The organism is Bifidobacterium saguini DSM 23967, assembly GCF_000741715.1.
GTDB classification, from domain to species: Bacteria; Actinomycetota; Actinomycetes; order Actinomycetales; family Bifidobacteriaceae; genus Bifidobacterium; species Bifidobacterium saguini.
The window spans coordinates 115,343-173,013 of sequence record NZ_JGZN01000006.1 but is presented as its reverse complement, the minus strand read 5'-3'; the positions used below and the strand labels follow the sequence as shown (position 1 = coordinate 173,013).

51 protein-coding genes and 1 riboswitch (2 of these 52 running past the window's edge) are annotated in these 57,671 nt (G+C 56.5%); of the genes, 13 read left to right on the top strand and 38 right to left on the bottom strand.

Annotated elements, in window-relative coordinates:
• The 4 genes from BISA_RS03885 to BISA_RS03870 form a co-directional block, all read right to left on the bottom strand.
• Positions 1-296, bottom strand: the 5' portion of a protein-coding gene (locus BISA_RS03885) for an ABC-2 transporter permease (protein WP_033890339.1). 424 nt of this gene lie to the left of the window's left edge; 296 of the gene's 720 nt are visible here — the first part of the coding sequence; the start codon lies at positions 294-296; its stop codon lies beyond the left edge, outside the window.
• Positions 296-1,012 carry an ABC-2 transporter permease gene (locus BISA_RS03880; RefSeq protein WP_081889995.1) on the bottom strand — a complete coding sequence of 239 codons (717 nt, stop codon included), beginning with the start codon at positions 1,010-1,012 and terminating at the stop codon, positions 296-298. Before BISA_RS03880 ends, BISA_RS03885 begins: the two co-directional genes overlap by 1 nt.
• Positions 1,012-1,944, bottom strand: coding sequence for an ABC transporter ATP-binding protein (locus BISA_RS03875; RefSeq protein WP_420308623.1), 933 nt, complete (start codon positions 1,942-1,944; stop codon positions 1,012-1,014). The genes BISA_RS03880 and BISA_RS03875 overlap by 1 nt, the downstream gene beginning before the upstream one ends.
• Before the next feature lie 98 nt (positions 1,945-2,042).
• Positions 2,043-2,423 (bottom strand): GntR family transcriptional regulator, encoded by a 381-nt coding sequence (locus BISA_RS03870; protein ID WP_033890336.1) that lies wholly within the window; start codon positions 2,421-2,423, stop codon positions 2,043-2,045.
• A gap of 246 nt (positions 2,424-2,669) precedes the next feature.
• Between BISA_RS03870 and BISA_RS03865 the strand changes: the two genes are divergently transcribed.
• Positions 2,670-3,290 carry a GNAT family N-acetyltransferase gene (locus BISA_RS03865; RefSeq protein WP_081889994.1) on the top strand — a complete coding sequence of 207 codons (621 nt, stop codon included), beginning with the start codon at positions 2,670-2,672 and terminating at the stop codon, positions 3,288-3,290.
• A gap of 86 nt (positions 3,291-3,376) precedes the next feature.
• Here the strand turns inward: BISA_RS03865 and BISA_RS03860 are convergent, their stop codons facing one another.
• From BISA_RS03860 to BISA_RS03850, 3 genes are read right to left on the bottom strand one after another with little or no spacing between them, the layout of a single operon-like run.
• Positions 3,377-4,024, bottom strand: coding sequence for an HAD family hydrolase (locus BISA_RS03860; RefSeq protein WP_033890334.1), 648 nt, complete (start codon positions 4,022-4,024; stop codon positions 3,377-3,379).
• Positions 4,021-5,757, bottom strand: coding sequence for a DNA repair protein RecN (recN, locus tag BISA_RS03855; RefSeq protein ID WP_033890332.1), 1,737 nt, complete (start codon positions 5,755-5,757; stop codon positions 4,021-4,023). Before recN ends, BISA_RS03860 begins: the two co-directional genes overlap by 4 nt.
• The gene (locus tag BISA_RS03850) at positions 5,757-6,722 is read right to left on the bottom strand and encodes an NAD kinase (RefSeq protein WP_051917325.1); all 966 of its coding nucleotides are present in this window, start codon (positions 6,720-6,722) and stop codon (positions 5,757-5,759) included. Before BISA_RS03850 ends, recN begins: the two co-directional genes overlap by 1 nt.
• A gap of 224 nt (positions 6,723-6,946) precedes the next feature.
• On the opposite strand from BISA_RS03850, the gene BISA_RS03845 reads away from it, so the two are divergent.
• From BISA_RS03845 to BISA_RS03835, 3 genes are all read left to right on the top strand, one after another.
• On the top strand, positions 6,947-8,431 hold the full coding sequence (locus tag BISA_RS03845; RefSeq protein ID WP_033890331.1) for a TrkH family potassium uptake protein: 1,485 nt from the start codon (positions 6,947-6,949) through the stop codon (positions 8,429-8,431).
• A 54-nt stretch (positions 8,432-8,485) separates the two neighbouring features.
• Complete coding sequence (locus tag BISA_RS03840) at positions 8,486-9,148, top strand: potassium channel family protein (RefSeq protein ID WP_033890329.1); 663 nt, start codon at positions 8,486-8,488, stop codon at positions 9,146-9,148.
• Between the two features lie 112 nt (positions 9,149-9,260).
• Complete coding sequence (locus BISA_RS03835) at positions 9,261-9,938, top strand: bactofilin family protein (protein WP_033890328.1); 678 nt, start codon at positions 9,261-9,263, stop codon at positions 9,936-9,938.
• Here the strand turns inward: BISA_RS03835 and BISA_RS03830 are convergent.
• The 12 genes from BISA_RS03830 to argH all read right to left on the bottom strand — a co-directional run bounded on the left by BISA_RS03830 (position 9,920) and on the right by argH (position 20,897).
• Positions 9,920-10,693, bottom strand: a complete 774-nt coding sequence (locus tag BISA_RS03830; RefSeq protein WP_033890327.1) for a TlyA family RNA methyltransferase — start codon at positions 10,691-10,693, stop codon at positions 9,920-9,922. The genes BISA_RS03835 and BISA_RS03830 overlap by 19 nt on opposite strands.
• An 8-nt stretch (positions 10,694-10,701) precedes the next feature.
• Entirely contained in the window at positions 10,702-10,851 is a 150-nt protein-coding gene (locus BISA_RS13175) for a hypothetical protein (RefSeq protein WP_162832212.1), read from the bottom strand.
• A 32-nt stretch (positions 10,852-10,883) separates the two neighbouring features.
• Positions 10,884-11,918 carry an HAD-IIA family hydrolase gene (locus tag BISA_RS03825; RefSeq protein ID WP_033890326.1) on the bottom strand — a complete coding sequence of 345 codons (1,035 nt, stop codon included), beginning with the start codon at positions 11,916-11,918 and terminating at the stop codon, positions 10,884-10,886.
• A 10-nt stretch (positions 11,919-11,928) separates the two neighbouring features.
• On the bottom strand, positions 11,929-13,704 hold the full coding sequence (locus BISA_RS03820) for a hypothetical protein (RefSeq protein ID WP_033890325.1): 1,776 nt from the start codon (positions 13,702-13,704) through the stop codon (positions 11,929-11,931).
• A gap of 23 nt (positions 13,705-13,727) precedes the next feature.
• Positions 13,728-15,050 carry a tyrosine--tRNA ligase gene (tyrS, locus tag BISA_RS03815; RefSeq protein WP_033890324.1) on the bottom strand — a complete coding sequence of 441 codons (1,323 nt, stop codon included), beginning with the start codon at positions 15,048-15,050 and terminating at the stop codon, positions 13,728-13,730.
• Between the two features lie 145 nt (positions 15,051-15,195).
• Positions 15,196-16,020, bottom strand: a complete 825-nt coding sequence (locus BISA_RS03810; protein ID WP_033890323.1) for a putative ABC transporter permease — start codon at positions 16,018-16,020, stop codon at positions 15,196-15,198.
• Between the two features lie 10 nt (positions 16,021-16,030).
• Positions 16,031-16,591 carry an HD domain-containing protein gene (locus BISA_RS03805; protein WP_101625265.1) on the bottom strand — a complete coding sequence of 187 codons (561 nt, stop codon included), beginning with the start codon at positions 16,589-16,591 and terminating at the stop codon, positions 16,031-16,033.
• Positions 16,592-16,710: 119 nt separating this feature from the next.
• Positions 16,711-17,064 (bottom strand): rhodanese-like domain-containing protein, encoded by a 354-nt coding sequence (locus tag BISA_RS03800; RefSeq protein ID WP_033890322.1) that lies wholly within the window; start codon positions 17,062-17,064, stop codon positions 16,711-16,713.
• 77 nt (positions 17,065-17,141) lie between these two features.
• Positions 17,142-17,951: a thiazole biosynthesis adenylyltransferase ThiF gene (gene thiF, locus BISA_RS03795; RefSeq protein ID WP_033890321.1), complete on the bottom strand. Its 810-nt coding sequence runs from the start codon at positions 17,949-17,951 to the stop codon at positions 17,142-17,144.
• 1 nt (position 17,952) lies between these two features.
• Positions 17,953-18,822, bottom strand: coding sequence for a thiazole synthase (locus BISA_RS03790; protein ID WP_101625264.1), 870 nt, complete (start codon positions 18,820-18,822; stop codon positions 17,953-17,955).
• 45 nt (positions 18,823-18,867) lie between these two features.
• Complete coding sequence (gene thiS / locus BISA_RS03785; RefSeq protein WP_033890320.1) at positions 18,868-19,062, bottom strand: sulfur carrier protein ThiS; 195 nt, start codon at positions 19,060-19,062, stop codon at positions 18,868-18,870.
• A gap of 167 nt (positions 19,063-19,229) precedes the next feature.
• Positions 19,230-19,331, bottom strand: a riboswitch (TPP riboswitch).
• Positions 19,332-19,424: 93 nt separating this feature from the next.
• Positions 19,425-20,897, bottom strand: coding sequence for an argininosuccinate lyase (gene argH / locus BISA_RS03780; RefSeq protein WP_033890319.1), 1,473 nt, complete (start codon positions 20,895-20,897; stop codon positions 19,425-19,427).
• Between the two features lie 265 nt (positions 20,898-21,162).
• Here argH and BISA_RS03775 point away from each other — a divergent pair, with 265 nt between their 5' ends.
• The gene (locus BISA_RS03775) at positions 21,163-22,407 is read left to right on the top strand and encodes an ATP-binding protein (protein ID WP_033890317.1); all 1,245 of its coding nucleotides are present in this window, start codon (positions 21,163-21,165) and stop codon (positions 22,405-22,407) included.
• 105 nt (positions 22,408-22,512) lie between these two features.
• On the opposite strand, the gene BISA_RS03770 is transcribed toward BISA_RS03775, so the two are convergent.
• The 15 genes from BISA_RS03770 to BISA_RS03700 form a co-directional block, all read right to left on the bottom strand.
• Complete coding sequence (locus tag BISA_RS03770) at positions 22,513-23,751, bottom strand: argininosuccinate synthase (protein WP_033890316.1); 1,239 nt, start codon at positions 23,749-23,751, stop codon at positions 22,513-22,515.
• Positions 23,752-24,002: 251 nt separating this feature from the next.
• The gene (locus BISA_RS03765; protein ID WP_033890314.1) at positions 24,003-24,518 is read right to left on the bottom strand and encodes an arginine repressor; all 516 of its coding nucleotides are present in this window, start codon (positions 24,516-24,518) and stop codon (positions 24,003-24,005) included.
• Positions 24,515-25,480, bottom strand: coding sequence for an ornithine carbamoyltransferase (argF, locus tag BISA_RS03760; RefSeq protein WP_033890313.1), 966 nt, complete (start codon positions 25,478-25,480; stop codon positions 24,515-24,517). The genes BISA_RS03765 and argF overlap by 4 nt, the downstream gene beginning before the upstream one ends.
• 119 nt (positions 25,481-25,599) lie before the next feature.
• Positions 25,600-26,895: an acetylornithine transaminase gene (locus tag BISA_RS03755; RefSeq protein ID WP_033890312.1), complete on the bottom strand. Its 1,296-nt coding sequence runs from the start codon at positions 26,893-26,895 to the stop codon at positions 25,600-25,602.
• Positions 26,885-27,841 carry an acetylglutamate kinase gene (gene argB, locus BISA_RS03750; RefSeq protein ID WP_033890310.1) on the bottom strand — a complete coding sequence of 319 codons (957 nt, stop codon included), beginning with the start codon at positions 27,839-27,841 and terminating at the stop codon, positions 26,885-26,887. The genes BISA_RS03755 and argB overlap by 11 nt, the downstream gene beginning before the upstream one ends.
• A gap of 140 nt (positions 27,842-27,981) precedes the next feature.
• Positions 27,982-29,157 carry a bifunctional glutamate N-acetyltransferase/amino-acid acetyltransferase ArgJ gene (gene argJ, locus BISA_RS03745; protein WP_033890309.1) on the bottom strand — a complete coding sequence of 392 codons (1,176 nt, stop codon included), beginning with the start codon at positions 29,155-29,157 and terminating at the stop codon, positions 27,982-27,984.
• Positions 29,154-30,248, bottom strand: coding sequence for an N-acetyl-gamma-glutamyl-phosphate reductase (argC, locus tag BISA_RS03740; protein WP_033890308.1), 1,095 nt, complete (start codon positions 30,246-30,248; stop codon positions 29,154-29,156). Before argC ends, argJ begins: the two co-directional genes overlap by 4 nt.
• A gap of 124 nt (positions 30,249-30,372) precedes the next feature.
• The gene (locus BISA_RS03735) at positions 30,373-30,999 is read right to left on the bottom strand and encodes a DUF4190 domain-containing protein (RefSeq protein WP_033890307.1); all 627 of its coding nucleotides are present in this window, start codon (positions 30,997-30,999) and stop codon (positions 30,373-30,375) included.
• Positions 31,000-31,109: 110 nt separating this feature from the next.
• Positions 31,110-33,719: a phenylalanine--tRNA ligase subunit beta gene (gene pheT, locus BISA_RS03730; protein WP_033890306.1), complete on the bottom strand. Its 2,610-nt coding sequence runs from the start codon at positions 33,717-33,719 to the stop codon at positions 31,110-31,112.
• Between the two features lie 7 nt (positions 33,720-33,726).
• Positions 33,727-34,782, bottom strand: coding sequence for a phenylalanine--tRNA ligase subunit alpha (gene pheS, locus BISA_RS03725; RefSeq protein WP_193349258.1), 1,056 nt, complete (start codon positions 34,780-34,782; stop codon positions 33,727-33,729).
• A gap of 77 nt (positions 34,783-34,859) precedes the next feature.
• A complete protein-coding gene (locus BISA_RS03720) occupies positions 34,860-35,729 on the bottom strand; it encodes a TrmH family RNA methyltransferase (RefSeq protein WP_033890304.1) in 870 nt (289 codons plus the stop codon).
• Between the two features lie 172 nt (positions 35,730-35,901).
• The gene (locus tag BISA_RS03715) at positions 35,902-36,729 is read right to left on the bottom strand and encodes an energy-coupling factor transporter transmembrane component T family protein (RefSeq protein ID WP_033890455.1); all 828 of its coding nucleotides are present in this window, start codon (positions 36,727-36,729) and stop codon (positions 35,902-35,904) included.
• A gap of 59 nt (positions 36,730-36,788) precedes the next feature.
• Positions 36,789-38,315 (bottom strand): ABC transporter ATP-binding protein, encoded by a 1,527-nt coding sequence (locus tag BISA_RS03710; protein ID WP_033890303.1) that lies wholly within the window; start codon positions 38,313-38,315, stop codon positions 36,789-36,791.
• Entirely contained in the window at positions 38,315-38,914 is a 600-nt protein-coding gene (locus BISA_RS03705) for an ECF transporter S component (protein ID WP_033890302.1), read from the bottom strand. Before BISA_RS03705 ends, BISA_RS03710 begins: the two co-directional genes overlap by 1 nt.
• Positions 38,915-39,199: 285 nt before the next feature.
• Positions 39,200-40,567, bottom strand: coding sequence for a dipeptidase (locus BISA_RS03700; protein ID WP_033890301.1), 1,368 nt, complete (start codon positions 40,565-40,567; stop codon positions 39,200-39,202).
• 82 nt (positions 40,568-40,649) lie between these two features.
• Here BISA_RS03700 and BISA_RS03695 point away from each other — a divergent pair, with 82 nt between their 5' ends.
• From BISA_RS03695 to glnA, 4 genes are all read left to right on the top strand, one after another.
• Positions 40,650-41,270: a DUF3043 domain-containing protein gene (locus BISA_RS03695; RefSeq protein WP_033890300.1), complete on the top strand. Its 621-nt coding sequence runs from the start codon at positions 40,650-40,652 to the stop codon at positions 41,268-41,270.
• Positions 41,271-41,399: 129 nt separating this feature from the next.
• Complete coding sequence (locus BISA_RS03690) at positions 41,400-42,887, top strand: dihydrolipoyl dehydrogenase family protein (protein ID WP_033890299.1); 1,488 nt, start codon at positions 41,400-41,402, stop codon at positions 42,885-42,887.
• A 92-nt stretch (positions 42,888-42,979) separates the two neighbouring features.
• The gene (locus BISA_RS03685) at positions 42,980-43,762 is read left to right on the top strand and encodes a DUF4191 domain-containing protein (protein ID WP_033890297.1); all 783 of its coding nucleotides are present in this window, start codon (positions 42,980-42,982) and stop codon (positions 43,760-43,762) included.
• 309 nt (positions 43,763-44,071) lie between these two features.
• Complete coding sequence (gene glnA / locus BISA_RS03680) at positions 44,072-45,508, top strand: type I glutamate--ammonia ligase (RefSeq protein WP_033890296.1); 1,437 nt, start codon at positions 44,072-44,074, stop codon at positions 45,506-45,508.
• A 100-nt stretch (positions 45,509-45,608) separates the two neighbouring features.
• Here the strand turns inward: glnA and BISA_RS03675 are convergent, their stop codons facing one another.
• Positions 45,609-45,983 carry a hypothetical protein gene (locus tag BISA_RS03675; RefSeq protein ID WP_033890295.1) on the bottom strand — a complete coding sequence of 125 codons (375 nt, stop codon included), beginning with the start codon at positions 45,981-45,983 and terminating at the stop codon, positions 45,609-45,611.
• 72 nt (positions 45,984-46,055) lie between these two features.
• Here BISA_RS03675 and BISA_RS03670 point away from each other — a divergent pair, with 72 nt between their 5' ends.
• Both BISA_RS03670 and BISA_RS03665 read left to right on the top strand, forming a co-directional pair.
• The gene (locus BISA_RS03670) at positions 46,056-47,018 is read left to right on the top strand and encodes a cation diffusion facilitator family transporter (RefSeq protein ID WP_051917324.1); all 963 of its coding nucleotides are present in this window, start codon (positions 46,056-46,058) and stop codon (positions 47,016-47,018) included.
• Between the two features lie 379 nt (positions 47,019-47,397).
• Entirely contained in the window at positions 47,398-48,972 is a 1,575-nt protein-coding gene (locus tag BISA_RS03665; RefSeq protein ID WP_033890293.1) for an ATP-binding cassette domain-containing protein, read from the top strand.
• A gap of 155 nt (positions 48,973-49,127) precedes the next feature.
• Here BISA_RS03665 and BISA_RS03660 read toward each other — a convergent pair whose 3' ends face one another.
• Positions 49,128-50,243, bottom strand: coding sequence for an Mrp/NBP35 family ATP-binding protein (locus BISA_RS03660; RefSeq protein ID WP_033890292.1), 1,116 nt, complete (start codon positions 50,241-50,243; stop codon positions 49,128-49,130).
• Between the two features lie 91 nt (positions 50,244-50,334).
• On the opposite strand from BISA_RS03660, the gene BISA_RS03655 reads away from it, so the two are divergent.
• Complete coding sequence (locus tag BISA_RS03655; protein WP_152597180.1) at positions 50,335-50,559, top strand: DUF6199 family natural product biosynthesis protein; 225 nt, start codon at positions 50,335-50,337, stop codon at positions 50,557-50,559.
• Between the two features lie 295 nt (positions 50,560-50,854).
• Here the strand turns inward: BISA_RS03655 and ligA are convergent, their stop codons facing one another.
• Both ligA and BISA_RS03645 read right to left on the bottom strand, forming a co-directional pair.
• Positions 50,855-53,518, bottom strand: a complete 2,664-nt coding sequence (gene ligA, locus BISA_RS03650; RefSeq protein WP_033890290.1) for an NAD-dependent DNA ligase LigA — start codon at positions 53,516-53,518, stop codon at positions 50,855-50,857.
• A gap of 93 nt (positions 53,519-53,611) precedes the next feature.
• Entirely contained in the window at positions 53,612-56,968 is a 3,357-nt protein-coding gene (locus BISA_RS03645; RefSeq protein WP_152597190.1) for a tetratricopeptide repeat protein, read from the bottom strand.
• A gap of 168 nt (positions 56,969-57,136) precedes the next feature.
• On the opposite strand from BISA_RS03645, the gene BISA_RS11895 reads away from it, so the two are divergent.
• Positions 57,137-57,671, top strand: the 5' end (the start) of a protein-coding gene (locus BISA_RS11895; protein WP_034534908.1) for a hypothetical protein. Its footprint extends 1,814 nt past the window's final position; the window shows 535 of its 2,349 coding nt (coding positions 1-535); it begins with the start codon at positions 57,137-57,139; the stop codon falls past the right edge of the window.

Below are 57,671 nucleotides of genomic sequence, written 5' to 3'. Positions count from 1 at the left end.
CGGGATACCGGCATCACACCAATCATTCGAGCCGAAGCCAGCTGATTGTCACTGTTGAATTGGAATAATACGGCGATAGATGCGACCCAGTACATAACGGTCAGATACGACATAACCGTGAGCGGCAGGCCTGATTCATCCGGCCCCGATTGCCAGGTGAACGCGGTAAATACCAGCGGGGCCAGGAATGCGATAACATTCAGCACCGTGGAATTTCCGGTGAGAGCAGCGAAATCCATACGCAAAGCAATACGCTCGGCATGCAGGTGAATGTTCTTGCTCGACGCGGATACCATCAGAACTCCTTCACAAGATAGATGCGCAGCGACACGGCAAGTGATGCAGCCACAGCAGCGGTCGTCAGAACCACTCCGCCCAGAGCCGGCCAGACCACACCCGCACCCGACATGACCTCGACCGAAGAGGCCACCCATGAGATGAGAGCGTCAATCAAAGCCGGAGCCAGTTTGGCGAGCAATGCGAATATGGCGGCTATCGCCGCACCGAGTCCAATGCAGATGAGCATCATCGTCAGCAATGCCTTCTGATACATGAACCGGTAGCACAGTGGAATCATCACCGATTCGAACAGCGCATACATCACAATCGCAGTCAGCACAGATATTGCCATCGCAGAAAACTGAATCAGCCCGGACTCAAATAGCATGCCGGTACTGACACAAACCGCAACCTCCAATGCCAAAATCAGCATGCATGCACCAACTACGAGATACCGGCCAATCACCTGATGAACACGACGAACCGGAATAATGCCGTTCATCCAGTTGTTCTGCCCCTGCTGTTCAAAAGTGAACGCGTTGAGCGGCAGCAAGGCAAGCATCGCGGAGACACCACCGATAGCGGCTCCGGGCATATAACTGACACCGCCTGAGATACTTCCGAGCAGTATTATCGCCGCGGGAAATCCTATGAGCAGGACCAGTATCGAGAACACGCCCTGTGAAGTAATCCGCCGCACATCCAATCCAAAGGCACGCCATATCCCGGTCATCACGCCACCTCCATTGCATGTACAGCATCATCCGCATTAGTCAGGCGAATGATGTCGTCAATGGAGGCCGGTTCGACAGCGAGCGGCACCATCCCATGCCGCCCGTCTTCGGCTTTGAGCCCTGCGATTTTGCTAAGGTCCTCGGCACGCACGAGTGCATCGAAGCCGGTCTCATAGCGGTGGATGCCGACCGCTACACCCCTGACGTCAGGCACCAAATCCTCCGGCCCGCCTTTGACCAGTCGGAAGGATTCCTCGAATTCGTCCTTGGGACCGGTGAAATAGAGTTTGCCGCGCGTGATGTAGGTGATGAAGTCGGCGGCCCGCTCGAGGTCGGCGGTGATGTGCGTGGAGAACAGCACACTGCGTTCCCCATCCGCAATGTAGTTCTGGAGGATATCCATGAGCTCGTCGCGGGCGAGCACATCGAGACCACTGGTGGGCTCGTCGAGCACCAACAGTTTGGCGTCATGACTCAGCGCCACGGCAAGCATGAGCTTCATCTGCATGCCGCGGGAAAGCTCCTTTACACGCTTCCTGCGGTCCAGGCCGAAGCGTGTGAGATAACCGTCAAACGCGGCATGGTCCCACGCGAGGTACATCGGCGCCATAGCCTGCTCGACCTTGTTCACCGTCCACATTTCGATGAAATAGCTGGAGTCAAAGACCACGCCGAGGTTTTCCTTGACGGTCTCCTCGTCGGCTATATTATCGAGGCCCAGCACATGGATTTCACCGGCATCGCGGTGGATCATGTTCAGGATGAGCTTGATCAGCGTGGATTTGCCGGTGCCGTTCGGGCCGATAAGGCCCATGATGTAGCCGGCCGGCAAGTCGAAGGTGATGTCGTCCAGCGTGAAACCGGAATCGTAATGCTTGGTTGCGCCGGTGATGGACAACGCCACCGGCGATTGATCAATGGTCATAGCAATGCCTTGCCTTTCATTAGACGACGAGCAGTAAATGCCCGTCATCCGTGTGACTACCCCTCAGTCGTGCTTCGCACGCCAGCTCCCCTGACAAGGGGAGCCTACGAAGGATGTTTCTGGTATTCCTTGGCGAGCATCGTTTCCAAATCGGCAAGCGGGATGTCGGCGGCCTTGGCCGCGCAGACGGCTTCGGCAAGGCTCGTACGGGCCTGGGCCTCAAGCTGATTACGCATCAACTCATTGCCTTTGTCCATCACGAACGTGCCTTTGCCCTGGATATTCTGCACCACACCCTCATCGGCCAACTCGTTGTACGCCCTGGTGACAGTGAGCACGGAAATGCGCAGTTCCTTGGCCAGCTTGCGCAAGGAAGGCAGCGCCTCCCCCGCTTTGAGTTCGCCGTTCAACACACTCGCACGAATCTGGTTCTTGATTTGCTCGTAGATAGGTTCACCGGACACGGATGAGATGATCAGTTTCACCTATGCCCCTTTCGATTATTTTCCGTTATAGCGCTCGCAGCTGTTTAGCTGTTATACATCACAGTATAACTGTTATCGCCAACTGTCAAGGTGTGTTACATAACAGTACAACAGCTCTGTTTGACGGCATGAATATTTCTTGCAAGGCAATGTGTGAACACTTGATAAACAATGCAGCAGAAGAACTTTCCGTCTACGAGTCGAAACATAAGGCATGCATACAATGGCACTGGAAAGGGGCTTGCTATGCCAAACAACGTTGTTACCTTGCGCACTACAGAGCCAAATGATTACCCATACCTTGAAGCTTGGTGGAATGATGCATCCGTTGCGGATGGATGCAGGGTCACCACTGACACCCTTCCGCGAGAACGGGTGGATGCCCAGTTCCACGGATGGAGCGACACCGACGACAGCCACCGGTTCGGTCGGACCGTATTGGATCCAGGTGGCATGCCCATCGGTCACATCGCCGCATGGAATTGTGAAGATCCGGATCGCGACGCTACGATGGGCATTCTCATCGGCCCGTATTTCCAGGGTCTTGGCTATGGCAATCAGGCCATGAAACTCGGTATTCAGCTCGCCGCCAATCAACTCAAAGCGAAAACCATTACCGTGAAAGTCTGGTCGTTCAACCTTCGTGCGCGGCACATGGTTGAGTCTCTCGGCTTTAAGGAAGTCGAGCGTAAGGCTGAGGTCGTGGAGCGTGATGGTCGTGTATACGACGAAGTCATTTACCGCGCCCCGACTGCCACATTGCTGAAGCGTATTGCATCCGAAAAGGCCGAACGCCAGGAGGGCGAGGAGCTGGAACGTCAGCGGTTCAAGTCGAATCGCAGCGCTGATTTGCAGTCGATTTTCTAACTAAGGTCGAGACGCAGCATGTTTTGACTCCCCTCAGTCAGCTACGCTGACAGCCCCCTCAGCGAGGGGAGCCAGAACATGATCCGCTAATGCAAACGCGGCGCGTCATGAAAATCATGAAGCGCGCCATCGGCGACGCGCGTGATTTCCGGCCAGTCGGCTGCCGAAGAATCGTCATACATGGCCCAAGCCTGCATGCCAGCCGACTTGGCGGAGCGAATCGCCACTAGCAAATCCTCGAACACCGTGCAATCCTCCGGTTTTACCCCAAGTCGTCTGGCAGCAAACAGATATACATCTGGCTCGGATTTGCCAACTCCCCCGGCATCATCCACGGAAACGATCACATCAAAGTACTTGCTCATACCCAAGTGGTCAAGAGCCGCGGTACGCAACTGCGGCATCAGCGTAGTCGCAACGCCTAAACGCACGCCGACAGCCTTAAGCTCACGTAAATATTCCACCGCTCCTGGCTTAGCTTGAACCGTGGTGCCATAGGCGATGCGAGCCATCTCATCCCATTCAGCCAGCAACTGTTCAGGTGTATCCGGCAAATCGAATCTTGCAATAGTGTATTCAGCGATTTCCCGAAACTGCATCGATGCCACAGTAGTCATATAGTCGGCCGGCACGGCAATACCACGGCGACCAAGAAAATCAATGTCTATCTGATTCCAGACACCCATCGAATCGAGTAAGGTGCCGTCAAGGTCGAAGATGGCGGCTTTACTCACAGCACTGACTCCTTCAGCAGTTCGCGGGCGTGATCGAGAGAGGCTTCGGATTCGGATCCGGAGAGCATACGCGCGATTTCATGCACGCGAGCATCATCGGCGACCTCATCCACCGTGGTCACGACTCCCACAGCATCGTCATCAGCATCCGGTGGAATCTTGGTGACCACAAACTGGCTGTCTGCCCAAGAAGCCACCTGTGCCAAATGCGTCACCACAATCACCTGCGAAGTACGCGCCAGACGAGCTAGACGCTTGCCCAGTTCAGCTGCAGCCTTGCCTCCAACGCCGGCATCGACTTCATCAAAAATGAACGTCATATCAGAGTTTGCGTCGGCCCCATCATGATTCGATTGTCCGTCATGCATATCCGCCGCAGACAGCTCCAAGGCAAGCATCAAGCGGCTCAACTCGCCGCCCGACGCGCTTTTGCCCATCGGCAACTGCGGAGAACCCTCATACGGAGTAAACAGGAATGCGATATCGTCACCGCCGTTGGCATCCAAAGCATCCCGCCTGGAAACCTGAATTTCCAACGATGCGCCCGCCATAGCCAACGATTCCAATTCCGAGGTGACCCGATGAGCCAATTGCGCAGCCGCGACCGCTCTAACGTGGCTTAACACATCCGCTGCCGCAACGGCCTTATGATGCAAATCCGCGCGCTGAGATTCAAGCTCGGCAAGCTTCTCAGGAGAAGCATCCAGGTCTTCAATCTCAAAAGCAGCCTTATCCCGCCAAGCAATAACATCGGTCAAAGTAGGACCCCAACGGCGGGTCAACTCCCCCAACTCATGAATCCGCGCATTCAACGTATCCAAGTCGGCATCGCCAAAGTCCTCGTCCAAATGACCGGACAAGGTGAACACCACATCCTGCAATTCAGCGTTCAATGATTCAAGCCGATCGGCAAGCTCGTTGAAATCACCCGACGCATGAATGCCACGCAAAGCCTGAGCCGCCTGCAGTAGCAGATCCGAAGCACTTGCACTATCGGAAGAAGAATCAAATTCCAACTGCGAGGAGTCCAACGCAGCGAGTGCACGAGAGACGCCTTCCGCAATATCAGCTGCGTTTTCAATACGATCGCGCTTCGCCTTGAGATCTTCATCCTCTCCCGGATGAGGATCGATTTCGTTGATATGTTCCACCGATTCGCGCAGATAGTCGGCACGTTGACGAGCCGACGATTCCTGCGAGCGCAAGCGCGCAAGTTTCTCGTCTAAGTCAGCGAGCGCCCGCCATGCTGCACGATAAGCATCGAGTTCGGCATCGTCGCCGGCAGCCCTATCCAAGAATTCACGTTGGCGCGCAGCGGATGCGATTTTCAACTGCTCGGCTTGTCCGTGAATGGTTACGAGCTCGCCAGCCACACTGGCGAGCACGGATTTGGGCACGCTTTTGCCGCCCAGAACAGCACGCGAGCGGCCTGCCGCCTTAACGGTGCGAGAGAGAAATAATTCGCCATCTTCTGCGTCGACACCGGCCTCATGCGCAATGCTCGCGGCAGAGGCATCATCATGTACAGCGAAAATGCCCTGAGTCCAGGCCTCATCCGCTCCTGTGGTGACACGGCCGGCATCGGCCGGCCCACCGGAAATCAGACTAAGCGCAGACAGCAGCATGGATTTGCCGGCTCCGGTTTCACCGGTGATGGCGGTCATGCCTGGAGCCGGAGCAATGGTGGCCTCGTGAATCGGCCCAAGATTGCGGATATCAAGCTCTTCCAGCATCAGGCTTTCACCTCGCCCGGCGTATTGGATTCATCTGCAGCAGTCATCGAATCATGCCCATGAATCACCGGCCGACCGCTAGCTTCGGCCCTGGCATGTTCACGCCAGCCAACCACTGGCAAATCAAACTTGGAAACGAGACGATTCGTAAACGGAACACCGGAAAGTCGCGCCAGTCGCAGCGTATCGCGGGATTCACGCACCATGATGCGCGTACCTTGCGGCAGCGCCCGTTGTCTGCGCCCATCGCAGCAAATCCAGCCTTCGGACATGGATTCATCCAGAATATCAATAGTAAACGTGGAACCTGAACCGATAATCAGAGGTCGGGCGAACAGCGCGTGCGCAGCCAACGGAATCAATTGCAACGCCTTGACGTTCGGCCAAATCACCGGACCACCTGCGGAAAACGCATATGCCGTGGAACCAGTGGGAGTGGAAACGATAACGCCGTCCGCGCCGAAGGAATTCATTTCCACATCATCCACGCGGATGGAAAGCTCAACCATTTTGCCGCGGTCGGCGCGCTCCAAAGTAATGTCATTCAGCGCCCAATCCTCAATGGGTTCGGTGGCACCAGGCAGCCACACATCCACATGGGCAATCATGCGTTCATCGATGGAATAGTCGTGTTCAGCCACCCTACGAATCGCTTCGTCAATCTGGAAGCTTTCGAATTCGGCCAAGAAACCCACATGCCCCATGTTGACGCCCAAAATCGGCACCTGAGTGCAATGCACCAGTTCGGCGGCGCGCAGAATCGTACCGTCGCCCCCAAGCACCACAACGATTTCCGTATCCTCGGGAACACAGGCTGGCTGTACACCAAAATCAGGCGCTTCGGTGTTATCGATAATCGTCACTTCGAAGCCCGCGACTCGCAGCTGGCTTACCGCTTCAGATACCACGGTTCCGGACTGCCTGAGCCTCGTATGCGTTACTACCACCGCATTGCGCTTGGTCATGGGCTTCCTCCTCCTGATTGTCACAGCCGCCGACTGCACCTAGTGACCATCCTAACCGGCGAACACGTCAGTGGATTATCGCACTCCATACTCAGAACAACAAGCACGGAATTCCACGGAGTCGATTATCGTAGAGCAACGGCATACAATGGCTTTCGTCCGTGGAACACACGGGCAGGCCAATAGACAGACGTAATCACAGAGTTTGAGGAAGCACAGGAACCATGCCTAACGACTTCGATGAATCCTTCCTCAACCAACAGGATTCCAAAGGATTATCCTGGTGGTTCTCGAATGATGAACCGAATGATAAGGCTGCGGTCAAAGCCAAGGATGAGGCTCGTTCCGCACGCCGCATCCGACGCATTGGACTCACCGATCGCCTGCTCAGCCATCCTGGCCGACTTTCGATTCTTTACTTTCTGGTGCTCATCGTCCTCGTCACCATTCTGCTGCTGCTGCCATTTTCCACGCATGATTGGGTATTCACCAATTTCCCGGTAGCTTTTTTCACCGCCGTTTCCGCCTTATCCACCTGCGGCATTCCCGTGGTGAACACCGCTCAGTACTGGTCGATGTTCGGCCAGGTGGTCATCCTGTTCTCCATCCAGTTCGGCGGCCTTGGCGTAATGACGTTCGCTTCGATGGTGGCATTGGGAGCTTCCCGCCGTCTCAAAGTCTCCCAACGTATGCTGACCGCCAGCGAATTGGGAACCACTAAACTTTCCGAAATCAAAAGCGTATTGTCCGTGGTGTTCGCCACGTTCGCCATTGCGGAAAGCCTGACGTTCGCATTGTTGCTGCCTGAACTGTTCCGCGTGAACCACGGCGATTTCGGCCGCACGCTATGGCAGGCATTGTTCTATGCGGTTTCCGCCTATAACAACACCGGCTTCACTCCGGATGCCACCGGTTTGCATATCAATCGTTGGGGCGTTGGCCTGCCGATTCTGATGAGTGCATTCATCGGTACGCTCGGCTTCCCCGTGGTGTTGAACGTGGTCCAATGCGCGCGCAAAAAGCTCAGCCCGAAACGTTGGACATTGCACACCAAGTTGACGCTGGTGACCACGGCCATTCTAGTAGTCACGTCGCTCGTCTGGTTCCTGCTGGTCGAATGGGGCAACACCGGATTGTTCCCGGCCGACGATCCCAGTATGAAACTACGCCGCGCACTTTCCGCGGCCGTTATGCCGCGATCGGCTGGTTTCGATATTTCCTGGGTTCCGGAAGTCTCGAATGAAACCAAGGCGTTCATGAGTTTGCTGATGTTCATCGGCGCCGGTTCTTCCTCCACTGCAGGTGGTATCCGCGTCACCACATTCGCCGTTATCGTACTGATTTGCGCCGCCTCCTTTACCGGTCACCGTGACGTGACGATTTTCCGCCGTCGTATCCCCCGCCGCATTCAGATGACGGCTGTTTCGGTAACCACCGCATGCTTCTTCCTGGTGTTCGTCGGAGCCGTGTCACTTATGTTCGTGACCGGTTGCAACTTCGTGGATGCCATGTTCGAAGCCTGCTCCGCGTTCTCGCTCGGAGGCTATTCGGTAGGAGTGGCGAACGCCGGCAATCCGGCATGCCTGTTCATTCTCGCCGCCGAAATGATTGTCGGGCGTCTTGGCCCGTTAACCATCGCCTATTCAATCAGCAGGCCTATGGCACCTGAGCCTATTCGCTACCCACAGGAAAACATCATCGTTGGCTGATTCGCTCGGCCCATTACTCTTGGATTCAACGGAATCATATTGAGGAGGTTCATTATGGCATCCAAACCAAGCGGCAGCAAAAGCGTGCTGGTCATCGGTCTCGGACGATTCGGCGGATCGGTGGCCTCCACACTCGACGCAATGGGCCAGGACGTTCTGGCTGTGGATAAGAACCCCGAAATCGTGGCACGCTGGTCCGCTCATCTGCCAACAATTCAGGCTGATATGACCGATGTGATGGCCATCGAGCAAATCGACGCCTCCCAGTTCGATACGGCAGTCGTTGCCATCGGCGATAGTATCGAGGCTTCGGTAATCATTACCGGTAACTTGTTGGACGCTGGCATCTCCGACTTGTGGGCCAAGTCCGTTTCCCAAGAGCATGCGCGTATCCTGCAGCGTATCGGTGCTCGCCATATCATCAACGCGGAAACCGATGCCGGCAAGCGCGTGGGACATCTGGTGGCCGGTAATTATCTGGATTACATCGAAATCGATGGCCCTTACACGGTTGTTAAAATCCATACTCCGCTTTATGCCGTTGGTCGCTCCATTGAAGACGTTCAGGTTCACGATAAATACGGTGTGACCGTAGTGGGTATTAAAGCGCCCGGCAAAGAATTCCAGTATGGTTCGCGCGAACTGGTCATGCATCGTAATGATGAACTCATCATCATGGGCAAGCAGGAACAGATCGATCATTTCATTCGCGGATAGTACCCCCTATTTTTCTTTCATCAATACCCCCTATTTTGTGAACATTGCTGACTCAACTACGTAGTTTTGTGCGTAAGCTGAGCCGCAGGACCCAAGCAAAGGGGGTACAACGATGTACACAGAAGATACGGGCGCCTCGGTGGTGCATAGTGGCGACTATGACCTTATCGATGTTGATCAAGACACTATATTCGCCAATGGTGTTCACTTCCACACCACAATGGTGGAAGGTACATTGCAGGCCAAACTCATTACCGGCGAGCGTCTCATTATCAATAACGGCACCGTACGATGTTCGGGCACAATTCGAGTAACCAGCATCAGCGGCTGTGGAACATTGGAGGTCAAAGGCAATCTGATATGCGACAGCATCGAATTGATTGGATCCTTGTATTCCGAAGGTAATATCCGCTGTTCAGGAGATCTAACGGTTACCGGAAAACTCAGCAATATTCACCGCATCAACGCAGACAGTGTGCATTTGAACGGCGTGGTTCAAGGCAATTCGATTTACGGGCGCACCCTGTTGATGCAACCATTATGCAGCACCATGTATTCGCGTTTCGGTATGACGAACTATCAGGAACGCAGCAATGTCAGCAACATTCATGCTCAGGAAGTGGACGCACATAAACTCACCTGCCAAACTTTGCATGCAGATACGGCAGCCTTACGTGATGGCAGCGCTGTGCAAAACGTCATATGCTCCACCACTTTGGGTCTTGACCGCACGTCAAATGTGCTACTGCTGGCAGGCAACTGCCAGCGTATTCATTTGCGCACTGCGTAAAGCAAATATTCCGCGTTACCGTGTGTGCCTTCAATCGGACTGTCTGCTGTGGCTTTCACCTGAAGATGATGTTGGGACGCGCAATCGACCACGGTTTGCAGCGCCTGCGCCCGCAATGCCGGATCCTCAACGATGCCGTTCTTGCCGAGGCCTGAACGGCCTACTTCGAACTGAGGTTTCACCAGCAATACAATCTGCGCACCCGGCTGGGTGATGCGTTCAATCACCGGAATCACATAGGTCAGTGAAATGAATGAGACATCGGAAACAATCATTTGCGGAGTGTATGGCAGGTCTTCAGCCTCGACTTCGCGAATATTGATTCCACTCATTTCGATGACTCGTTCATCGCCGGCGATGCGCGGATCAAGCTGCCCGTGGCCCACGTCCAATGCTACGACCTGTGCTGCTCCCCTACGCAGCAGCACATCAGTGAAACCGCCAGTAGAGGCACCGATATCCAAACAATGCAGATCACGCGGTGATGTGAGACCGGCATCCGCGAATGCGCCGAATGCGCCGAGCAGCTTGTATGCGCCGCGGGAAACGTAATCGTCGCCCTTGTCCACGGCGAGCTCGCTGTGCCCGGCTTTGACCATATAAGACGGTTTGGTGACGGTCTGGCCATCGACGCGCACATGGCCCGCTTTGATAAGTCGCTGAGCTTTGGCTCGCGATTCAACGAGCCCTGCGGCCACCAGCATCATATCGAGTCGATCAAGCGGGGTGGATGGGTCAAGTTCTGGTTGAGGCATGGATGCTCCTACTGCCGGCTGGTGTCGAGCTCGTGCTGCAACGCCGAAAGCACATCGCGAAACGCCTGGAGCTTGCCGTCGTTGTCTTTATGGTCAAGATCGGCAAGCTCAGGATAGCGTTCGGTGATTGGCGAATGGTCGGCGTTGCTATCACTCATTGTTGCTCCGTATTCCTGTATAAGAGCCCCGGTCAGAGTGCGAATACAGGCACGTTATGTTCGCTCAGGTCAGCGCCCTTATCCGCAGCTTCCCAAGCCGCGCATACTGCAGCGCGCAGACCATCGATGCTGCCGGCATCGCTCACCTGTACAGTGCCGTTCTCATACCATGCGCTGGCATTGCGGCATTGCCAAGTACCGTCTTCTGCTCGAACCGGCTCGGGTTGTGCGTTGGCTAGTTCACGCAGGTCTTTGGCAATGAACGTCGGCCGCAAATGCGCGGGAGCGAGCATCAGTTCCGTAGGATTGGTGACTCCGGTCAGCACGGCCAACGAATCGTAGCCGCCACGGTTGCCTGCTTCGATATCAGTATCCAGGCGATCACCAATGGCGATGGAGGATTCCTTAGGAACCAGATCATGACCTTCGGCGGCGTTCAGCTCGCGAGCCTCATCATACATGTAGGCTTCCGGCTTGCCAGCCGAAGCCACTGGTTCAACACCAGTAGCTGCAATGACGGCCTTAATCATCGAACCACAACCGGGTGCGATGCCCAGCTCACGCGGAATGGTCAGGTCCCGATTCGTGACGAAATACGTGGCTCCGGCTTCGACCGCGAAAGCGACGTCCGCCATCATCTGCCACGTCATCTGCGGATACCAGCCTTGGATGACGGCCTGAGGATGGTCGGTAGGACCTTCCACGATGGTCAAACCGTTACGCTTGACTTCTTCACGCAAATGGTCAGCACCCAATACCTGAACGCGGGCGCCAGCCGGCAGAGCCTTGGCTACCATGCGTGCGGCAACCACCGATGAGGTGATGACCTGCCAAGGCTCCACGTTCAGGCCGAAGCCCTTGAGCTGATCGGCTACCACATGCTGGAATCGCGAGGAATTATTGGTGGTGTATTCGATGGTCATGCCAGCATGTTCTGCGGCCTGAATGGATTCGGCCGCATACTCGACTGGATTCTTGCCTCGATACACCACACCATCGAGATCAAGCAGCGCAAGCTGATAGGTCTCGGCAAGGCTGCGACTGGTTCCTTTGAGGAATCGGGTCATACTTGCTTGGTCACTCCTCGTTGGATTCGTCAGAATCTTCGGAATCATTGGATTCCGACTGTTCATCAGCGTTTTCAGACTCGTCTTCGGACTTGTCTTCTGCGTTGTCGGCCTCTTCGGAGTCATCCACGGTGTCGACAGACTCGGATTCTGCGGAATCGTCATCGGATTCCTCTGCTTCTTCCGGCTCCAATTCTGGAGCGTACTGAGCGTCGGCCGGATCAATGCCCAGCTGCTCGAGTACTTCGGAATCGTCGGTCAACTCTTCAAGATCGTGGTCGATGACCACGTCTTCGCTGTTCTCGTCGAGGTCTTCGTCAGCGTACTGCTCTTCCAAACGGTCGAGCACGTCGTCAAGCTTCTCAGCTTCACCGCTGCGGCCAGCCTCCTCAAGGAAGTATTGCTCAGCCTGAATGGCACGCATGCGGTATTCACCCGGCAGACCCTGGGAACGGCCTACGGTGTGAACCACTTCGATGGCCTTATCCCACAGTTCCAAGTCACCCAAAGCGCCGGCGTACACCAGGAACATTTCCACCTTAGGAGCGCCGTGCAGCTGCTTGCCTTCCTCGGACTGGGCGATTTCCACAGCCTTCTTCGGGTTGCCAACACCGCGTTCGCAGTCGGCAATGAACGGCAGGTAATCCTGGAAGCCGTTCATGCGGTAAGCAGTGCGGAACTCACGCAGAGCCAGCTTGTAGTTGCCCTGACGGTAAGCCACGAAAGCCAGCGTCTCACGAGCGAAGTCGATGCGGGAAGCCTGACGGGCCACCCACTTGGCATGCTCAAGAGCCAGATCCGGATCCTTCTCCTCCAGCGCGTAGGCAGCCAGAATATGCAGACCGATGTTCTCGGCGTGCTCCTTGGACAGGCCGCGCAGACGTTCGCGCTCGTCCTTGGAAAGCATGGACCATTCCATGCCCTTCGGCATGCGCGGCTCGTCGGGGCGACGGGCCGTGTACGGGTTCTGGGAGGGGAAGCTCATCGTGCCGTCGGAGTTACGGCGCGGACGGCTCATGTATTCGCTGCGCTTGTTCTCGCGGTACTCGCGCTTCTCCTCGGCGTTGAATTCACGACGCTCGCCATCACGGCGATCATCGCGGCGGAAGTCCTTGCGATCATTGTCGCGGCGGAAGCCACCGCGATTATCGCGCTTATCATGATGGAAGTCGCGGCGCTCACCACCATCGCGGTTGAAGCCACGGTTATCACGACGGTCATCGTCACGGCGGAAGTTACGACGCTCACCGTCGCGATGGAAATCACGACGATCATTATCGCGGCGGTCATCGCGGCGGAAACCGCCACGCTCGCCATCACGGCGGAAGTTGCGACGGTCGCCATCGCGATGGAAATCACGACGATCGTTGTCGCGACGGAAATCGCGGCGCTCACCGTCATTGTGCTGGTAACGCGGGTTCTCGCCGGCCTCGCCATCACGGCGAGGCTTGAAACCACCGTCGCGGCGCGGACCACCCTTGTGGAAACCATCGCGGCGGAAACCGCCACGCTCGCCATCCTTGCGGAAGCCGCCCTTGTGGAAGCCACCGGACTTGCCATAGGACTTACGGAAACCACCGTTTTCGTTGCCTTCACCATCACGGCGAGGTGCATAGCCCTCGCCATCACGATGACGCGGCTTGAAACCCTCACCATCACGGCGAGGCTTGAAACCACCCTTGCCACGCGGCTTGAAACCCTTGCCGCCACGGTTGGAGGGGCGACGGTCGCCATAGGACTTATGGCCGCCGTAAGACTTGCCGGAACGCTCGTTACCTTCTGCCATCTACTTTTCCTTAATCCTTATACTTAACGGTTTTCCACGGCGCCGAGCGCCTTCTTGCCACGACGAATCAGAGCGAAGCGACCTGCGAGGAAATCATCCTCGCCGAGTACCTGCTCCTCATCCTCGATACGATTGTTGTTGAGGTACACGCCACCGGACTTGATGGCGCGGCGGGCCTCGGAACCAGACTTGAACAAGCCGGCTGCCTGAGCGGCATCAATCACACGATCGCCAGGCTTGGCAACCGGGAACACATGCTCGCCATTTTCATCAACGACCTTGAAACCATCCAGTACGGATTCAAGCGTCTCTTCGTCAATATCCTCAAGATTGCCGCCGCGTCCGAACAGAGCACCAGAAGCATCAATAGCGGCCTGGGTTGCAGCCTCACCATGCACAAAGCTGGTGACTTCCCAAGCAAGCGCCTTCTGCGCTTCGCGCTTGCCTGGGTTGGTCTTGGATTCCTCCACCAGGCGTTCAATCTCTGCCTTCGGCAGGAAGGTGAAGGCCTTCAACAAGCTCTCCATCTCCACATCCGGGCGGTTAATCCAGAACTGGTAGAACTTGTAGGGGCTGAGCATCGTGGCATCCAGCCACACAGCGTTGCCTTCGGACTTGCCGAACTTCTTGCCCTGTGCATCGGTGATAATCGGGCTGGTGAACACGTTCACATCCACGCCACGCACCTTATGAATCAGATCAAGGCCGGAGGTCAGATTGCCCCACTGGTCGGAGCCGCCAAGTTCCAGCGTGCAGTGGTATTCGTCGAATAGGTGCAGGAAGTCGTTACCCTGCAGCACCTGGTAGCTGAACTCGGTGAAGGAAATGCCTTCCTCGGAGTTGAGGCGGCGTGCCACCGTATCCTTGGCGAGCATGGTACCGAGGCGGAAGTTCTTGCCAACATCACGCAGGAAATCGATGACGCTCATCTGCGCGGTCCAATCATAGTTGGACACGAATCGCACCGGATTGACACCTTCGGTTTCCAGAATGCCGCCAATCTGGTTCTTCAAGCGCTCAGCCCAGCCGGCCACAACATCCTTCGGATTAAGCGTACGCTCGCCGGACTGGCGCGGGTCGCCAATCAAACCAGTCGCGCCACCGACCAAAGCAATCGGATGATGACCTGCAAGCTGCATGTGACGCATATTAATCAGTTGCACCAGGTTGCCGATATGTAGTGAGGCAGCGGTCGGGTCGAAACCACAGTAATAGGTGATCGGCTCGCCGTTCAGTGCCGCTGCGAGTCGATCCCGGTCCGTGGACTGGGAAATCAACCCGCGCCATTCCAGTTCCTCAAGCAGGGTGTTGAAACCCGCTTCCTTGAAGTCGGTGACGTGAGCCATAGCGTGTAGCTTCTCCCTATCGAATTGTGTGATATACGATGCTTAATTCTGTTTTCAAGCGTCTATAAGTCTCGCAGAACACACCGACAGTGTCAGAGGAGCGGGTTTCTTTAGTGAATCAACGTCTTGAGTATCATCACTAAGCTCAGCGGCGATACAGCTTCTCCAGGGTTTCGCGCAACTGCTGGAGCGTCTCATTATTATTCGTGGTTTTCAATCGCGGGAAGGACGCAATCATACGGCGCTGCTGACGGTTGAACACGGAATCAGCAGCATCCTTGACACGCATCATAAATTCGGAAGACATCTCCTTGCCGCTCTGCCAAGACTCACCGACCTTCTGCCCGACCACGGATGGCATACCGCCGAATTTATCGGTGGCCCCGGATACCGCATCTCCCACTTTCTCGCGTACCGCATCACCATACTTGGCCACAGCAAGCTTGAACTGTTCGAGGCTCTGTTCGAAGTTCACAATGCCGCATACGGTGACGATGGTGTCGGCAATGGTCAGCGCCATCAGCACGATGAACAGCACATGAATCACTTGCAGTGGAATCATATTGGTTACTCGCACGACCTGCGGCTGAATCACATCCACAATCAGCACTCCCCCGATGCCGAACACCACGGCACCGAGCAAGCAAATGCGGCCGTTGAGATTGAACCGAAAGTGCGAATAATCCCACCAACGTGCGTGGAATAGTTGTTCCATAGCCCATGAGGTGAAGTATTCAAGCACTGATGCGCCAATCATCGCCAGCAGGAACAAGGCCACGGGATTATGAATGTGACCGAGAATCACCACGCCGGCCACCGCGCCCGTACCATAGATTGGGCAAAGCGGACCGTTCAGGAATCCACGGTTCACCCAGCGATGCTGCTGGATGGAAACCAAGATCGATTCATAGACCCAACCGGCGAAACTGTAGAAAATAAACCAGAGGAACAGGTATTCAAGAAACAGCATCACGATGGGATCACCGGCCTTGTGTGATTTCCGGTCGCAGGCGGCTCGGCTGCAGGGCTGCACTGAGTGGCTTGGCCGGCAATGCCTTCTTATGGAATCGGCCCATCGAGAACGTTTCTCGGGTGGCGGAAATCTTATCCGCCAGCGTAACCAGATATCCTTCGATATAGCGCGGCGGGATTGGCGTCATGGGGAACATATGCTTTTCGATGCTGTCGCGCTCGATGGCATTGAGTTTGAAATCTTTGAGCGCATTGACCAGCGCTGCATGGCCGTGGGTAAAGCCATGCCAGCGATGGGTGCCGTTATCCCAGTCATGCCAATCGTAAAGGAAATAATCATGCAGCAGCGCCGCACGGATCAGGGATTTCACGTTTACGCGACGCCACAGGTGCGCACGGTCTGCCATCCATACAGCCAAGCATGCCACGCGGATGGAATGCGCGAATGTGGTGATGTTGCCATGCTGATAGCAGCAGCGTTCAATCTCCATGTGATGATGTTCGATGATTTCGCTGCCATGCTTGGCAACCAGTTGTTGAATCTGCGTACGAGTGAGCAGACGTCCCACGATATCGGGCTCCTCGGAATTGTTCGGTTAGTACTTATCGTCGTTGCCGATTGTAAGACAAGTGCAGAACGCCTGAACTCATTCGCTCGGATGATTATGCAGTGAACTACGCGCCCGACTTATGCCCTTTGAGCTGCCAAATACTGCTGGTAAGCATGGAATCCGCCGTCAAGGCTCGCCACTTCATAGCCACGGTCGGCAAGGATTTCAGCGACTTCTTCGCTCCACCAGCCTTCAGCGCAGTAGACGATGACCTTGCGATCTTTCGGTACGTTTTTGAGCACATGCGCCAATGGGTCGAGCGGTGCGTTGATGGCACCTTCAATCGGATGCGCTTCCACATCTGCTGGTTCTCGCAAATCCAGCAACGTAACTGTTGCCGGATCAAGCGCCGCAAACTCAGCCGGCGTGATATGACTGAACACCGGTTCTTCGGCGTCCGCTTCCGGATGGTTATGCAATGCGATGGGCATAACTAGTACTCCCCCTTCATCATTCCGGCTCCTCCGGAGAGGAACCGGAACCATTATCAAACGGTGCTCAATGGCACTCAGATGGCACAAGCCGGCTGAACATAGTTGGCCGGATCGATTGACGTGATGGTTGGATGTTCACCACACACCGGGCAATCCGGCACATGCTTGGGCAACGGCACACGGCGAATGTTCATCGTCAACGCATCAACGGTGAGCATGCGGCCAATCAACGGCTCCCCCACTCCAACGATGAGCTTGGCAGCTTCAGTGGCTTCAATGCTGCCGATGATGCCCACCACGGCGCCGAGCACACCGGCCTCTTTGCAGGTCGGGATCTCTCCGGCCGCAGGCATATCGCGGAAAATGCATCGGTAGCACGGCCCTTCGCCAGGCACGACGGTCATGACCTGACCGGAGAATCCCACAACACCCGCATGAATGTATGGCTTATTCGCCAGCACGCAAGCGTCATTGATAAGGAATTTCGCCGCAAAATTATCCGTGGCATCAATCACCAAATCATATGGCTCGATGAGTGCGCTGATATTGCTGGCATCTACCAGTTCGCGGTGAGTCTTAATCTGCACGTCTGGGTTCAACGCGCGAATGGATGCCGCAGCTGATTCCACCTTGGGGGTGCCAACCGAGGCGGTGGTATGGATAATCTGACGCTGCAGGTTGCTCAAATCGACCACATCGCCGTCGACCAAACCGATACGACCCACGCCGGCAGCGGCAAGGTAGAGCGCTGCTGGTGAGCCGAGGCCACCGGCACCAATGATGAGCACACTGGAAGCCAGTAGACGCTTTTGACCTTTAACGCCCACGCCCTTCAGAATCAGGTGACGAGCGTAACGCTCCACTTGTTCGTCTGACAGTGCCATATCAGTGCAGGTATCCGGTGGTGGGGCTGGACGGCACGGCCTGGCCTTCGGTCACCTTGCCAAGACCGGAGAGATAGGCGGCGCGGCCGGCGTTGATGGCGTTCTTGAAGGCTTCAGCCATCAGTGGAATGTTGCCAGCGGATGCCACGGCAGTGTATGCCATGACTGCATCGGCACCCATTTCCATCGCATCGCAGGCCTGGCTTGGGCGACCGATGCCAGCGTCGATGATCACCGGCACATGCGCATTAGCGATGATGATTTCGATGAAGTCGCGCATGCGCAAGCCCATGTTGGAGCCAATCAGCGAGCCCAGCGGCATCACGGCCGCGGCACCAGCTTCTTCGAGCTGGCGTGCCGCAATCGGATCGGGGAACATGTAGGGCATGACCACGAAACCTTCCTTGGCCAGCATTTCAGTGGCGCGGATGGTTTCGGCGTTATCCGGCAAGAGGTACTTGGTTTCATGCTCGATTTCGACCTTGACGAAGTCGGTATGGCAAACCTCGCGGGCCAGACGGGCGATACGCACGGCTTCCTCGGCGTTGCGGGCACCGGAAGTGTTCGGCAGCAGCGTGATGCCTTCCGGAATGTAATCAAGCACACTGTTTTCAGTGGTTTGCGCACGGCGCAGTGCCATCGTGACGATCTGTGTACCGGCATGCTCCACAGTAGCTTTGATCAAGTTCAGGTCATAGCGGCCGGATCCCAGAATGAATCGGGACTGGAATTCGTGACCTCCCAGATTGAGCGGCTTGTCTTCCACCGGCAGCATCGGCGCTGCGGTACCGACGGGATTGACGACTTTGGGCTGTGGCGGCAACGGCGTCGCCTCAACGGATGCTTCGGTAACTGGATTGATATTCATGATGTTTCCTTCTTTGGATTGGCTTGTAAGAGTGCTGAAGCTTTGTGCTCAGCCGCCTTGCACAAACTGGACGATTTCCATGACGCACTGGTCGTCGAGCATGGCCTCACCACGCTTTTCGCGCGGAATAATCTCTCCGTTGAGTTCGATGGCCACGCGCTCGGCTCGAAAACCGTGAGTTTCCAAGTAGTCGGCCACGCTGACCGGCGCTTCGAGCTTGACCTGCTCTCCGTTAACCTGCATTCGCATCCCTTCCTGATACTAAAAAAGGGTGCACGAAACGAACCGTACCTTAAGTGGTGCGCCCATTCATGAACCCAGTCATGCGACCGTGCATGGCTGATGGCGCATTGGCTACACCACAAGCCGCACACGGCTTAGTTATACGTACGAACTGTGGCGAACCCAACAAATCTGTAATCAACGATTCCTTACGGCGGCATGACCCGCGTCAAGTTCCCCGGTCGAAGCTGGCGCTTCCTCTCAGCCTTGCGGCTCCCGTTCGTTACGATTACTCAGTGTAAGTGCGGCGCGTGACATACGACGGCATACAAAAAACGGCTCCCCGCTGTAGTGCGAGGAGCCGGAAGACTATCGGCAAACGATTAGAACGTGCCGGGAGCCTTGTAGGCGGAACCGTCGGACGTGGAGGCCGGGAAGAGCTTCAGCTCTTCAATCTGCGCCTTGGCGTCCACAATCTGCTCGCGCACGCGACCATAGGCGGTGCCACCCTTGCCATTGCGGGAATCCACGGAACCGTGGCTAGAGAGCACTTCGCGCACGCCCGGAGCCTTTTCGGCCGGCAGGAATGCAGCGAAGGTGTCGATAAAGTCCTGATCGGTCAGGTCCCAAAGTTCCTGGCCACGGCCTTCGGCGATCTTGACGCAGGCGCCGGAAAGCTCGTGGGCGTGGCGGAACGGTACACCGTTCTTGACCAGCCATTCGGCGATATCGGTGGCCAGAGCGAAGCCGGTCGGGGCTTCCTCCTCCAGACGGTCGGCGTCGAAGTGCATGGTCTTGACCATGCCGGTGAAGGCAGGCAACAGTACTTCGAGGGTGTCCACCTGGTCGAAGACGGCTTCCTTGTCTTCCTGCAGGTCGCGGGCGTAGGCGGTCGGCAAGCCCTTCAGAGTGGCGAGCAGACCGGTCAGGTCGCCGATGAGGCGGCCGGACTTGCCACGAGCGAGTTCGGCGATATCCGGGTTCTTCTTCTGCGGCATGATGGAGGAGCCGGTGGAGTAGCCGTCATCCAGCTTGACGAAGGCGAATTCCTGGGTGTTCCAGATAATGATTTCCTCGGAGAGGCGGGAGATGTCCACGCCGGTCATGGCAGCCACGAATGCGAACTCGGCCACAAGGTCGCGGGCTGCGGTGCCGTCAATGGAGTTGTCGGTCACGCGGGAGAAGCCGAGCTCTCGAGCCACAGCTTCCGGGTCGAGGCCGAGCGTGTTGCCGGCCAGTGCACCGGAACCATATGGGGAAGCGTTAATGCGCTTGTCCCAATCGATGAGGCGCTGCACGTCGCGGATGAGCGGCCATGCGTGGGCCATCAACTGGTGGGCCAGTAGCACCGGCTGGGCGTGCTGCATGTGGGTGCGGCCCGGCATCACCGTGCGGCCGGCCTTCTCGGACTGTTCAATCAGAGCATTGACGAGGTCAAGCAGCAAACCAGCAATCACGCGGGAGTGGCGACGCAGCCACATGCGAATCAGGCAGGCAATCTGATCATTACGGGAACGGCCTGCACGAAGCTTGCCGCCGAGCTCATCGCCGGCTATATCAATCAAACCACGCTCGAGTGCGGTGGCCTCATCTTCATCGTCTTCAATCGGGGCGAAGGAGCCATCATCAACATGGCGCTGCAGAGTGTCGAGCGCATCTTCCATGCGCTGGAGTTCATCGGCGGTCAGGAGGCCAGCGCGGCCGAGTGCACGAGCGTGGGCGCGGGAACCGGCTATGTCATCGTCGGCCAGTCGCCAGTCGAACTGGGTGGACTTGCTCAGTCGAGCCAATTCCGGGGACGGGCCGGAGGTGAAGCGGCCACCCCACAGTGCCAGATGCTCATTGTTTTCAGGCATGAATCACTCCTTAATACGCTCCAAAGAAGCTTCGCAAAGCTCTATTATCAGCTGCAAGCAAGGCTATCAGCGCACGGCTACATCATTGCCGTCACTGTCCGAGTCAATGTCAGTACATGTATTATTCAGCCTATCTTTAGGAATACAATCCATAGAACTTTATAGGAATAGCAATTCTATCGGGTTATAATCGGAAAACTTATATTATTCCTAATTTTTATTGGATTATAATCGGAATAACTAGTCATAGAATCGAGGTGCGCCCATGCCACAACAATTATTGGAGCGTCCAACTTACATCTCAACAATCGAGCCTTATATCAATGCTCCATTAGTGAAGATTCTTACCGGAATCAGGCGCTGTGGAAAATCAACTCTGCTGCGGCAAATCGCCGAACTACTGGTACAGCGCGATGTTCCACAAGCTAATATCCTTCGTTATTCCTTTGACTCAATGCAATACGCGGGCTGGGATGCATCTCAGCTCTACCAACACTTGTCCAGCGCACTTTCCATAGAGGAATCGGAGCAAGATCGCCGGTTTTATTTATTCCTTGATGAAGTTCAGGAAATAGATGGATGGGAACGTGTCGTTAATTCACTGATGACAGAACGCAATGTGGATATCTATGTCACTGGTTCCAATTCACGAATGATGTCATCGGAAATCTCCACTTACTTAACCGGCAGATACGTTGCATTTCGCGTATTCCCTTTATCATTTGCCGAATATCTTCGTTTCATGGCCGCATATGACACAGACGACGACAATCGGAACACCCATTACCAGCTTGGGCGATATATTCAGCATGGCGGTTTCCCAGCTACATGCCTAACCTCATACACAGATGATCAGGTTTACGCCATTGTAAAAGACATTTATAATTCAACTATTTTTACCGATATCGTTCGCCGCAACAACATTCGAAAAGTCGATCAATTGGAACGCATCGTTCGGTACACATTTGATAACGTCGGACGCACGTTTTCAGCTGCAACCATTGCCAAATATCTCAAAAACCAGAATCGTTCCATTGATAGCGAAACCGTCTACTCCTATCTCAAGCAGCTTGAGTCGGCGTACATTCTTCATCGATGCTCACGCTATGACCTCGAGGGTAAAGAAATACTGAAAACCCAAGAAAAATTCTATCTGGCCGATTCTTCCCTCAGATATGCGGTTCTCGGTTATCATCCGGATAGCGTCGCCGCTATGCTGGAAAACCTCGTATATCTTGAACTGCTACGCCGTGGATGGCAACCATTCGTAGGCAAAATCGGCGAAGCCGAGGTTGATTTTGTAGCCAAAAAGCAACATCGTACGATGTATATTCAAATCGCTCAGACGCTCAGCAATCCGGATACACGAAAGCGCGAATACAGCAGATTGCTTAGCTTACACGACAACTATCCTAAATATGTGCTATGCACAGATGAATATACGGCAGGCGATTATCAGGGCATCACCACCATGCATGTCGCCGACTTCCTCTTGTCAGAACGTTGGTAGTAACAGAATAGTCCTCTCTGCTATGAGCAGAGAGGACTATAGAGGAATGAGAGAGAAGGCTTCGCTGACAGCTCCCCTCATAGAGGGGAGCCAGAGGATGGCGTATTACTCCACGGTGTTGGTGGGGACTTCGATGCCGTTGCCGAACTTCACGTCGCGGGCTGCGGCCACGCGGGACGGCAGGCCGTAGATGTCGATGAAGCCGTTGGAGGACTTGGAATCGAAGCTATCGCCGGAATCGTAGGTGGCGAGCTTGTAGTCGTACAGCGAGGAGTCGGAACGACGACCGGTCACCACGGCACGACCACCGTGCAGGGTCATGCGAATCTCACCGGAGACGTACTTCTGGGTGTCTTCGATGAAGGCGTTCAGGGACTGGGTTGCCGGGGAGAACCACTGCGCATCGTAGACCAGCTCAGCCCAGCGCTTGTCGATATCGCGCTTGATGCGGTGCTGTTCGCGTTCGAGGCAGCAGTTTTCAAGTTCCTGGTGGGCGGTGATCAGCGCCACGGCACCCGGAGCCTCGTAGAGCTCGCGGGACTTGATGCCGACCAGACGATCCTCAATCAGATCGATACGGCCGATACCCTGAGCGCCTGCGCGGCGGTTCATCTCTTCGATAGCCTGCAGCGGGGTGACATCACGGCCGTCGATCTTGACCGGAATACCCTGCTTGAATTCGATGACCACTTCATCTTCGACCGGCGGGAAGGCCGGATCGTCGGTGTAGGAGTAGCAGTCCTTGGTCGGGCCGTTCCACGGATCCTCGAGGAAGCCAGTCTCGATGGCGCGACCCCACACGTTCTGATCGATGGAGTACGGAGACTTCTCGGTCTGGGTAATCGGCAGCTTGTGCTCCTTGGCGAACGCGATTTCCACGTCACGGGTCAGGGCGAGATCGCGAATCGGGCTGATGGCCTTCAGGGTCGGGTCGATAGCAGCGATAGACACCTCGAAACGAACCTGGTCGTTGCCCTTGCCGGTGCAGCCGTGGGAAATGGTGTCGGCACCAAACTGGTGGGCGGCACGCACGAGGTGCTTGGAGATCAGCGGGCGGGAGATGGCGGAGACCAGCGGGTACACGCCTTCGTACATGGCGTTGGCCTTCAGGGCCTTCATGCAGTATTCGTTGGCGAACTCGTCACGAGCGTCCACCACGTAGGATTCCACAGCACCGCAGGCAAGAGCACGCTGCTTAATGGTTTCGAGGCTTTCGCCACCCTGACCAACATCGAGGGACACGGCGACAACATCCTTGCCGGTACGCTCCTTCAGGTACGAAATGGCGACGGAGGTATCAAGACCACCGGAATAGGCCAGAACAATGCGCTTGTTATCTGCCATTGATTCCCTTTCCTAAACAATCAAAAACAAACTGAGTGCAATTATATACAGGGCTATGCATATTTATGCATGGGCGTGTTGGAGAATAATGAATCACAGAGTGATGCATTTTTTCTACGGCCGTTCGGCCGGCTTCTCTCCCTCAGTCTCGCCTAGGCTCGACAGCTCCCTCATCAGAGGGAGCCAATCACAGCCCAAGTTCCCATTCCATACCGAGCAAGACAGCTCCCTCTGACGAGGGAGCCACGCCATTATTTGGAGGCGAGGGCTAGGAGCCAGTCGGCTCGGGCGGCGGCGGTGTCATCATCTGTGCAGATGACCAGCACCGTATCGTCTCCGGCAATAGTGCCAAGCACTCCATCGATAGGCTGCTTATCCACCACGGAAGCCACATATTGCGCGGCACCGGAAGGCGTATGCACCACGATGAGGTTACGGGCGGCGGCAACCGAAGTGACCAATCCACTGAGGACTCGGGCCATCTGAGCCTCGGACCGCTCCCCTACAACAATTTCTCCTTCACCAGCGGTCGCGCCTCGATCAACCGCATATGCCACAGTGCCATCTTTAAGGCGTGTTTTGACCGCGTGCATCTCGTCCAAATCACGGCTCAGCGTTGCCTGAGTCACCACAATGCCCTCATCAATCAGAATTTTGGACAATTGCGATTGTGACGTGACGATATGCGTGGCCAACGCCTGTTCGATGGCACTCAGTCGAGCGGCCCTGGTGGCGGGCCGCTGCAACGATGAAGAGGAATCGCTCATGCCAGCAGGCTTTCGTCTCCACGGGCCTTGCCGGCGAGCCAGGTCATCAAAGCCTTCTGCGCATGCAGACGGTTCTCAGCCTCATCCCACACCACAGACTGCGGGCCGTCAATCACTTCAGAGGTGACTTCCTTGCCACGGTAAGCAGGCAGGCAGTGCTGGAACAGCGCGTCCGGCTTGGCGAGCGCCATGAGTTCCGCATTGACCTGATAGTTCCAGAACGGCTTGGAACGAATGGCATATTCGGCTTCCTCACCCATCGAGACCCAAGTATCGGTGAAGATGCAGTCAGCGTCCTTCACAGCTTCCTTGGCATCAGTGGTGACCAGGATGGAACCACCGTTTTCGGCCGCAATGCGCTCGGCATCAGCCACGATGTCCGGACGAGGCAGATAGCCCTGAGGCCCGGCCACGCGCACGTTCATACCAGCCACGGCACCGCCGAGCAGGTAGGAGTTGGACATGTTGTTGGCGGCATCGCCCACGTAGGCGATGGTCTGGTTCTTCAGGTTATCCACGCCACCGCGATGTTCAGCAATGGTCTGGAAATCAGCCAGGATCTGGCAGGGGTGGAAGTCGTCGGTCAGGGCGTTGATCACCGGATGGGTGGAGTATTTGGCCATTTCCTCCACACGGTCCTGGCCGAAAGTACGCCAGACCACACCGTATGCCATACGATCGAGTACGCGAGCGGTATCAGCCACCGGCTCGCCGCGGCCCAGCTGGGAGCCGGACTTGTCGATGACCAGCGGGTAACCGCCCAGTTCGGCCACACCGATGGAGAAGCTGGAACGGGTGCGGGTGGACGGCTTGTCAAACAGCACGGCGACGGCTTGCGGACCTGCGAACGGCTGCTTGTAGAAACGATCATGATGGAACTTGATGGCAAGTTCCAGAACCTGCTTCTGCTCCTCATGGTTGAGGTCATCGTCGCGCAACATGTGGCGAAGTTCGGGGGTCATATTGGTCTCCTTTTATTACGGGTAACGCGGGGACTCCACTCAGTCAGCTTTGCTGACAGCTCCCCTTACAGAGGTGAGCCGGAGAGAAAAGTCAAATACCGTTACAGTTTTCCCTTAATTCAGTCGTTGGGCAGGTCAGTCGGAACGCTCTTGAGCACTGCCAAAGCCTGATCAACATCTTCGGCAGTGACGATCAGCGGCGGTGCGAAACGCAGCGCATCAGGTGCCACAGCATTCACAATCAACCCATGTTCAAGGCAGTAGTTCATTACCGCGTGAGCGCACGGATGCTTCAGTTCCACGGCATCCAGCAGGCCGCGGCCTCGCACGGATACGTACAGCGGATTGCCTGTGGCCATGATTCCTTCGCGCAGCTGCTTGCCGCGTTCTTCGGCATTGGCAATCAGATGCTCGTCTTCGATTGCGCTAAGCGTGGCGAGACCTGCGGCAGCGCCCAGCGGATTGCCTGCGAACGTGGAACCGTGCGAGCCCGGGGTGAACAGAGATGCAAGCTTCTCGCCAAAAGCGATCATGCCGCCCATCGGGAAGCCTCCGGCCACACCCTTGGCGAACGTGACCATATCTGGGGTAATGCCGCCAGACAGATCTTCGCGCTGGAATGCGAACCAGGAACCGGTACGGCCTATACCAGTCTGCACCTCGTCAATGATGAGCAGTGCATGGTTGATATCGCACATCTCACGCACGAACTTCACATAGTCGGCGCCAAGCGGCTTTACACCGGCTTCGCCTTGAATCAGTTCCAGGATTACTGCGGCGACCGGGCCTTTGCCGTAATGGCCGATGCCGGTCTGGGCAAAGGCATCATGCAAGGCAACTTTGTCTCCAGCGCGCACGAATTCAATATTCGGCACCAGTGGATCATAGGGCTTGCGGATTCCCGGTTTCCATGTTGCGGAAAGCGCACCCATCGTACGACCGTGGAATCCATGAGTCATGGCGATGATACGAGCCGGCTTACCACCCACGGCAGGCAGTGCGCCGGGCAACGTGCGGCCATACAGCTTCGCCAACTTCAATGCCGCTTCATTGCCTTCGGCACCGGAGTTGCCGAAGTAGACCTTGGAGCCTTCGGGAGCGCCAGCAAGCTTGACCAGCTTGGCTGCAAGCTCGATCTGCGGCTCGGACGCGAAATAGTTGCTGATGTGCGCAACCTTTGCCGCCTGATCGGCAACTGCTTTAACCCACTTGGGGTGTGCGTAACCCAGCGAATTAACGGCAATGCCGGCAAGGAAGTCAAGATATTCGTTACCGTCCACGTCCCAGACATGAGCACCCTGGCCATGATCCATAACGCGTAGCGGAGTGCCGAACACGTTCATATGAACCTGGGAGTACTCCCCCAGCCACTTGCTATCTTCAGCGCCCAGTGTTTCCTTTGCTTCAGTAGACATAGGAGCTCCTCATTTCCAGTCCGTCCTCAGGCACGACCATAGTGCCGATACCTGCGGAAGTGAATATCTCATTCAAGATGGAGTGCGGTTTGCGACCATCAATGATGTGTGCCTGAGGCACGCCGCCATCAATAGCACGCACGCAAGCTTCCATCTTCGGGCGCATACCGGATTCCAGATCCGGCAGCATGTCACGCAGATTCTCCACACCGATACGGCCAATCAGAGAGTTCTTGTCCGGCCAATCGGCATACAAACCATCCACGTCGGTCAGAATCACCAGCTTGTGGGCGCCAACAGCAGCAGCCAATGCGGCAGCAGCGGAATCGGCATTCACATTCAACACTTCAGTGGCATCTTCTTCATTCGGAGCCACGGAAGACACCACAGGAATACGGCCTGCGGATACCAGATCTTCCACAGCTGAGGCGTCCACAGACACCACATCGCCAACCAGACCAATATCCGTAGGGGTACCGTCGATAACCGGCTTGCGCTGGGTTGCGGAAAACAGGCCACCATCCTCACCGGATAGACCCACTGCCAACGGACCATGCGCGTTGATCAGGCCCACCAGTTCGCGGGACACTTTGCCGGTAAGTACCATGCGCACCACGTCCATTGCTTCAGGGGTTGTGACGCGCAGGCCACCCTTGAACTCGGACTTGATGCCCAACGCCTTCAGCATATGAGAAATCTGCGGACCACCGCCATGCACCACAATCGGATGGATGCCCACCTGACGCAGAAACACCATATCTTCCGCAAAGCACTGTTTCAGATGCTCGTCGACCATAGCGTTGCCGCCGTATTTGACCACAATGCGCTGGCCGGCAAACTCTTCCAGCCACGGCAACGCCTCAATCAGCACTTCCGCTTTCTGATCGGCGCGCAAATCTGTATGCACGTCAAAATGGAACCCAGGTCCCTTTAATTCCGTAGCCATAAAACTATATTTCCCCTCAATAGTTATTCAACGCGTAAAGGGTTTGGTGCCGGTGTTTGTTGCCAGACCGTAAGCTTGGCCGAACGGCCTCGAGTGTGTCGGACAACGAACACCGGCACAAAACCCGCACACGAATGCGTTCAGCTTTCGTAGTCGGCGTTGATGTGTACGTATTCGTGGGTCAGATCGTCGGTCCACACGGTTGCTTCGGCATTCGAACCGGTGTTCAGATCGATGTCGATATGCACTTCGCGCGGGGTCATGTCAACTTCGCTGCGATCGCGGCCGGCTCCGCCGTTCTCGCAGATGCGCACGCCGTTGACGTCCACGGTCACCTTGTTCGAATCGTATGGAGCCACGTCTTCAGGTACGGTACCGAGAGAGCTGACGATACGGCCCCAGTTCGGATCGTTGCCGGAAATCGCGCATTTGAGCAGGTTGGAGGCAGCTACCGCACGGCCGCAAGCCAAGGCTGCTTCCTCGCTGGTGGCACCGGTGACGGTGATGCGAATGTCGTGGGATGCGCCTTCGCCGTCGCCGATGATTTGGCGGGACAGGCTGCCGCATGCTTCACGCACGAGCTTGTTGAATTCGTCTTTGTCTGGTTCGATGCCGGAAGCGCCGGAGGCAAGTAGCAGCACTGTATCGTTGGTGGACATGCAGCCGTCCACATCAATGCGGTTGAAGGAATGCTCTGCAGCCACAGCGAGTGCGGCCTGCATTTGACCAGCGGAGACCACAGCATCAGTGGTGATGACGCACAGCATGGTGGCCAGCTGCGGAGCGATCATGCCGGAGCCCTTGACCATGCCACCGATCTTCCACCCGTTGGAACCGGTCAGTTCAACCGTCTTGGGCTTGGTATCGGTGGTCATGATGGCATGTGACGCATCCGCACCAGCCTCAGCGGTGTCAGACAGTACTTCGTAAGCCTTGGCGGCACCATCGAGCACATGGTCGAGCGGCAGCAGTTCACCGATCAGGCCGGTGGAGCAAACCGCCACATCTTCCGGCTTGGCGTCAACCAGTTCTGCGACTTTTTCCGCAGTGGCTTTGGACTGCGCATAGCCCTCCTCGCCGGTGCAGGCGTTGGCGCCACCGGAGTTCAGAATCACAGCTTTGACGTGGCCATCCGCCACGATTTTACGGCTCCACTGCACCGGTGCTGCGCAGAAACGATTCGAAGTGAACACGCCAGCAGCGGCATCAAGTGGACCATTGTTGACGACCAACGCCAGATCCTTCTTGCCTTCGACTGCGGAAATCCCGGCTTCCACGCCTGCTGCGGTAAAGCCTTGTGCGAATGTGACGCTCACGGTGCTACTCCAATCTTGGTCAGACCTGCGTCCTCGGGCAGGCCCAGTGCGACATTCAGAGACTGTACCGCTTGACCGGCAGTTCCGCGGTTGAGGTTATCAATAGCTGAAAATGCGTACAGTCGCTCGGACTTGCGGTCAACGGCCACTTGCAGGTGTGCGGCATTGGAGCCAATCACGTTACCGGTCGCTGGCAGCACGCCTTCAGGCAGCAGCACCATAAAGTCCTGACCCTCGTATGCCTTGGCCCAGACGCCACGAATCTCCTCATCGCTCATATCCAACGCCTTTTCGCTCATATGAGCGGAAACAGTGGCGAGAATGCCGCGAGACATAGGAGCCAAAACCGGCGTAAAGCCGAGCGTGAATTCATTGGCCGCTGCGGCGCTCTTACCCGCGGCGTGCGCGAAGTTTTGCAAAATCTCAGGAATATGGCGATGCGTGCCGCCAACACCATACGGCAGCGCGGACTGCAAGGCCTCGGAAGCAAGCAGATTGGTACGCTTCAGATTCTTGCCTGCACCGGAATAACCAACGACCAAATCGGCCACAATATCGGTCGACTCAACAAGTCCTTCGGATATAGCCGGCTGGAGTGCCAGCGTGGTTGCGGTGACATTGCAGCCCGGCCCAGCGATGCGCTTAGTGCCCGGCAATGCCACACGCTGTCGGGTATATGCGCCGTCACTATTCTTACCGGTGATGAGCTCCGGCATACCGTAGGTCCAATGTTCGTAGAAGTCGCCGCCATAGAATTCATCCCACGCACTGCGTTCTTCGAGACGGTGATCAGCGCCCAAATCCACAACTACTGCATTCGGATCAAGCTGGGAAGCCAGTTTGCCGGACGCTCCGTGCGGCAAGGCGAGAATGATAACGTCATGACCGTTAAGGACTTCCGGCGTGGTGTCTTCCACGGTAAGTCCGGCCAGCTGCGGAATGTGCGGCATGTGTTTGGACATGGAATCGCCCACGGAAGAATGGCCAGCCACACAGGTGACTTCAAAGTCGGGGTGGGCAGCAAGAATGCGCAGCGCCTCGCCTCCGGCATATCCCGTGGCACCGGCCACGGCCACTGAATATTTCGGCATACTCATCTCTTTTCAAACTGATGTAACCGAGATGAGTATACATGATTATGCAGACTTATGCATAGTTATGCACAGGTGTGTTGATTCACTTTTCGCACAGGAATCGTTCAGCCAACGTAAACAATCATGCAGAGATAGAATCACCGGAAGAAGAGCCTGCGCCACCGGTAAGCTGCTGCAACGCTTCCTGATAGAGGCTCATGGCATCATAGCCGTTGAGCGCCATCCAAATAACGGCCAGCGTATACAGCACATTCAATACCACAGCGGCAACAGCCAGGCCAAAGCCTTTCATATGGAAAGTGCGGGTGCGCCACATAGCCACAATGCCCATCAGCGCGGAGAGCACCGGCACAGGGAAGAACAGTGCCAGCACGAATGAAATGATTGCATACGAATCCCAATGCCCATACAAAGGATTCTGGTTGGGATCGTTCAAGTCGATGCCGTTGTAGTAATGCGGCTGATACGGCTTGCCAGCCTGATGTTGCTGACCGGCCTGACCATATGGCTGACCCTGCGCTCCGGGATATCTGCCCGGATAGTAGCCGGGCATATTCTGCTGCTGCGCATTGCTACTAGCGGCATTAGCAGTTGCCGCCTGTTGCTCAGCAGTGTTCTGCTTGGAATCCGGTTCAGGAGCGCCATACAGATATGGATTGTAATTGGGGCCATATTGGCCAGCCATAGCACCGTATTCAGGCTGCTTGTACTGCCCGTATTCCGGTGTTTGCTGTTCTGGCTGGCTCATGGCGCTCCTTATGTATTACTTCACAGATGGGTATGGCTCCCCTTAGTCACCTTCGGCGAGCTCCCCTCTTCAGAGGGGAGCCATATTTATTCGGGGAGCCAGAGGGCAGGTCAGGCGCGCAGCTGCGCACCGAGCTTTGCGGCTTCGGCCACGATATTCGCACGAATCGCTTCGCTGTCTTCAGCGGAGAGCGTCTTGCTCGGGGAGCGGAAGACCACAGCGTATGCCAAGGACTTCTTGCCTTCGCCCACCTGCTCACCGGTGAACACATCGAACAGTTCAATGGATTCGAGGTTGGCTCCTGCGGCTTCGCGAATCACATTCTCCACCTGAGCAGCGCTGACCGTATCGTCCACGGTGAATGCCAGATCCTGCTTGACAGGCGGGAACGTGGAAATCGGCTTGGCCTGGACCGGCTTGCCTGTCAGCGTGGCGAACAGATCGGTCAGGTTCAGCTCGAAGGCAGCGGAATGCTCTGGGAAGCCAAGAGCTTCGTTGACGCGCGGGTGCAGCTCACCCACCCAACCGGCGAACACATCGCCAGCCATCACGCGGGCGGCACGGCCCGGATGCCACTGTGCGGGTACATCGTCGGCAGCTGGCTGGTCAAGCGTGATGTTCGCGCCGATACGGCCAGCGATGCGGCGCACCGCTTCCACAGCATCGGACCAATCAACCGGGCGCTTGCCGCCCAGCCAGCCGGCATCCTCAGCCAGACCGGTCAGGATGCCTGCCACATGGTCGGGCTGGTCAGGCAGACCAGCATCGAGTGCAGCCAGCTGCTCGTCGGTCGGGCGAACGCCACCCGGCAATGCCGGGATGGCCGGAGCCTCAGGATCCCACAGGTAGACATGGCCCAGCTCATAGAGGGACACGTTCTCGATGCCACGGCGAATGTTGCGCTGCACGGTGGTGGCCAAGGTCGGCAAAATCTCGCGACGCAGGTACGGGCGATCGCCGTACAGTGGGTTGGCGATTTCCACGCTGACCTTCTTGGTGGACTCAGGATCATAAGCGAAAGCCTTGTAATCCTCATCGCCCACGAATGGGTAGCTCAGCGCTTCCACCATGCCATACTCAGCCAGTTCGTCAGCAATGCGACGGCGACGCAGCTGGTTCGGAGTCAGGCCAACGAGACCTTCCACGGGAGCCGGCGGCACGGAAATCGGAATCTGATCGTAGCCGACCAGTCGAGCAATCTCCTCAACCAAATCGCACGGAGCGGTGAGATCCGGACGCCAGGTCGGCGGAGTGACGGAGAATTCGCCGTTGCCGCCACCGGCAACCGTGCAGCCGATATCGGTGAGAATATCGGAAATACGGTTGATGTCCACGTCGAGACCGGCCACACGCGCCACTTCGGAGGCCTTGAAGTGAATGACCTTGCGACGATGCGTGTTGTTCACATCGTTCGGATGTTCGCTCGGCTCACCATTGCCGTACTTGGCCAGCAGTTCGGCGGCCATTTGAGCGGCGGCCGGCTGCAGCGCAGTGTCCACGCCACGTTCGAAGCGACGGGATGCTTCGGATGGGGTCTTGTGGCGGCGTGCGGAGCGGGCGATGGTCACCTGATCGAAGTGTGCGGCTTCCAGAAGGATGTTCTTGGTTTCGGCGGTCACTTCGCCGTACAGGCCACCCATCACACCGGCAAGGCCGATGATGCGGGAACCGCGCTCACCGTTCGGAGAGTCGGTGATGAGCAAATCTTCGACGCTAAGCTCGTGCTCCTTGCCGTCCAGCGTGGTGAGCTTCTCACCGGCGTTGGCACGACGGACCACAATCGGGCCTTCGAGCTTGTCGAGATCGTAGGCGTGCATCGGCTGACCGAGATCCAGCATCACGTAGTTGGTCACGTCCACGGCCAGAGACAGGGAGCGCATACCTGCACGGGTCAGGCGGCGGCGCATCCAGTTCGGAGTCTTGGCGGTCGGATCGAAGTTCTTCACGATGCGTGCATAGTAGCGGTCGCATCCGGGAACACCGTGAATCGGGTTGTTGTCATCGATTTCGATGTCGATGTCCACCTTGGTGCCCGGCTGGTAGTCAGACGGTTCCGGAGCCTTCTCGTTCAGGGCAATCGCCGGATCAGTGTACGGAGCACCGGTGGAGTGGTGGTATTCGCGGGCCACACCACGGTAGGACAACGTGTAACCGCGATCCGGGGTGATGTTGATTTCGAGCATCGGCTGGTCGAGGTGCAGCAGGTGCATGGCATCCTGGCCGGGCTTCAGAGCCTCGTACTCAGCTTCGGTGAAGCCGTATTCGCGCAGCAGGATGATGCCGTTGTGGTTATCACCCAAGCCCAGTTCGCGCTCGGATGCGCACATGCCGTTGGAGATGTGGCCGTAGGTCTTGCGCGGTTCGATCTTGAAGTCGCCCGGCAGCACGGCACCCGGCAGGGTCACGACGACCTTCTCGCCGGCCTTCATGTTCGGAGCGCCGCAGATGATGCCGCGCGGAACCTTGTTGCCGTTCTCGTCGGTTTCGTTCCATTCATCACCGCAATCAACATGACACCAGTTGATGATCTTGCCGTTCTTCTGCGGTTCCGGAGTGGCCTCCACCACGTAGCCGACCACGATCGGGCCGGTCACCTGAGAGGAGTGAATCTCCTCTTCCTCAAGACCCACCTTGACGAGGTCCTTGGCGAGCTGCTCATAGGTCAGGCCTTCAGGAACCTCAACATGGTCCTTGAGCCAATCGATATCGATCATAGGCATGGCTGAATCACTCCCCCATCACAAACTGTTCGGCGAAACGCACGTCGCCTTCAACCAGGTCGTGCATATCGTTGATGTCGCTGCGCAGCAGCAGCGTGCGCTCCATGCCCACGCCGAAGGCGAAGCCGGTGTACACGTCCGGGTCAATGCCAGCGGACTTCAACACGTTCGGGTTCACCATGCCGCAGCCGCCCCATTCGAGCCAGCCCGGGCCGCCCTTCTTATCAGGGAACCACAGGTCGAGCTCGGCGCTCGGCTCAGTGAACGGGAAGTAGCTCGGGCGCAGACGGGTCTTGGCTTCCGGGCCGAACATGGCCACGGCGAGCTTGTCCAGCACGCCCTTCAGATCAGCCATAGTCAGATGCTTGTCAACGGCAAGGGCTTCGCACTGGTGGAACACCGGGGTGTGGGTGGCGTCAAGTTCATCGGTACGGAACACACGGCCCGGGCTGGCGATGTACAGCGGCACGCCACGGGTGAGCAGTGCACGAACCTGATCGGAGGAGGTCTGCGTACGTACCACCATGTTGGAGCCCACGAAGCCTGCAGCATCCTTGGCCTGGTTGCCCTTGACGTAGAAGGTATCCTGCATCTGGCGAGCCGGATGGTCAGGGCCGAAGTTCAGGGAGTCGAAGTTGTACCATTCGGCTTCAATCTCCGGGCCGGAGGAAATCTGCCAACCCATAGAGATGAAGAAGTCCTCAACGTCTTCCATCAGCTTGGCCAGCGGGTGACGGGCGCCCAGCGGCTTGCGGTTCACCGGCAGCGTCATATCCACGGTTTCGGCAGCCAGAGCAGCCTTTTCAGCGGCTTCCTTGAGCTCTACTTCCTTGGGTCCGTATGCGCGGCCGAAGTCGGCGCGCAGCTTGCTCATAAGCTTGCCCGCGTCCTTCTTCTTATCTACAGGGAGCGAACCGATGGCCTTGCTGGCACGAGTCATCGCAGAGTCAGCGCCTGCGTACTGTGTCTTGATGGCTTTCAGCTCCTCCAGATTGGAGGCGTTCTGGATTTTCTCGATGCCCTCGGCAACCGCAGCGGTTACCTGGTCAGCATCGAACACCATTTGTTCTGCCACGAGAACCCTTTCGTTCGATGATTACTCAACGCGGTTTTCTAATGTTTGCAGCGTATTTTCCAAACTCACATTGTTTCAATATGACCCGACATAGCCAAGCTCATCAGCATGACCGCAGCCGAGGTGCCGAGGTTCAATGATTCGGCTTTGCCGTAGAGAGGAATGGAAATGATTCGCTGGCATTGCTCAAGGATTTCAGGCTCCAAGCCGCGCGCTTCATTGCCGAAGAGCACGGCCTTGCCGGATGCTACTGCAGCAGTATCTGCCAACACTTGGGGCAGGCTTTCCGGTTTGCGTTCCTTGGTGCCGTACACATCGGCGGCCCAAACGTCCACATGTTGGTCAGCAGCCCAGCTGAAGAACTCTTCAGTTCCCATCTGCAGCACAGGAATATGGAATAACGAGCCGACCGTGGAACGAATAACCTTAGGATTCAGCTGGTCCACACAGTCATCCACAAAAATGACAGCATCGCAGCCAGCCGCATCAGCCGCACGAATCACCGTGCCGGCATTACCGGGATCGCGGACCTGCCAGAATGCGGCAATCTGCGGATTCTCTTGCAGTTCTACATCCTCAACGTCGGTATGCATCGCGCGCGCGTTACCTACAGCGAGAATGCCTTGTGCGTCCTTACTGATATGGCGAATGACCTCGCCTGTGCACTGATGCACATAAATGGTGGCATCCTGCGATTTGTCCACGATTTTCTCCAACGTGGACGAGATGATGCGCGGATGCTCCAGCGCTTGGGAGACCTCCACATATAGGTCCTGCACTACATCCGGCCGCCAGGTGACGGCTTCGCGCACCGCTTGCGGACCTTCGATGAGGAAGCGGCCCGAACGTTCGCGACCTTTGGCGCGAGCAAGGTCGGCGATACGGCGTACACGGTCCGACTTGGGATTATCAAGAATCTGGGCATTAATCGGCATAGGCCTTAGCCTACCGCAAGGAGGTACAGCGGAGGTGACAGAAGCAGCATCGCAAAATAATATGGTCCTGCAAGATTGACTACCCCTCAGTCAGCTACGCTGACAGCTCCCCTGACAAGGGGAGCCGAGAAAAACTACGCACCTTGAAAAGCACTGTGCTTGCTGACGCTTTTCAAGCACCTTGAAAAGCGAAATGCCAATTGCCGGTGGTGATGGCTAGGGCTAGGGCGGCGAATGGGATGGCCAGGCAGATGGCGTAGAAAACCCAGTCGATGGCGTGGAGGCTGGAGACACGCGCCTGCGAGCGTGGAGCATCAGAGCCAAAGCCGCGGGCTTCCATTGCGGTTGCCAGCTTGGTGGCACGGCGAATGGAAAGTACCAGAAGACCGAACGCCTGCGAAAGCGCACGCATGATGGCGTTGCCGTCACCAAGGCCGCGAGAACGCTGAGACAGGCCAAGTGCACGCCAATCATCCTGCAACAAGGTGAACATGCGCAGGCCTGCCAGACCGCCGTAGACGAATCGCGGTGAGAAATGCAGGATTTCAACCAATCCATCTGCCAAATCGGTGGGATCGAGTCCAAGCGCCAAAATCACACCGGGTACGGCGATAGCGGCCACACGGATAGCCGTGGCAAGAGCCAGCGGAAACGAACCCTCGGAAATCACAATCCAACCTGCGGACCATAAGATCTCGCCGGAGACTCGCGCATACAGGAATACGGAGATGAAGCTGCCCAACGCGGCTATCCACACCGGCCAGGTTTTGCGGCATACCGTCCACGGTGCTACACCGCCAATCCACAGCAGCACGAATTCAATGGCAAGCGCGCTGGAGGCGGAAACCAAGTCCAAGCTGAAGAACATCGGAATGCACAACAGCAGCGCACCGATAATGCGACTGACCGGATTAATGCGCGCCACGAACCATGAGGGCGAAGCCGGTTTAAACGGCTCCACACGGGTATCCTGCGGACTGACCGTCACATAATCGGAGATATTGACGGCTGCAGTGTCATCCGACTCGTTCGTTTGCACAGTAATCTGCACGGATTCACTCATGCCCGGCTCCCCTCTTGGAACATCACGCGGCGTGCACCCAACGCATTCACCAATGCCTCGTCATGTGTCACCATGATCACACAGGAGCCTTGATCGCGAATAGCTGCGATGAGTTTGACCATTTCGGTCCATGTGGTGAAGTCCTGACCGAATGTCGGCTCGTCCATCACCAACACCTGAGGTGCGGCAGCCAGCATTGAAGCCACGGAAAGACGCCTCTTCTCACCACCGGAAAGCGTATATGGGTTCGCCTGCGCAAATCGGGTCAGATTCATACGTTCCAGCATAGAATCCGCAATGGCATAGGCTTCTTCCTGGGTTTTACCCATCGATTTCGGGCCTACGGCCACTTCGTCACGTACAAAGTTCGCAGCGAACTGGTGCTCCGGCTCTTGGAACACCATGCCGATGCGGCCAAGCAGTTCACGACTCTTCCATGTAATAGGCTCACGGCGCTCCGCCCGTGGAGCAAGGTTTTCAGCAATCAGCACCTGACCGTCCACAGGTGGCAGCAATCCGGCTAACGTCAACGCGAATGTTGACTTTCCTGCACCATTCGGACCCATCAGAGCAGTGACTTCACCCGGGTAGAAATCAAGGTTGATACCACCGCCCAGCGCACTGCCTCGGCCAAAGCTTAAGTTTCGGCAGCTCAACACCGGCGTATGCTCGTCGGTCTGAGAAGTATCTGCTGTCACATTGCGCACGCGTACAGCCTGAGATGCAGCCGACCCGGGACGATAATCCGGAATTGTGCGCCCCGGAACCCATGCGCCACCGGAAGCCAGCACATCACCCATTGCGGCGAACACTTCATCCGGCTTGCCATCGGCGATAACAGCACCGGCTGGCGAGCCTGGTTCGGGACGGCCGAGCACAATCACACGGTCGACCATATCCAGCCATACATCAATATGGTGTTCCACCACTACCATTGTCTGGCCAGTGGCTTCAACAACCTTCTTCACCGCGTCATGCACCTCGACCACGCCTTCGGGATCGAGGTTCGCGGTTGGCTCGTCAAGCAGCAGCAGTCCCGGCTTCATGGCGAGCACGCCAGCCAGAGCCAAACGCTGGCGTTGGCCACCGGAAAGATGACGAGTGGAACGATTGAGGTCAAGGTCTCCCAAACCCACGAGGTTCAGGGATTCGCGTACTCGCTGCCAAATTTCCTCGCGTGGCACGTTGAGGTTTTCGCAGCCGAATGCTGCGTCATCACCCAATCGTTCAAGAATAATCTGCGAGTCCGGGTCTTGGAGTACCAGGCCCACGCGGCCTCGCGCTTCGCGGGCGTCCACGCCGTCGATGGTCAGCGAACCTTCCTGTTCACCTTCCTCATCGCCGCCGAGCACGCCAGCAAGCCCAGCCATCATTGTGCTTTTGCCAGCGCCTGAAGCGCCAAGTAAGAGTACACGTTCACCTGGCTGGATAGTGAAATCAACGGCACGCAACGCGAAATCCTTACGCGTTGCGTGCCTCCAGCCCCAGCCGTTGGCTTCAACGGCGGCCGGTTGTACCTGCATCAGACGCGAGCCTGAGCGCGACCGGACTCGAAGCGATCAAGCACGCCGGTGGCGGCAATCGCGCGAGAGAAGAACCAAACCACGATGCCGGCGATCACGAGGCCGGAGATGATGGAACCAACGAGGTACCAGGTGACGCGCAGACCGTTCCAGCCCGGGTTGGTTGCCCAGTAGTAAGCCCAGCAGCCGACGCCGGCCAGAGCACCGGAGAGCAGAGTGGTGCCGATGTTCCACTTCTTGTAAGCGAACACGGCGAATGCGATTTCAGCACCGAGGCCCTGAATGATGCCGACGATCAGAGAACCACCAACGCCCCACTGGTTGCCCAGAGTGAGCTCGAGGAAAGCGGCGAGGGTTTCAGCGAACAGTGCAGCACCCGGCTTGCGCACGATGATGGCGGCCAGCGGACCGGCGAACAGCCAGAAGCCGTTCAACAGGCCTTCGAAGCCCGGGGTGACGCCTTCGAACAGGGTCAGCGGAACAGCGCAGACGATGTCCCAGCCCCAGAAGATAACACCAGATGCAACGGCGATGATAGCGGCGACGACGATATCAACAACGCGCCACTTGTAATTGGCCTTAGCTACAGCTTCAGTCATGATTGTGCCTTTTCTTCTCTTCTCATGTGATGTAAGGCTGTGAATCCTTTACATCGCTTGGGTTCAGGCACGGGTATGTAAGAGCGACAATTCCGTGACGAACGGCATTACCCGGTCACGTTCCATCGGTCGAGACTTGTATGTCTCCTCTCAGCCGCCTTAAGGCAGCTCCCGTGTCAACTCCATGACTATAAGGCAAAGTGCAGCCAAAGGCAATAGCCGAATATGAGAAAGCGGAATCAGCAAATCCGCTGACTCCGCTTTCTTACCATCTGATGAAGGTAACTACTTACCTAACTTGGCAAGCAGCAGGGCTTCGGTGATTACGTTGTGCTTCAAGCCGTAGAGCGAGATGGACTCGTTTGGACTGTGCGCGTTGGCCTTCGGGTCTTCCGGGCCGGTGACCAGCACCTGAGCGGATGGGAACAAGCGCTGCAGTTCCGGAATGAATGGAATTGAACCGCCCTGACCCTGATTGATCGGAGCAACACCGAACGCTTCTTCCATAGCCTCAAGCGCATCCTTAGTGGCCTCAGCGTTCGGGTCCATAGCCCAACCCATGCCGTTCTCCAGCTTGGCCACTTCAACCTCGGCACCAAATGGCGGATTGGCCACAAGGAATGCGGCCAACGCATCCTGAGCCTCTTCAGGACGCTGGTTTGGCGCGGTGCGCAGAGACAGGCGGAAGCGAGTCTCCGGAGCAATCACATTGAAGGAGCCCTCCACCGGGTGAGCATCAAAACCAATCACCGTCAGGCTCGGCTTGGTCCACAAGCGAGAGGCCAAGGAACCGGTGCCAGCGAGCACATATCCATCAACAGCACCGGCATCGGCACGCACACCGGCCTCATCGACATCCTGCTGCAAACCGCCAATCGGCTCTTCGGAAGCAATGCCCGGCACGGCAATATCGCCGTTAGCGTCGTACAGCGAGGCAATCAGCATCGCAGCCAGCGTATTGGAGTCCAAGATCGGGCCGCCATACTGACCAGAGTGCACTGGATGCTTCAGGCCACGTACGGTCACGTCCACGCAAGTATTGCCACGAAGCGAGGTGGTCAGCGACGGGATCTCGGCGGACCAGTTGCCAGAATCGGCCACGATGATTACATCAGAGTCGAACTCATCCTTGTGCGCAGTGATGAACGGGATGAAGCTCGGCGAGCCCATCTCCTCCTCACCTTCGATGAACACCTTGATATTCACCTTGAGATCATCGCCCAATGCTTTCAGAGCGCCAGAGTGAATCGCAATACCGCCGCCATCATCAGCGGAACCGCGACCATAGAGTCGGCCGTCAATCTCGGTACCCACGAACGGATCGGTGTTCCATTCAGCCGGATCCGGCACCGGCTGCACATCATGGTGGGCGTACAGCAGCACGGTAGGCGCACCGGGATCCACAATACGAGAGCCGATAACCTCCCAAGCGCCCGGAGTACCATCCTCATTCGTGGCCTGCACTACCTTGGCATCAATGCCAACCAGCTTGAGCTCCTCGGCCACGAATTCAGCCGAACGCTTCATATGTTCGGCGGTAATGCCCTTGGCGGAAACCGATTGCAGAGCAATCTTCCGGTTCAGCAGTTCAACAATGCGATTCCAGTCATCTTCGACGCGCTCGCGCACCTGGTCCACGGTGAGTTCCGCCATGTGTTCTCCTTATATATAAGGGCGTTATACCAATGGTTACGCCTACACAACATGTGTCTGAACGTCACCGTAACCTCAAAGCATGACATGGAACCCGTTCAAGAAAAAAGAGGCCCAAGTTCCCGTGGAACAGGCCGAAGAGAAGAACACTAATCCGTCCGCTGGCAAGGGCCGCCCGACCCCGAAGATGAAGAAGGCACAGGCTGCCGGTATCCGCCCGCTGGTTCCCACCGACCGTAAGGCCAGCGCCAAAGCCGCCAAGGCTCGTATGCGCGAGCGCGAGAACCGCGAGTACGCGGCTATGCAGAGCGGCGATCTGAACAATATGCCGAAGTCCGAGCGACTGCCGTGGCGTATTTACATCCGCGATTATGTGGATGCCCGCTTCAACTTGGGCGAATGGTTCATTCCTGTGGCGTTCGCCATTCTGATTGTCTCCATGTTCGTTACTTCCGCATCGCAGAACGCTTGGGCTTCCATCATCATGATGACTCTGATGTATGGTTACCTGATTGCCGTTGTCATTGATGTGTGGCTGATGTGGCGCAAGCTCAAGGCTAAGCTCATTGCCAAGTACGGCGAGGCTTCCGTGGCCAAGGGCTCCCGCTCCTTCTCCTACGCTTGGAGCCGCTCCATTCAGATGCGTCGCTGGCGTTTGCCGAAGCCGCGTTATGACAAGCGCGGTCACTGGCCTGAGGACTAGTTACTGATTCACAACGCTTGTTGTATTTGATTTGCACTATGGCTCCCTATGATGGGAGCCATAGTCATATGTAATGGGGAATAGTCCGATTTTGCAGCTACAGATCGGGTGCGGACAAAGGAGTGCATGATGAGCGAACAGTATGATGTGGCAATTATCGGCGCTGGTCCTGGAGGTTATTCCACAGCTTTGCGCGCTGCGGAACTTGGGTTGAAAGTTGCGCTGGTCGAACGTGATGCCACGGTTGGCGGAACTTGTCTCAATCGCGGATGTATTCCTTCCAAAGCACTGATTACCGCCACACATACCATTGACACCGTGCACAGGGCTGCGGAACTTGGTGTCAATGCTTCGGTTGACGGCATTGATTTCGGCACGTTGCGTGATTACAAACTGCGTATCGTGGACACGATGGTTCGCGGGCTCGCGGGTCTTTTGGCACATCGCGGCATTACTGTATTGCGCGCTTCCGCAACGTTCAAGGCTGACGAAACCGATGCTGAGGGGCGTCATCTTGTGCATCTGGCTCCTGCTGACGGGCAGGCCACTATCATCGCTTTTCATAAGGCGGACGTACCGGAGCCGGCAGGCAGCCATATTGACTTGGTGGCGAACCATATCGTTATCGCCACTGGGGCCAAGCCACGCCCACTGCCGAATAATCCATTCGCGGCAGCCTTGATCGATTCCACCCACGCATTGGAGCTCAACGAATTTCCTTCTTCCGCTGTAGTCATTGGAGCCGGAGCGGTGGCATTGGAATTCGCTTCGATGTGGAATGCAGCCGGATCGAACGTCACACTGCTGATTCGTAAGGACCGTGTACTGTCGAACTGGGATCGCCGTGCCGGAGTCACACTGACCCGCGAGCTCAAACGGCATGGCGTCAATATCATCACCCATACCAATGTGACCCATGTGGATATCGGCGCGAATCTTGGCGCCACGGTGCACTACACCAAGGATGGCGTTGATGGCGAGCAGCAGGTTTGGGGAGAAATTGCCTTGGCTGCCATCGGCCGCGACCCCAATACCGACCCGGCCTGGGGTGTTTCACTGACCGAAAACGGACTCGTTGCCACGGATGCGTTTGGCCGAACGAATGTTTCTGGTGTTTGGGCCGTGGGCGACATTACCGTAGGCCATGCTCTGGCGCATCGAGCGTTCGAGCAGGGGCTGGTTATTGCGGAAACCATCGCCGGCCTGCATGTTGCACCGGTCGATGAGACTAGTGTGCCGCAAATCGTGTTCTCCTCCCCTGAAGCCGCATCCGTTGGACTGACGCTGGATCAGGCACAGGAACGAGAAGATTTGCTTGAAGTCAAGGAAACCGTGTATCCGATGATGGCTAACGCCCGTATGCTCATGCGTGGTACCGCGGGATCGCTGACCGTGGTGTCCGGCTGCAGCCAGGAGGACCCTGATACTCCACGAGTGCTTGGCGTGCATATGGTCTCCCCTCTCGCCTCGGATATCATTGCCGAAGCCGAACAACTGGTGGGTAATCATGTGCCATTGTCAGATGCTGCGCGGTTGATTCACCCACATCCCACGTTCAGCGAGACGTTGGGCGAAGCACTGCTCAAAGCAGACGGACGGCCGCTGCACACGAGATAATCACGAGATAATTGCAAATCGCGGACCAGCGCACCTGATACAGTTATTTGCCAGTGTGTTCATTGCAATAGCATGCAGTAAAGGAAAGAGTGATGGCGGACAAGGAAGCAAAGCCTAAGAAGCAAAGCACAATCAAGCAGGTTATCCAGATTTACAAGTACACGGCCAAGGAAGATAAGGCCCTGCCGTGGCTTGAAGCCGGCTCCTTCCTGCTGCCGGTTGTGGTTATGATCATCATCGGCCTGATCTTCAAGTGGTCTTGGCTTACTTGGATCTTCCTGATGATTACGGCCGTTATGCTGGGTCTGCTGTTCGCCACGATGATGCTGACCCGCCGTGCTGATGCCGTGGGCTACAAGCAGATTGATGGCAAGCCGGGTGCGGCCATCGGCGTGCTGAGCAACATGAGCAAGGCCGGTTTCGACTTCCCGCAGGAGCCGGTGTGGATCGACCCGAAGACCAAGGACGCTATTTGGCGCGGTACTTCGATGAACGGCATTTACCTGATCGGCGAAGGCGATTATGGCCGCATTATGAAGGCTATGGATCGTCAGGAGCGTGAAATCAAGGGCGTTACCGCCGGCTCCTCCATTCCGGTTTACCGTATTTCCGTGGGCCACGGCCCCAAGCAGGTGCCGCTGGACAAGCTGCGCAACACGGTGACCCATTCCAAGAGCTACGAGCCGACCAACCACAAGAATGCGCTGATCGCCAAGATTCATCCGCGTCGCCGCTTCCTGCTGACCAAGGCTGAAATGGCTACGCTGAACGATCGTCTGCGCACGCTGCAGGCCAAGAAGGGGTACAACGTGCCTAAGGGCATCGACCCGTACCATCCGCAGAAGGTTTCCCGCCGAGCAATGCGCGGCCGCTGACCGGCAAAGCACGTAGAGCTGCTTCAAGCCCTGACATCCGAATCATTTTGGATGTCAGGGCTTTTTCTATAGTCTCCTTGCTCACCTTTGTTCGCGGCATTACCACTCGTACGCTCGCTGCGCTGTCCACGTTACGGACGAACTCACGGTGTCTGCATTTTCTCCCTGAAATATCAATTCCTTGAAATTTCGCGGTTCATCGGCATTCATAAACCAGTACGAAACATTCTCGTAACCCAAGTTTCGAGCTGGCGAAACGCGCGATTTTACGATGGGTACTGTTAAATTTCACACGAAAGGAGCGGTCCCGTGACCGAACTCAAGTCCAAGGAAGACGCCGAGGCCCTTATCAATAAGGAAGGCATCGAGTATGTCTCCGTTCGTTTCACCGATCTTATCGGCGTTCAGCAGCACTTCACCGTGCCGGCTAGCGAGTTCCTGAAGGACGCATTCACCGACGGCATGCCGTTCGATGGTTCCTCCGTCCAGGGCTTCCAGGCCATCAACGAGTCTGACATGAAGCTGGTGCCGGATGTTGCCACCGCATTCGTTGATCCGTTCCGTAAGCACAAGACCCTCGACGTGGCCTTCTCCATCGTCGACCCGCTGACCGACGAGCCGTACTCCCGCGATCCTCGTCAGGTTGCCGGCAAGGCTGAGGCTTACCTGAAGTCCACCGGTATCGCCGACACCGCATCCTTCGCTCCTGAAGCTGAGTTCTTCATCTTCGACAAGGTCCGCTTCGAGAACGGCATGAACCGTTCCTTCTACGAGGTCGACTCCATCGAAGCTCCGTGGAACTCCGGCGTTGATGTTGAGGAAGACGGCACCCCGAACATCGGTTTCAAGAACCGCGTCAAGAAGGGCTATTTCCCGGTTCCTCCGATTGACCACACTCAGGATCTGCGCGACGACATGGTCGCCAACCTGCAGAAGGTCGGCCTGATCCTCGAGCGTTCTCACCACGAGGTCGCCGGCGCTGGCCAGCAGGAGATCAACTACCGCTTCAACACCCTGCAGCATGCAGGCGATGACCTGATGAAGTACAAGTACGTTGTCCACGAGACCGCTGCTCTGGCTGGCAAGTCCGCCACCTTCATGCCGAAGCCGATTGCTGGCGACAACGGCACTGGCATGCACTGCCACCAGTCCCTGTGGAAGGACGGCAAGCCGCTGTTCTACGATGAGAAGGGCTACGCCGGTCTGTCCGATCTGGCTCGCTGGTACATCGGCGGCCTGATCAAGCACTCCTCCTCCGTACTGGCCTTCACCAACCCGTCTCTGAACTCCTACCACCGTCTGGTTCCGGGCTTCGAGGCTCCGGTCAACCTGGTGTACTCCGCTCGTAACCGTTCGGCCGCCATCCGTATTCCGCTGGCTGGCACCTCCCCGGCTGCAAAGCGTATCGAGTTCCGTGCTCCGGATCCGTCCTGCAACCCGTTCCTCGCCTTCTCCGCTCAGCTGATGGCTGGCCTGGACGGCATCCTGAACCACATCGAGCCTCCGGAACCGGTCGACAAGGATCTCTACGAGCTGCCTCCGGAAGAGCACGCTGGCATCAAGCAGGTCCCGAGCTCCTTGGCTGAGGCTATGGATGCTCTGGAAGAGGATCACGACTTCCTCACCGCTGGCGACGTCTTCACCGACGATCTCATTGAGACCTGGATTGGCCTCAAGCGCGACGAGATCGATCAGGCTCGCCTGACCCCGACCCCGCTCGAGTACGAGCTCTACTACCACATCTGATAGGTAGTTTTAGGTCATAATAAAACCCCAGTTGCTTTCGGGCAGCTGGGGTTTTATTAGTTCTTGTCTGGCTTAATTATGACTGAGCTGTGCAAACCAATCAGAACAATGGTTCCATGCCTTCAGCCTGAGGCTTGCGCGGCTTAGTAGTCCTGCCGGCATAACGCGCATACACCAGCCAGCTGCCATCCTGATTTTCCATGCGGGCCTCAAATTTGCCGCCCTCAAAGCCACGACGCTCGCCATTGCGAATCTTCAATACCGCTTTATTCGCAGCCGCACGATTGACGGACTCCCCCACCTTATACCAGCCCGGATGTGCTTTCAGCCATGTCGCCAAAGCTGGGCCGTTACGCTTAATCTGCGGTCGCGAATCCTCAAGCTGTGCATCATAGCCTTTTCTACGGCATTGCTGCAGGAAATGCGCCGCTTCTAGCGGGTCATCAAAAGCTACCCTAATCGTCGTTTTTCCCATAAAAGATTAGTATACCTCTCAGTGAATGGTGCTCACGAGAAAGCCTATAATGCTCCTTGAAAGAGGAGATATATCGTGTCTGATCAGAAAAATGCAGGCGCTGCAGTCAAAGCAGCACTGCTTGCCAATGTTGGTGTGGCTTGCGCCAAATTTGCCGCGGCCGCATTTACCGGTTCATCATCCATGTTTTCAGAATCCGTGCACTCGGTGGCTGATTGCGCCAACGAATTGGTGCTCATGCTGGGAGACAAGGCTTCGGATCGCAAATCCCGCGGCGATCATCCATTCGGCTTGCATCGTGTGAAGTATTTGGCCAGTTTCATTGTGGCCACGCTGCTCTTCTTCGTTGGTGGCGTGTTCGCCGTATCGCAGGCTGCGGGCAAACTTGCCGGGTTGATTGAAGGTACTGTGCCGCGCGAAGCCGAATCGGTGGAGCTTATTGCCGCACTGGTTGTGGTTGGCATTTCCGCCTGCCTGGAAGGATACGGCCTGCACACTTCCATACATGAGGCGCGCGATCGCATGAAGCGCGTCAAAGTAGAGGATGATTCTTTAATAGGCTTCTGGCGCCGCACCAAGTCAGCTGAGCTCGCCTCGGTCATGATGGAGGATACGTTGGCGCTGATCGGCCTTGCGTTCGCAGGATTGGGCATCGGCCTTTCCATTATTACCGGCGACGAACTCTATGATGCCATCGGTGGTATGCTCGTCGGTCTGGTGCTGGTCTGCGGTTCGGCGGCTTTGGCCTTTAAGTCCGGCTCTCTATTGGTTGGTGAAAGCCTCGATCCCAGCACGCGCGCGCAGGTTGTCAAGGCCGTGGAAAGCACCGACGGCGTGGACCGCCTGATCAATATGCAGGCGATTCATATGGATGAGGATTCCGTACTGCTGTGCTTGAAAGTCGAAACGTCAAAGCTTGACCGAGACTTTGACGTGCAGACCGTCGACAAGATTGAGACCAATATCCGCGGCGCTCTGCCGTGGTATGAGTGGGAAATCTACGTCGAGCCAGACATCTGGCGCGCGCAGCATTAAGTGTCACTTCCCTAGCGCCGTCTCTGTCTGCCCGCTACCCGCTCATCCCGCAGCGAATAGTTCTCATTAAGAACCGCACATTACCGCACAAATGAGGAAGGCTGGGAATGGCTTTATTCCGCCAATTCCAGCCTTATTATGCGCGGTTGCCTTCAAATAGTCCACACACAGTTCTTATTGAGAATGATTCGCTGCGGGATATGCTATGCTGGCAAAGCCTGAAAAACCATAAAGGAGAACATACTAGGTTGCTGATCTGATAGCTGCGGGTACCATGACGGGATTATGCGCATCGATGCGCACTGCCATGCTGCTATCAATCTGTATCCGCTGCCATCACTCATCATAAGGCAGTGCGCCCAACCATATGGAGGCGCTTATGCAAGCTATCACCTTGTCCTTAAGCAATATCAGCTTTACCTATCCGACAGCCGTAGATCCGCTCTTTACCCGGGTCAACTGCACGTTCCCGCAAAGCTGGACCGCCGTATTAGGCGACAACGGCATCGGCAAATCCACATTGATGGCAATCGCGCGAGGCAAACTCCGTCCCGATAGCGGGCAAGTGTCGCCCAATAATCTCGTATTGCGCTACTGCCCGCAAGATATAGCGGTCCAACCCGTGAATCTGGAGGACTTCGCCGCCGATTGGCAAACCGAAACCATCCGGCTACGAGAGCGACTCAGCATTAGAGATGATTGGGCGTACCGGTATGACACCTTGTCTGGCGGTGAACAGAAACGTCTGCAAATCGCATGTGCACTGGTACAGAAACCTGACGTGCTCATTCTGGATGAGCCTACCAATCATGTGGATGAACCGACCCAGCAGGCCATCATCGAGGTCATGCGAAACTACAGGGGAATCGGCATCGTCGTCTCCCATGATGTAACGCTCATCGACGCCACTTGCACACGCTGCGTCATGTTCGAGCGCAAGCACATCGGCGGGCAAAATGTCACTGAAGTCAATACCTACCAAGGCAACTACAGTCAGGCCAAGGAGCAGCGGCAATGTCATGACCGCACTGCTCTGGAACAACTGGCCGGCACCCGCCGGGAGGTAAAGAGGCTAGAAGCCGCACAATCGCAACGATTCACCAAGGTGCAGCAGGCCGAAGCAGCCAAGCGGCATGGCGAGCGCATCAGTCCCAAGGATCACGACGCCCGCAATCGCAGGAATCTGGCAAAAATGACTGGATTGGATGCTGGAGTCAGCCGCTCATATGCGCAGCTCAATGGCCGGCTTGCCAAGGCCCGGCAATCAGGCGAAGCGATATCGACGGCGTCCAAACGATATGACGGCAATATATGGATGGACATCACGCCTAGCGCCAAGCATGAGCTGATTCGTCTTGAGCCAGGAGTCATTCCATTTGACAAGCAACTGAGGGATAAGCCATTGTCTGTAGCGTCTCAGTCGGGGGATACGATTCGACTCGCTCTTCCTCAAGGCAGCATGACTTCTGAGGGGTTGAAGATACCGTTGATCAGTGTCGGTCCGCTCGACCATCTTGTCATCACCGGGCCGAATGGTGCCGGCAAGTCAACATTGGTAAGCGCGATGATTGATGCCGCGGCCAATGTTCCTGCGCTGGTAATTCGGCAAAACACAACAGCAGCAGATGCCGACCGAGCCATCACATTGCTGCATGGCCTCAGCCCAGTCGATACATCGATGGTACTGAGCGCGTATGCACAACTTAACGCAGATCCGGATAGGCTTCTTCACGGCGAGGTGGTCTCCCCTGGTGAGCTGCGTAAACTGCTGCTATGCCTTGGGCTGGTAAGAAAACCGCAGCTTATTGTGATGGATGAGCCGACGAATCATCTTGATCTCAATTCCAAGACTGCTTTCGCACGCACGCTCGGTAGCTACCCTGGAGCATTGATTATTGTTTCGCATGATGATTGGTTTGTGCGGCAGCTTACCGCAGCGAATGGTTCTCATTAAGAACTGTGCGCGGAAAGAGCACATTACCGCACAAATACGGAAGGCGGGAATGGCTTTATTCCGCCACTCTCGGACTAGGCATGTGCGATAGGCCGCCAAAAATCCGCACACAGTTCTTAATGAGAACCATTCGCTGCGGGAGGGCAAGAGGGCGGTTATGCCATTAACTGCTCCGCCAGGGATCGGAAAGTCTTGCCTATACCGTCCGCGCGCAAGGCACCGTCAGCATCCAGCACGGCCGGGCGACCGGCCTCACCGGTTTCGCGGACTTCAGGCACAAGCGGCAGCTGAGTCATCAGTGGCACATCATAGCCAAGCGCTTCGGTCAGCTGCTCGCTGACTCGCTGGCCACCGCCTTCGCCGAAAATACGCAGCTTCTCGCCCTTATGCTCGTAATAACTCATGTTCTCCACCACGCCACGCACCTTCATCGGCACTTGCAGTGCGACCAAGCCGGAGCGCACGGCGATGTCAGAGGCGGAAGGCTGCGGAGTCGTGACCACGACAAGTTCCGCATTCGGCAGCGCCTGTGCCACGGAAATCGCCATATCGCCGGTGCCGGGAGCCAAGTCGAGCAGCAGCACGTCCGGCTGACCCCACCAGACATCGGAGAGGAACTGTTCCAGCGAGCGCTGCAAGCGCGGACCGCGCCAGAGAATCGCGCGGTCGGCGCCGGCAAACATACCAATGGAGATGAGTTTGACGCCCCAGGCGGTGACCGGCATCAGCATGCCGTTCAGGTTGGTGGGCTGCGTGTGCACTCCGAACAGACGAGGTAGCGAGAAACCGTAGATATCCGCATCGATGGCGGCAGTATCGTAACCCAGTGCGGCAAAAGTTGCGGCAAGGTTTGCAGTGACCGAAGATTTGCCGACTCCGCCCTTACCGGATGCGATGGCGAAGATACGAGTCTTGACTCCAGGCTTGTTGAACGGATTCTGCTTACGTTCAGCCTTCAGGTCGGCCACCAGATCATCGAGTTTGTCTCGGCTCATCGAGGAGACCTCGATATGCGGGGTGAGTTTGGCATCCGGATAGGATGCAACTGCACCGTTGATCTGGTTGGTGATGGTTTCGGAGAGCGGGCAACCTTCCACGGTCAGCTCGACGTGCACGGTGACGTCATAATCGCCATCAGCATCTTGTGCAGCAGGTACCGCGTTAATGGCGGCAATCATACCTAAATCAGTCACTGATCGACCGAGTTCCGGGTCGATCACACGGCTCAAACGTTCGTAGATCGCTGCTTCAATCTCGCGGGTTTCGCTCATCAATCCTCCTTATTGCCGCCCACCAGCCTACCGTGCAATTCGCCGTAATGCTAGAGCTATGATGGGATTACTTTCACCGCGGAAAGGAGCAATGATGCCCACCATCCTGCAAATATTGCTCAGCGAGGTAATACTTATCGGCATTAGCGTATTTCTGTTATGGAAACCTGAACTCGTTTGGAAGCTCGAGCATTTTCTTGATGTAAAAGGCGGCGAGCCAACCGACTTTTACACAGGAAACGTACGGCTGTTGGGCACGCTCATGCTGGTAGGTGCCATCGTTCTGCCGTTTATTCTGCTGGCTATAACTGACTAACAGTCAGCACACCACCTCGTTACATTCCGTCAGACCTCTACAATCCACATCCCCATCATTTGACTTATTTGACTGTAGGACTTTGAACACTGACTGTAGGGAATCCAACACTGACTGTAGGTTTTTGAACGAAAAACGTTAGGAATCCTACAGTCAACGTTCAAAGTCCTACAGTCAGTGTTCAAAGTCCTACAGTCAGTGTTGGATTCCCTACAGTCAGCATGAGGGAGCCCCTCAGTCAGTGATAGAAATCCGTCAGTGAGTGTTCAAAAACCTACAGTGAGTGTTCAAAAACCTACAGTGAGACTTCGCCGGTTTCTAGGAGCTCACCGAATTGAGCTTCGTTGAGCATTGGAATACCGAGTTCTTCAGCTTTGGCAGCCTTGGAACCGGCGTTCGCGCCGACCACCACGTAATCCGTCTTCTTGCTGACCGAACCGGCAGCCTTGCCACCGCGTTCCAAGATCGCTTCCTTGGCGGAATCACGCGAATACCCTTCCAATGAGCCGGTAACCACCACGGTTTTACCGGCCAAGGTCTGCGGCAGCGTACTTTTCTCCGCAGCCGCCACACCAACTCCAGCCGCGGTCCATGCTCGCAGTGTCTCTCCACGCCAATCCCCGGGTTCGCGAGCCGCTGCGAACCAATTCACCACCGATTCGGCGATTTCAGGGCCGACGCCGTCAATCTGCGTCAAGTCCTCTACGCTAGCAGCTGCAATAGCGTCCAGCGAGCCCATTGCCGAGGCGATCAAACGTGCGGTAGGCGGACCGAGACGGCGAATCGACAAGGCAACGAGTACACGCCACAGGTCGGCATGACGAGCCTTGTCCATTTCCTCGAACATCTTGCGCGTATTTTCGCCGGGACGAATGTACACCGGCACATCCGTCTCACCGGTACGAGTCTTCTTATGATCCACGCGAACAATCACCGCATCGGCCGGCACATCGTAATCCGGGTAAGCGGTTACAGTGATGTCCGAAGCCGCCGCCAGTTGCTTGGCCGTCAATTTCTTAGCGGCAACGGGCACTGTCCAGAATGCCGGCACCTGATGCCACAGGCCTGAGCCGCCCACGCGCTTGCGAGTACGCTTCTTCTTACCGTTGGCATCCACGGTTTCACGCACTTCAATGATTGCCGCTTCACGCCAGACGCGCACATCCTTCAAATCGTTGGCGTTCAACGCAAACAGGCCGGCTTCGCTGGATAGCACCGGCGTTTGCTCGGCTGGCAGTTCCAATCCAGCAACCGGCTCATACGGCTCGGGTTCCTCACCGGGCTTGATAATGATTTCTGTGATATTCGGCGCATATGTATCAACGGAACCAGGGCGGTTCTCCTCAGGATTCGTCAATGCCATAGCCGACTGATCGCCCAAATGCTCGATGTCGAAAGCCTTGCGAGACGCCAAGGAGATTACACGTTCGGTCAGCTGCGCCGGGCAACTCTCCACGTTCGGGCAGCGAATGTCCTTATCGCCCTCTTTGGCCGGGGCCAGTTTGGCTCCGCAGGACGGGCAGTATTCGGGCATCACGAACTCGCGCAGTTGGTCTTCACGCCCCTTACGCCGTTCCAATACCGGACCGACCAATTCAGGAATCACATCGCCGGCTTTGCGCACCACTACGGTGTCGCCAATCAAAATGCCTTTGCGCTTGACTTCGAATGCATTATGCAAGGTGGTTCGAGCCACGGTAGAGCCCGCCACATACACGGGCTTCAAAATAGCCACTGGCGTGACGCGTCCGGTGCGCCCCACCTGCACGCGGATATCAAGCAGTTCAGTGTTGACTTCCTCAGGCGGGTATTTGTAGGCGATGGCCCAGCGCGGTGCGCGCGAGGTGGCACCCAGCGTATGTTGGAGCGCCAAATCGTCAACTTTGACCACGATGCCGTCGAGCGCATGCTCGATATCGCCGCGATGCTCGCCGTAGTAGTCGATCATGTCCAAAATCTCTTGGAATGTGGTCACGGAACGATTGTGAGGGGAAACCGGCACGCCCCACTTCTGATAGAGTTCGTAGGCTTGTGATTGATCAGCCACTACGTCATGCGTACCGCGCGGATGATCGGCACCCCAGGTGAGCTGGCCCAAACCGTGCGCGTAGAAGCTCAAACGGCGGGTGGCAGTGATGCGCGGGTCCTTTTGACGTAGCGAGCCAGCGGCAGCATTACGCGGGTTCGCGAAGGGCGCACGCCCGGCATCTTCCTGTTCGGCGTTCAAGGTGCGGAAATCATCCCAGCGCATGAATACTTCGCCGCGGATTTCCACGAAGTCCGGAATATCCTCCTTGGGGCCGCCAAGGTTAGCTGGAATAGAGCCGATGGTGCGCACATTCAGCGTGATATCTTCGCCGGTGACGCCGTCGCCGCGGGTCAGGCCCTGCTCCAACACACCATTGCGGTAAATCAGGTTCAAGGCGAGGCCGTCGATTTTCACTTCGCAGCTCATCGGCAGCGGCTTGCCTTCAGGCCAGTCAAGGTCGCGAATCACTGAATCGTACCAGTCTTTGAGCTCTTCGATGGAGAATACATCATCAAGGCTCATCATGCGGCTTGGATGGCGCACGGAGGCGAAATCGTTGGAGAACGTGCCGCCAACACGATGTGTGGGCGACTGCGGATTGTCAAGCGCGGGGAACGCGGCTTCCAATCGTTCGAGCACACGCATGCGGGCGTCATAGGCGGCATCTGAACTGACCGGGGAATCGTCAATATAGTAGGCGATCTGATCGGCTTCCACCCATGCGGCCACACGCGCCCACAGGCGAGCGGCAGCCTCGGCACTCAATGAGTTCACATCCAACCGGTCAATGCGCACGGCATCATCGTCAGTTGGCTGCAATGCGGCTATCCATTGCTCGGAACCTGGTGCAAACTTGGTTGCGCCTTCATTCGGCTTTACTTCAACGGTATCGCCATCGTCAAAATCCCATGCCAACTGTTCAATGCTCATAACCGACTATCCTAGCCGAGCTATGGAATCGAAGATTATGTCGAAACTTCTCTCCCTCAGTCAGCCTTACGCCCGTAGGCTGCACCACCCCGGTCAGGTAGTCAGAGAACGCAAGTATTGAGCTTGGATGATGTCGATGTCTCCGCCTTCGCCATCGTTCATGCGCGCCACGGCCACGGATAGTGTGCGAGCGGGCACAAACATGCCTTCGTCCACACATACGCGAGCGGCGTCACGCACAATGCCACCGACTTCAATATTCGGCCAAACCGGCAAATCATGAGAAGCCAATACATAGGCGGCGGAGTCAACGGATTCCGGCACATGAATGCACTGCGAATCAGCGCGAGCCACCAGCTCCTGCAATTCACCTTCCAGGGAGGCGATGGCTCCAGGCGCGATGTGATCACTCATGATGTAGGCCGCGGCCGCGGTCTCGAAATGATCCAGCATCCACTCGCAGTAGGCGAAGCGATAGTAGGCGAATGCGGCATCGTCGCGGTCCAAGGCCACGCGCAATGCGTTCAAGCAGGCTGCGCGAGCGGAATCCCAGTCCTCATTGCGAGCCAATTGGATGGCCAGTTTCAAATGAGACAACGGATATGCTGGAGCGTACGAAACCATACGGTTCAAATGCGGTATGGCAGCTTCCGCCCCCTTGATTTGACCGAGCACATCCGCCAATTCCATATGCGCGTAGAACAGATTATCCGGAATAAGCATTGTGCGCTCATCCATCGTGGCGAACAAGCGGTTATAGATTACGCGTTCGGCGTACGAGTTGAAGTAGCGTGGCACGCCCGACCCGGCTGCGAACGCCTGATCCAAACGCGATACGGCTGCTTCAGCCACTTCAATAGCCTGATCGGCCTGCCCGGAGAACAGGAGATCACGAGCGCGCAAACGGTCCTTGTCCAGCTCATCGGCAAGCGTGAACTTGAAATCCGGCGTATCCTTGCCATCAATCAGCGCACTGGTTACTTCGGACGCCAATCCGGTGAGTTCCGGATCGCATATGGCGTCGATAATGCTCATGGCATGTTGCGCCTTCTCCACGGAATCAAGCTGATCGTTGTGAGCAAGCGCATGGAATTCGGCAACGGCACGCTGCAGCATGTCCACTCGTTGAATGGCCAGACCACTGCTGTTCGCCGCGCCAAGCACTGCCGCCGTAGCCGGATTGAATACACGATCTTCCAGTTCCGGTTCTTCTTGAGCACCCAATGGGGCAAAGCGCCTATCGGTCAAATCGAAGTCCGCGTTGATGGGTTTCAAACCGCCTTCGCCGTCCACATCCATCACCGCACCGAACATGCGATACGTGTCTTGCGGATGATCGAGACCGTCCGTGTTAAGCCGGCGCAAGAATGCGTCGCGGGTGAGCGTCACGGTGACCATGTTGCGCACTGTGGGGTTGCTGCGCAGCACGCTCATCGGGTCAGCGTTGCTGGGCTCCTTGATGTTTTCGGCATCATCGTCAGCACCCATTGAACCGTCACCGTCCGGTCCCAAGCTGAAGGACATGGCATCGATATCGATGCCCTTCATCAGATCCTCGAACTGGGAGTCAATGGAAGCGGAAGCACCCTCACCGCCACTGTGAGCGTCGTTATCAGGTTCAACAGCATCCTGGCCATCCGTCTGCTCATTTTGCCCAACAATGCTGGCATCTGAGCCAGTGTTCTGCCCGAAGGATTCCTCGCGACTGATTGGGCGCGTGGGGTCACCGTGGAAGTCGCCATCCTTGGGGTCGGCTTTGGAGCTGGAGCGGCCAAGGTCTCCGCTGCGCAAATGTTCGAATGCGCGCAAAGCTTCGCTCATCATCTGTTCGATGGCGCTGTCTTGCTCGGCAATGGCTTCTTCCAAACCGATGGAGTCGATATGCAGCCAAACCTGCTTCACGTCGGGGCTTGCGCCGAAGCTCAGCGCGGCCATCATCAAGCCGACGCGCAGATTGTATGCCACGCTCATCGCGGCACGTTCTGTGCTGGACAGTGACCGCCATGCATGGCTCACATCGTCATAGCGGCTGTCCGGCATCATCGACGTGCCGGCTGTGGTAAAGCCGATGGCCACTTCCCCGTTCTCTAGGCAGGAGCGGAATTCCACATCGAAACGGTATGGCAAGCGCAGGCGGCGCAGCAATGTGGATAGCGTCTGACGGTACACCCATTCGCTTGGCTGCGACCCATCTGGCACAGTATTGCGCGGATCGGGGAATTCTTCACGAATCTGCTGGGCGGTCTGTTCCGCAATATTCACCAATCGCAGTACGGCTTCGCGTTCATCGTCGCCATCGTACGGATCCAATGCCATGATTGCCGGATTTTCAATGAGCTTCATATCAATCTGGGCGGCTTCGGCACGGGTCACCGTGTCTTCGGTAAGCGTGCGCCCCAGCGACGAGTTGCGTTCCAGCCATGCGCTCACCGCGGCGAAACGGTTCAAATTGCCTTCGATTTTCAGCGCTTTCAATGCTTGGGTGAACGCTAGAGACTTATCCCAGGCAAAGAAGTAGCTGTTCGAATAGCTTGACGTGTACAAATGCAATGCTTCAGCACCATGCACGGCTTCCAAGCCTTCGAGCTTGTCCAATGCACCAGCTTCGCGCATCAAATCAGCAAAATGATCTTCCAGACCGGATGCGCGCATGCCGTGAGCACGCGCAGCCAACGTGTCTCTCACCGAACGGCGAATCGCGCCAATGGGAGCCTCTCGATTCAGACGACGGAAAATATTGCCCGAACCGAAACCAATCAGCAGACCGTTCACCTGCGGCAGCATGTATGCGGCGAAGAACGCAATGGCAATTGCATCGCGATATTCCAGATTATGCCGCATGTCTGCGGGCAGGTTGGCGCGCATCTGCTCCAGCGTGTATCGGTTACCGGTTTTCAGCCATGATGCCAGCCACGTCATACGGCCGGTATCATCACGGCCTACCACGCCACCGGCAATGGCTTTCACTGATTTGCCGGTATGCCGGCGCAATGCGTCTTCCATTGAACGTACACGCCCGGCGCGCGAATGCTCATCGAATCCAAGACGCTCGCCGTCCGGCAGCGTCACGTCTTTTTCCCTGCCGAACATGAAACGCGGCTGCATCTCCTGCACGTCCATGTCTGGATCCGGGCCCACGAATACACGGCCATGAGCATCCGCGAACGCCACTTGGGCAAAATGATCGCGGTCCGGGAAAATGCCCAGCGAAAAACCACGCCCCCGCGTGGATGGCAGTTGCGCCCAACCGAGCACCAAACCTTCCGGCACATTCTCGAGCGCCGGGAAGGTATGACGTTTCACCACTGGGCTAATCGGCACGGCATGGCGAATCAGTTCATCGATCACACCACCCTTGCGCTCACTGGTTTCGCGAAGCGCATCGCCAAAAGGATTCGTTTCCGCTTTTTTCGGCTTGGTCAGCCCTAAATCGGCAGCGAGCGCGTTCATCGAATCTTTGAGCCCGCCCAGCAAAGATGTGTGGGGCTTATTCCTGTGATTCGACATACGATTTGGCATGATTCTCATTCTCTACTGTTTGCCAGACATAAAGCTTATAGAATAATGGGCGTGCATTCCAAAGAACTTTTTTCCGTCGCCCAGCCCGCGACCGTTCACATGGCCAAGCGTCTTCGTCATGCGCTGCTCATGGTGCTGGCTGCCTTAGCCGTCATCGCTTCGCTGGAGTGCATCGTATTCAATACGCCGTTTTGGCGCACGCTGGGTGCCAGCACGGATACCAACGCCGTGCATAATGCGCTTGGCAGTGGTTTGAAACGTACTGATGATGGCATGCTGACCGTCACCGATCCGACTAATGCGTATCTTGAATTGACGGCTGATGGCACGTCTGATTTTCTACGTATCGATACCGTTAGCAGCAGCGTCATTGATAAGGCGCGCAAACAGGCAATGAAGCAATCCCATGAGCAGGGTGATATCAAGGTTGCGAAACCATTGAACACGGTTCATGTGCGCGTGGATGTTACCAGTACCGTTGCAAGCACTGCTGACACCGCTAATACTGCTGACTCAGCTGCCGGCAATAATGCTGGCACGTCCAGTGATTCCTCACAAACAACAGCACAGTCCGCAACGCAGGATGCCGCACAAACCACAACGCAGACAACAACCGGCAAAGCCCAATCCATAG

Bases quoted from the DNA above. Each gene is read 5' to 3' on its own strand.
- argC (WP_033890308.1), bottom strand. From the start codon at position 30,248: ATGCCGAAATATTCAGTGGCCGTGGCCGGTGCCACGGGATATGCCGGA.
- BISA_RS03835 (WP_033890328.1), top strand. From the start codon at position 9,261: ATGTACACAGAAGATACGGGCGCCTCGGTGGTGCATAGTGGCGACTAT.
- BISA_RS03675 (WP_033890295.1), bottom strand. From the start codon at position 45,983: ATGGGAAAAACGACGATTAGGGTAGCTTTTGATGACCCGCTAGAAGCG.
- BISA_RS13175 (WP_162832212.1), bottom strand. From the start codon at position 10,851: ATGAGTGATAGCAACGCCGACCATTCGCCAATCACCGAACGCTATCCT.
- pheS (WP_193349258.1), bottom strand. From the start codon at position 34,782: ATGGTGTTCGATGCTGACCAGGTAACCGCTGCGGTTGCCGAGGGCATC.
- BISA_RS03810 (WP_033890323.1), bottom strand. From the start codon at position 16,020: ATGCTGTTTCTTGAATACCTGTTCCTCTGGTTTATTTTCTACAGTTTC.
- BISA_RS03845 (WP_033890331.1), top strand. From the start codon at position 6,947: ATGCCTAACGACTTCGATGAATCCTTCCTCAACCAACAGGATTCCAAA.
- BISA_RS03685 (WP_033890297.1), top strand. From the start codon at position 42,980: ATGGCGGACAAGGAAGCAAAGCCTAAGAAGCAAAGCACAATCAAGCAG.
- BISA_RS03800 (WP_033890322.1), bottom strand. From the start codon at position 17,064: ATGCCCATCGCATTGCATAACCATCCGGAAGCGGACGCCGAAGAACCG.
- BISA_RS03820 (WP_033890325.1), bottom strand. From the start codon at position 13,704: ATGGCAGAAGGTAACGAGCGTTCCGGCAAGTCTTACGGCGGCCATAAG.
- tyrS (WP_033890324.1), bottom strand. From the start codon at position 15,050: ATGGCTCACGTCACCGACTTCAAGGAAGCGGGTTTCAACACCCTGCTT.
- BISA_RS03865 (WP_081889994.1), top strand. From the start codon at position 2,670: ATGCCAAACAACGTTGTTACCTTGCGCACTACAGAGCCAAATGATTAC.
- BISA_RS03700 (WP_033890301.1), bottom strand. From the start codon at position 40,567: ATGGCGGAACTCACCGTGGACCAGGTGCGCGAGCGCGTCGAAGATGAC.
- BISA_RS03765 (WP_033890314.1), bottom strand. From the start codon at position 24,518: ATGAGCGATTCCTCTTCATCGTTGCAGCGGCCCGCCACCAGGGCCGCT.
- recN (WP_033890332.1), bottom strand. From the start codon at position 5,757: ATGCTGGAAGAGCTTGATATCCGCAATCTTGGGCCGATTCACGAGGCC.
- BISA_RS03840 (WP_033890329.1), top strand. From the start codon at position 8,486: ATGGCATCCAAACCAAGCGGCAGCAAAAGCGTGCTGGTCATCGGTCTC.
- argF (WP_033890313.1), bottom strand. From the start codon at position 25,480: ATGACCCCCGAACTTCGCCACATGTTGCGCGACGATGACCTCAACCAT.
- BISA_RS03775 (WP_033890317.1), top strand. From the start codon at position 21,163: ATGCCACAACAATTATTGGAGCGTCCAACTTACATCTCAACAATCGAG.
- BISA_RS03695 (WP_033890300.1), top strand. From the start codon at position 40,650: ATGACATGGAACCCGTTCAAGAAAAAAGAGGCCCAAGTTCCCGTGGAA.
- BISA_RS03825 (WP_033890326.1), bottom strand. From the start codon at position 11,918: ATGACCCGATTCCTCAAAGGAACCAGTCGCAGCCTTGCCGAGACCTAT.
- BISA_RS03830 (WP_033890327.1), bottom strand. From the start codon at position 10,693: ATGCCTCAACCAGAACTTGACCCATCCACCCCGCTTGATCGACTCGAT.
- argH (WP_033890319.1), bottom strand. From the start codon at position 20,897: ATGCCTGAAAACAATGAGCATCTGGCACTGTGGGGTGGCCGCTTCACC.
- BISA_RS03705 (WP_033890302.1), bottom strand. From the start codon at position 38,914: ATGACTGAAGCTGTAGCTAAGGCCAATTACAAGTGGCGCGTTGTTGAT.
- BISA_RS03645 (WP_152597190.1), bottom strand. From the start codon at position 56,968: ATGAACGCGCTCGCTGCCGATTTAGGGCTGACCAAGCCGAAAAAAGCG.
- BISA_RS03690 (WP_033890299.1), top strand. From the start codon at position 41,400: ATGAGCGAACAGTATGATGTGGCAATTATCGGCGCTGGTCCTGGAGGT.
- pheT (WP_033890306.1), bottom strand. From the start codon at position 33,719: ATGCCTATGATCGATATCGATTGGCTCAAGGACCATGTTGAGGTTCCT.
- argB (WP_033890310.1), bottom strand. From the start codon at position 27,841: ATGGCTACGGAATTAAAGGGACCTGGGTTCCATTTTGACGTGCATACA.
- thiS (WP_033890320.1), bottom strand. From the start codon at position 19,062: ATGCAGGTTAACGGAGAGCAGGTCAAGCTCGAAGCGCCGGTCAGCGTG.
- BISA_RS03735 (WP_033890307.1), bottom strand. From the start codon at position 30,999: ATGAGCCAGCCAGAACAGCAAACACCGGAATACGGGCAGTACAAGCAG.
- BISA_RS03770 (WP_033890316.1), bottom strand. From the start codon at position 23,751: ATGGCAGATAACAAGCGCATTGTTCTGGCCTATTCCGGTGGTCTTGAT.
- BISA_RS03710 (WP_033890303.1), bottom strand. From the start codon at position 38,315: ATGCAGGTACAACCGGCCGCCGTTGAAGCCAACGGCTGGGGCTGGAGG.
- BISA_RS03880 (WP_081889995.1), bottom strand. From the start codon at position 1,012: ATGACCGGGATATGGCGTGCCTTTGGATTGGATGTGCGGCGGATTACT.
- thiF (WP_033890321.1), bottom strand. From the start codon at position 17,951: ATGGCACTGTCAGACGAACAAGTGGAGCGTTACGCTCGTCACCTGATT.
- BISA_RS03720 (WP_033890304.1), bottom strand. From the start codon at position 35,729: ATGCCGATTAATGCCCAGATTCTTGATAATCCCAAGTCGGACCGTGTA.
- BISA_RS03665 (WP_033890293.1), top strand. From the start codon at position 47,398: ATGCAAGCTATCACCTTGTCCTTAAGCAATATCAGCTTTACCTATCCG.
- ligA (WP_033890290.1), bottom strand. From the start codon at position 53,518: ATGAGCATTGAACAGTTGGCATGGGATTTTGACGATGGCGATACCGTT.
- BISA_RS03660 (WP_033890292.1), bottom strand. From the start codon at position 50,243: ATGAGCGAAACCCGCGAGATTGAAGCAGCGATCTACGAACGTTTGAGC.
- BISA_RS03850 (WP_051917325.1), bottom strand. From the start codon at position 6,722: ATGACCAAGCGCAATGCGGTGGTAGTAACGCATACGAGGCTCAGGCAG.
- BISA_RS03755 (WP_033890312.1), bottom strand. From the start codon at position 26,895: ATGTCTACTGAAGCAAAGGAAACACTGGGCGCTGAAGATAGCAAGTGG.
- BISA_RS03655 (WP_152597180.1), top strand. From the start codon at position 50,335: ATGATGCCCACCATCCTGCAAATATTGCTCAGCGAGGTAATACTTATC.